This window comes from Flavobacterium aurantiibacter, assembly GCF_002251775.1.
Classification (GTDB): Bacteria; Bacteroidota; Bacteroidia; order Flavobacteriales; family Flavobacteriaceae; genus Flavobacterium; species Flavobacterium aurantiibacter.
The window spans coordinates 1-50433 of sequence record NZ_NOXX01000195.1; the positions used below are offsets into that span (position 1 = coordinate 1).

The 50433-nt window shown below is 37.8% G+C and carries 39 protein-coding genes; 5 read left to right on the top strand and 34 right to left on the bottom strand.

Translation table 11 applies throughout. From position 1 onward, the window contains the following. Window positions 1–1087 (bottom strand): Ig-like domain-containing protein (locus CHX27_RS08140; protein ID WP_165764473.1); only part of this gene is annotated, 1087 nt, incomplete at its 3' end. Then, on the bottom strand, window positions 1087–6867 hold the full coding sequence (locus CHX27_RS08145) for an Ig-like domain-containing protein (RefSeq protein ID WP_165764470.1): 5781 nt from the start codon (window positions 6865–6867) through the stop codon (window positions 1087–1089). The genes CHX27_RS08140 and CHX27_RS08145, both read right to left, overlap by 1 nt. Before the next feature lie 373 nt (window positions 6868–7240). Here CHX27_RS08145 and CHX27_RS08150 point away from each other — a divergent pair, with 373 nt between their 5' ends. After that, window positions 7241–7531, top strand: coding sequence for a two-component regulator propeller domain-containing protein (locus CHX27_RS08150; protein WP_094486272.1), 291 nt, complete (start codon window positions 7241–7243; stop codon window positions 7529–7531). 286 nt (window positions 7532–7817) lie between these two features. Further along, window positions 7818–10259, top strand: a complete 2442-nt coding sequence (locus CHX27_RS08155) for a sensor histidine kinase (protein WP_094486273.1) — start codon at window positions 7818–7820, stop codon at window positions 10257–10259. Window positions 10260–10270: 11 nt separating this feature from the next. Here the strand turns inward: CHX27_RS08155 and CHX27_RS08160 are convergent, their stop codons facing one another. Then, window positions 10271–10891 carry a response regulator transcription factor gene (locus CHX27_RS08160; protein ID WP_317048278.1) on the bottom strand — a complete coding sequence of 207 codons (621 nt, stop codon included), beginning with the start codon at window positions 10889–10891 and terminating at the stop codon, window positions 10271–10273. Between the two features lie 146 nt (window positions 10892–11037). Here CHX27_RS08160 and CHX27_RS08165 point away from each other — a divergent pair, with 146 nt between their 5' ends. From CHX27_RS08165 to CHX27_RS08175, 3 genes are all read left to right on the top strand, one after another. Further along, on the top strand, window positions 11038–12624 hold the full coding sequence (locus CHX27_RS08165) for a peptide chain release factor 3 (protein WP_094486275.1): 1587 nt from the start codon (window positions 11038–11040) through the stop codon (window positions 12622–12624). A 205-nt stretch (window positions 12625–12829) separates the two neighbouring features. Next, on the top strand, window positions 12830–13042 hold the full coding sequence (locus tag CHX27_RS08170; RefSeq protein WP_094486276.1) for a hypothetical protein: 213 nt from the start codon (window positions 12830–12832) through the stop codon (window positions 13040–13042). 56 nt (window positions 13043–13098) lie between these two features. Continuing rightward, window positions 13099–13839, top strand: a complete 741-nt coding sequence (locus tag CHX27_RS08175; RefSeq protein WP_094486277.1) for a tyrosine-protein phosphatase — start codon at window positions 13099–13101, stop codon at window positions 13837–13839. Between the two features lie 356 nt (window positions 13840–14195). Here the strand turns inward: CHX27_RS08175 and CHX27_RS08180 are convergent, their stop codons facing one another. From CHX27_RS08180 to CHX27_RS08330, 31 genes are all read right to left on the bottom strand, one after another. Further along, a complete protein-coding gene (locus CHX27_RS08180) occupies window positions 14196–16613 on the bottom strand; it encodes a GumC family protein (protein WP_094486278.1) in 2418 nt (805 codons plus the stop codon). Next, on the bottom strand, window positions 16613–17383 hold the full coding sequence (locus tag CHX27_RS08185) for a polysaccharide biosynthesis/export family protein (RefSeq protein ID WP_094486279.1): 771 nt from the start codon (window positions 17381–17383) through the stop codon (window positions 16613–16615). Before CHX27_RS08185 ends, CHX27_RS08180 begins: the two co-directional genes overlap by 1 nt. A gap of 47 nt (window positions 17384–17430) precedes the next feature. After that, a complete protein-coding gene (locus CHX27_RS08190) occupies window positions 17431–19356 on the bottom strand; it encodes a polysaccharide biosynthesis protein (RefSeq protein WP_094486280.1) in 1926 nt (641 codons plus the stop codon). Window positions 19357–19377: 21 nt separating this feature from the next. Further along, window positions 19378–20520, bottom strand: coding sequence for a DegT/DnrJ/EryC1/StrS family aminotransferase (locus tag CHX27_RS08195; RefSeq protein ID WP_094486281.1), 1143 nt, complete (start codon window positions 20518–20520; stop codon window positions 19378–19380). A 112-nt stretch (window positions 20521–20632) separates the two neighbouring features. Next, a complete protein-coding gene (locus tag CHX27_RS08200) occupies window positions 20633–21208 on the bottom strand; it encodes a sugar transferase (RefSeq protein ID WP_094486282.1) in 576 nt (191 codons plus the stop codon). Then, complete coding sequence (locus CHX27_RS08205) at window positions 21201–21845, bottom strand: MBL fold metallo-hydrolase (protein ID WP_094486283.1); 645 nt, start codon at window positions 21843–21845, stop codon at window positions 21201–21203. The genes CHX27_RS08200 and CHX27_RS08205 overlap by 8 nt, the downstream gene beginning before the upstream one ends. 22 nt (window positions 21846–21867) lie before the next feature. Beyond that, window positions 21868–22521, bottom strand: a complete 654-nt coding sequence (locus CHX27_RS08210) for an acetyltransferase (RefSeq protein ID WP_094486284.1) — start codon at window positions 22519–22521, stop codon at window positions 21868–21870. Window positions 22522–22530: 9 nt separating this feature from the next. Beyond that, on the bottom strand, window positions 22531–23289 hold the full coding sequence (locus CHX27_RS08215; protein WP_094486285.1) for an SDR family NAD(P)-dependent oxidoreductase: 759 nt from the start codon (window positions 23287–23289) through the stop codon (window positions 22531–22533). Between the two features lies 1 nt (window position 23290). Next, window positions 23291–24352 (bottom strand): 3-oxoacyl-ACP synthase III family protein, encoded by a 1062-nt coding sequence (locus tag CHX27_RS08220; protein ID WP_094486286.1) that lies wholly within the window; start codon window positions 24350–24352, stop codon window positions 23291–23293. A 9-nt stretch (window positions 24353–24361) separates the two neighbouring features. Then, complete coding sequence (locus tag CHX27_RS08225) at window positions 24362–24583, bottom strand: acyl carrier protein (RefSeq protein ID WP_243388975.1); 222 nt, start codon at window positions 24581–24583, stop codon at window positions 24362–24364. Window positions 24584–24693: 110 nt separating this feature from the next. After that, on the bottom strand, window positions 24694–25308 hold the full coding sequence (locus CHX27_RS08230) for a sugar transferase (protein WP_094486288.1): 615 nt from the start codon (window positions 25306–25308) through the stop codon (window positions 24694–24696). Continuing rightward, complete coding sequence (locus CHX27_RS08235; protein ID WP_133063439.1) at window positions 25298–26425, bottom strand: glycosyltransferase family 4 protein; 1128 nt, start codon at window positions 26423–26425, stop codon at window positions 25298–25300. The genes CHX27_RS08230 and CHX27_RS08235 overlap by 11 nt, the downstream gene beginning before the upstream one ends. A gap of 2 nt (window positions 26426–26427) precedes the next feature. Then, complete coding sequence (locus CHX27_RS08240; protein WP_094486290.1) at window positions 26428–27594, bottom strand: glycosyltransferase family 4 protein; 1167 nt, start codon at window positions 27592–27594, stop codon at window positions 26428–26430. After that, on the bottom strand, window positions 27591–28700 hold the full coding sequence (locus CHX27_RS08245; protein WP_094486291.1) for a glycosyltransferase: 1110 nt from the start codon (window positions 28698–28700) through the stop codon (window positions 27591–27593). Before CHX27_RS08245 ends, CHX27_RS08240 begins: the two co-directional genes overlap by 4 nt. Before the next feature lie 8 nt (window positions 28701–28708). Continuing rightward, window positions 28709–30604: an asparagine synthase (glutamine-hydrolyzing) gene (gene asnB, locus CHX27_RS08250; protein ID WP_094486292.1), complete on the bottom strand. Its 1896-nt coding sequence runs from the start codon at window positions 30602–30604 to the stop codon at window positions 28709–28711. Further along, window positions 30592–31737: a hypothetical protein gene (locus tag CHX27_RS08255; RefSeq protein WP_094486293.1), complete on the bottom strand. Its 1146-nt coding sequence runs from the start codon at window positions 31735–31737 to the stop codon at window positions 30592–30594. The genes asnB and CHX27_RS08255 overlap by 13 nt, the downstream gene beginning before the upstream one ends. Further along, window positions 31734–32852: a polysaccharide deacetylase family protein gene (locus tag CHX27_RS08260; protein ID WP_094486294.1), complete on the bottom strand. Its 1119-nt coding sequence runs from the start codon at window positions 32850–32852 to the stop codon at window positions 31734–31736. The genes CHX27_RS08255 and CHX27_RS08260 overlap by 4 nt, the downstream gene beginning before the upstream one ends. A gap of 4 nt (window positions 32853–32856) precedes the next feature. Beyond that, window positions 32857–34149, bottom strand: coding sequence for a hypothetical protein (locus CHX27_RS08265; RefSeq protein WP_094486295.1), 1293 nt, complete (start codon window positions 34147–34149; stop codon window positions 32857–32859). Next, window positions 34149–35315 (bottom strand): glycosyltransferase family protein, encoded by a 1167-nt coding sequence (locus tag CHX27_RS08270; RefSeq protein ID WP_133063440.1) that lies wholly within the window; start codon window positions 35313–35315, stop codon window positions 34149–34151. Before CHX27_RS08270 ends, CHX27_RS08265 begins: the two co-directional genes overlap by 1 nt. Window positions 35316–35319: 4 nt before the next feature. Beyond that, window positions 35320–36177 carry a UDP-N-acetylmuramate dehydrogenase gene (murB, locus tag CHX27_RS08275; RefSeq protein ID WP_094486297.1) on the bottom strand — a complete coding sequence of 286 codons (858 nt, stop codon included), beginning with the start codon at window positions 36175–36177 and terminating at the stop codon, window positions 35320–35322. Window positions 36178–36239: 62 nt separating this feature from the next. Next, complete coding sequence (locus CHX27_RS08280; protein WP_133063441.1) at window positions 36240–36602, bottom strand: hypothetical protein; 363 nt, start codon at window positions 36600–36602, stop codon at window positions 36240–36242. 6 nt (window positions 36603–36608) lie between these two features. Beyond that, entirely contained in the window at window positions 36609–37838 is a 1230-nt protein-coding gene (locus CHX27_RS08285) for a UDP-N-acetylglucosamine 1-carboxyvinyltransferase (protein ID WP_094486299.1), read from the bottom strand. Between the two features lie 92 nt (window positions 37839–37930). Then, on the bottom strand, window positions 37931–39382 hold the full coding sequence (locus CHX27_RS08290; RefSeq protein WP_094486300.1) for a lipopolysaccharide biosynthesis protein: 1452 nt from the start codon (window positions 39380–39382) through the stop codon (window positions 37931–37933). After that, entirely contained in the window at window positions 39383–41338 is a 1956-nt protein-coding gene (locus tag CHX27_RS08295) for an acyltransferase family protein (protein WP_094486301.1), read from the bottom strand. It lies immediately after the preceding gene. Between the two features lie 11 nt (window positions 41339–41349). Next, window positions 41350–42360, bottom strand: coding sequence for an NAD-dependent epimerase/dehydratase family protein (locus CHX27_RS08300; protein WP_094486302.1), 1011 nt, complete (start codon window positions 42358–42360; stop codon window positions 41350–41352). After that, window positions 42360–43385, bottom strand: coding sequence for a dTDP-glucose 4,6-dehydratase (gene rfbB, locus CHX27_RS08305; RefSeq protein WP_094486308.1), 1026 nt, complete (start codon window positions 43383–43385; stop codon window positions 42360–42362). The genes CHX27_RS08300 and rfbB overlap by 1 nt, the downstream gene beginning before the upstream one ends. Continuing rightward, window positions 43375–44766, bottom strand: a complete 1392-nt coding sequence (locus tag CHX27_RS08310; protein ID WP_094486303.1) for a UDP-glucose 6-dehydrogenase — start codon at window positions 44764–44766, stop codon at window positions 43375–43377. Before CHX27_RS08310 ends, rfbB begins: the two co-directional genes overlap by 11 nt. 2 nt (window positions 44767–44768) lie before the next feature. Then, on the bottom strand, window positions 44769–46040 hold the full coding sequence (locus CHX27_RS08315) for a nucleotide sugar dehydrogenase (RefSeq protein WP_094486304.1): 1272 nt from the start codon (window positions 46038–46040) through the stop codon (window positions 44769–44771). 1 nt (window position 46041) lies between these two features. Continuing rightward, entirely contained in the window at window positions 46042–47022 is a 981-nt protein-coding gene (locus tag CHX27_RS08320; protein ID WP_094486305.1) for an SDR family oxidoreductase, read from the bottom strand. 64 nt (window positions 47023–47086) lie between these two features. Continuing rightward, window positions 47087–49564 (bottom strand): exopolysaccharide transport family protein, encoded by a 2478-nt coding sequence (locus tag CHX27_RS08325; protein WP_094486306.1) that lies wholly within the window; start codon window positions 49562–49564, stop codon window positions 47087–47089. A 1-nt stretch (window position 49565) separates the two neighbouring features. Then, window positions 49566–50348, bottom strand: a complete 783-nt coding sequence (locus CHX27_RS08330; RefSeq protein ID WP_094486307.1) for a polysaccharide biosynthesis/export family protein — start codon at window positions 50346–50348, stop codon at window positions 49566–49568. Window positions 50349–50433 lie beyond the last annotated feature (85 nt).

The following is a 50433-nucleotide window of genomic DNA, read 5'->3' on the forward strand; positions in this document are numbered from 1 at the left end:
TATAGGTAACCGTATCGTCGGTCGGATCGTTTGGTGTACCGCCGTCGTTGATTGTTACTGTACCGTTAGCTCCCTGAGTAACTTGGATCGTACCGGTGTTTGGTCCGTCACCGCCAAAGTTGTCGTTCGCCAGTACGGTGATCGTCGTTGGCGTGTCCTCTGCGGTAGTAGCCGTATCGTTAACCGCCGTCGGAGTATCTACCGATGCCCCGTCTGGAGTAACGGTAACACTTACCGTAGCGGTAGAGCTGTCCCCGTTGCTGTCGGTGATCGTGTAAGTGAAGCTGTCCGAGCCGTTGAAGTTCGCGTTCGGAATATAGGTAACCGTATCGTCGGTCGGATCGTTTGGTGTACCGCCGTCGTTGATTGTTACTGTACCGTTAGCTCCCTGAGTAACTTGGATCGTACCGGTGTTTGGTCCGTCACCGCCAAAGTTGTCGTTCGCCAGTACGGTGATCGTCGTTGGCGTGTCCTCTGCGGTAGTAGCCGTATCGTTAACCGCCGTCGGAGTATCTACCGATGCCCCGTCTGGAGTAACGGTAACACTTACCGTAGCGGTAGAGCTGTCCCCGTTGCTGTCGGTGATCGTGTAAGTGAAGCTGTCCGAGCCGTTGAAGTTCGCGTTCGGAATATAGGTAACCGTATCGTCGGTCGGATCGTTTGGTGTACCGCCGTCGTTGATTGTTACTGTACCGTTAGCTCCCTGAGTAACTTGGATCGTACCGGTGTTTGGTCCGTCACCGCCAAAGTTGTCGTTCGCCAGTACGGTGATCGTCGTTGGCGTGTCCTCTGCGGTAGTAGCCGTATCGTTAACCGCCGTCGGAGTATCTACCGAACTCGCATCTGGAGTAACTGTAATCGATAATACGGCTATGTCAGAGGCAATACCGTCTGACAAGGTATAAGTGATGGCAGGTAGTGCGCCATTAAAATTAGGAGTTGGGATGAAAGAATAGCTACCATCTGCATTAATCGTAACTGAACCTTCTACAATATTAGCAGTTGTTCCCGCAATGTAAGTCACTCCGTTAATAACAAACTGAGTTATAAAGAGAGGATCTAAATCAATATCCGAATCATTAACAATTAAATCGTTAGGGGAACACCATTAGATACGATAAGATTTCCATCTTCCAGTATAGAATTTGAATCATTATTTGCAACTGGAGGCGTATTAATAATCGTTGGTGTATTAGAAGTAGAATTGTTACCAGGAATAAAATCAGGTTCAGTGCCTGAAACTGATGCATTATTTTGATAATTCCCATTTGCGACAACTAAAACTTCAAGCTGTAAGTTTGCCGAGGTACCTGCATTTAAGGCACCTATCGACCATACGCCTGTTATCGGATTATAGCTACCTGCAGAAGAAACACTATTTACGAATTGATAACCCGACGGTAAAAGATCTAAAACCTCAACTCCAGTAGCATTACTGTAACCAGTAGCATTTGATGCAACTAAAGTGAAAATTATAGTATCTCCAACTCTTGGGGTATTATTGTTGGAGGTTTTCGCCACCGTAAGTTCAGATGCTGGGGTTGGAATTGGACTCGAAACGCCTGAGTTGTTGGTTGAGTTACCGTCGGTTGGAGAAACAGAGCTTAAAGACGCAGTATTTTCATACAATCCACTACCTAAAACAATTGCATTAATAGTTAGTGTCTGTGAAGCACCTGGAGCTAGGCTTCCTAAAGTCCACAAGCCCGTACCTTGAGAATACGAACCCTGCGTAGCATTTGCGCTCACAAAATTATACCCATTCGGTAAAATGTCCGAAAGAACTACTCCACTAGCAGGACTAAAATTCGAATTATTGGACGCTTGGATAGTAAATTGTACTGTACTTCCAACGGATGGAGCATTACTATTTGCAATTTTGGTTACAGCAATATCCGTCTGAGGTATCGGCGTTGTTGTAACATTAAAACTATTATTCCCTGATACTGCATCTGTCGGGCTTACATTATTAAGTGCTGCAATATTCTGATACACTCCTGTACCCCTAACAGTAGCGGTAATTTGAAGTGTTGCTGAAGATCCTGCATTCAAATTACCAATATTCCACAATCCAGAAATGCTATTATAAGTTCCTGCCGAAGGGTTGGCATTAACAAATACATAACCAGAAGGTAAAAGATCGGAGATAATCAAACCCGTAGCATCTGAATACAATGCATCATTAGAAGCAGTAATTGTAAAAACAACGTCTGTTCCAACAAGGGGATTAGTGATATCCACAGTCTTTGACACGGCAATCTCGCTTCTAAGCACTGGTGTAGGCGTGTTTATAGCAGTATTATTACCTGTGGAAGGATCTATTTGCGCGCCAGAAATGGTTGCTGTATTCTGATATGAGCCAGTACCTCTTACTGTCGCTGTAATAGTTAAAGTCGCGGATGCAGCGTTATTAAGGTTACCGATATTCCAAACCCCCGTAGTTGAATTATATGAACCTAATGAGGGAGTTGCTGATACAAATGTGTAACCTGATGGCAATAAATCGTTAACTGTAACACCTGTAGCATTACCTGGACCATTATTAGATGCAGTTAATGTGAAGATAACGTTTGAAGGAATGGTAGGCGTACTATTATTAACCGTTTTAGTTATCGATAGATCTGTTTGGACTACAGCTCCGAAATTACGAGAACAAGATGCTGCGCCGGAGCCTGTAAATGAAACGGCATAAAAATTTGGCGATATAGGCGCTGTTTGCACAAAGCCCGAAGGCAGTGAACTTAATCTCACAATGTATGAAGCACCTGTGTAAGTAGTGTATGTAATTTGAACATTGTCTATTTGTACAAGATCGGTTGCACCGTTTGCAGCAGTTGTTAAAAAGCGAATTGACGTGTCTGTTGAAATGAAACTTGTAATGTCAATCGGTCCTGAACTTTGAGCAGCGGCATTAGGAAATGTTAAAGTACTTAATGTAGTGTAGGTTCCACCGCTAGCATTTGAAGCTGATACAATAACTCCGTCGTTGGTATCATCTAATGCTGTTTTTGTAAAAGTGTAAGATAGAGATGCTGTTACAGCTCCTGCCCCTGCTAAGTTAAAAGACCTTCTTGCGCCTCGTGAATTGTTGTTTTGAAGTTGTAAAACTCCACCAACAACTTGAACACTTCCAGCTCCAAAACCATCTACTTCGACTACCTGTACCCATGGATTAGTCCAGTTAACGGTTCCGTTCGTTCCAGCACCACTACCTGCTGTGTTAAATTGGTCAAGTAAGGTATTAGAGACAGTCGGAGGAACTACTTGGATTTGGTAGTCGGTTGCACTACTTTGAACTGTCGTTTCTAATGTATCGGTTCCTGAATCAAAAAGACCGTTTGTATTAACATCTCGATAAAGTTGAATAGAAGCATTTGCAATACCTAATTCTCCTAAGTTCTGAGTTGCATTGTTATTCGCGTCATTGAAAACTGTACCCGTAATCGTATTTCTGTTTGCTACGCTCGTACACGCAACATTTAATGTGACAGTAGCAACTGAACATACCGTCGGATCGTCGATGCTACAAGCTCTGTATTGGAAAGAATCTGGTCCGTTATAACCTAAATTAGGCGTGTAAGTTACTGTTCCATCTGAATTAACGACAATTTGGCCGTTAGTTGGACCTGAAATAATCGTCACCGATGCAGGATCTGGAACCCCAGGAGTATCATTAGCAAGAATGTTCAATACTCGAGGAACATCGGTTACAATATTAAAGTTATCAGCAACTGCTGTATAATTAGCAAGTACTCCTAAAAATCGTCCCGAAACGCAATTTCCTAGAGCAACCAATGGCGGCGATTGGCCAACATTTGCTTGATTGAGCGTCGAAACTGTAAATCGACCTGATAATCCTGAGACGTCTGGTCGTGCAATGTAACAAGCATTATTAACACCATATGTAAAACGAACATTATCGATAAATAAGCTATTCGTATTGCTAATTCCTCCACTCGTTGTAAATGAAATAGTATTGGAACCGTTGTTGTTTAATGCACCTGTTGGAACGTTTAAAGTAACAGTGGCAAAACCAGCATCGGCCGCTGTTTGGCTAAAATTTATCACTTGCAATGTAGTAACCGTACTTGTAGCGCCATTTGTAATCGTTACGGTAACAAAATCGGCTGCATTATCCCAAGCTGCTCTTCTATATCTGAAGCTTAAAGACGCTGAAACGGCATTTACCACATTAAATGATCTAGCCGCTGTGCGGTTTGGACCGTTTAAAATCAAACTATTATTTGCTCCTGATTCAATTCCGATGGTTGTTGGTGCTGCAGCAAAATCATTTGTACCGCCTGATTCAATCCAAGACGAACTGAAATTTAGCGAGCCATCGTTACCAGCAATGCCCGACGGCTCGAAATCATCTGCAAAAAAGAAACCGGGAACTACAGAGAAGCTGTAATTTCCGGATATATCGCTCGTCGTTGACTGTATTGCAGAATCTGCTCCATCTACAGTATTGTTACAGTTTAAGTCGGTGAAAAGTAGAACTGGAACTCCGCCTTGCAATTTTTCTCCTACATTATAAGTACCATCATCTGGTAATTGCTCAACAAAAACGCGCCCACTTACTACTGCTTCACTAGCTGTTGCCGGACAGCTGGTGACTCGTATGTTAACTCGCGCTTCGTCGCAACCTGTAGCAAATTCATTAGAACAAACTAAGTATGTGAATGTTTCTAAACCGTTAAAACCTGGATTAGGCGTATAAGTAACTGTACCATCAGAGTTTATCTGAACCGTACCGTTTGTTGGTTGGGTTAATATTTGAACACTGGACCTATTTAATGTACACAAGAAGCCGGCATCGTTCATTAATATATCAACAATGATAGGCGTGTTGGGTTCCGTTACTTCAACATCGTCGTTAGCTATAACTAGAAAATTCAAACATTTCGGCTGCATAACTGTACCAACATCTAGTCCTAGTAGAGCAGCAGAATTACTATTTACCGCAAAAGCTGTGGAAGCATCTTGTCCATAAACAGTTGCTAAAGGTTGGCCACATGAGAAAACAGCGATCCCCCCTTGATTACCATCGGCAGTATCAAAAATTTTAACCTGCTCAAGTGGGTCAAGATTTACAACAAAGTCAAACGGAAGTCCGCACGAGTTGATTCCAAGAGTCCCTGGCACACTTAAATTACCGTCGAACTTAACGAAAACGTCTGTAGCGACATTACCGGCATTAGTAACCCATATTGGGTTTCCGTTATTGGCTGGTGCATTCGTAGTAGAGCCAGGCGCCCATGCGATACTCGAGAAATTGGTTAGACGCTCTGCCGCAATTAATGTAAATGCCCAGTCGAAACCAGATCCCGCCGAATCATCATCTATTACCTGAATGGCAGTATAAGATTCGCCGCCTGCACTTTGGAATCTATAACCACTTGTTCCTGTCAATGCAAGGAAAGAAGATGAACTCGCGGGAACTACTACATTGCCACTAGTTGTACTATTAGTCCAATTGACAGTAATTGGTGCTGCAAGAGGGTTATAGAAGTAAACTCTTGTTGGCGCAGTAGCAAAATTCTGATCCGAAACAGGAGTATAGTATGTATCGCCAAAAAATAATGATTGGAAAATGTTAATGTTTCTAGTTCCAAAGTTATCCAACCCTCCAAACAGTACGTCGACACCTACAGGTTGTGTTGCTGTAATTACAGCTCCAGTCTTCAAATCGTTTGCAAGATTGACATTACCCTCTTTAGCAAGATTAGTATCTCCAACTGAATTTCCACCAGAACCATCGTAAAACCATACTTCTCCTTCATTAAGCACCCGGGTAACATCAACTGTACCATCTCCATCATAATCAAGCGAGACCGTTGTATTGTTAAATTGCGCACGAATAAATGCAGCCGTGTATCTAAAAGCATAACTTGTAGGATTGGTCAATGGAACAGCGAGATCCTCACCGAAGCCAATCACGAATAAATTTCCAAATCGCGTTGTATCGTAAACATCAGTCTTAGCTGATTGAAATCCAAAATTAGTATTATCACCCGTTACCTTTGAAACAGCAATATCGTTTGAAGAATATAATTTGTCTCGACCATCAAAATGAATATCTGCTAAAGGAGCTGCGGTTCCTCTCGAAGCGTCATAAGCGAAAGCATTATCAAGTACGATGCTAGCACCAGCAGGAAGTATATCGGTAGGATACCCGGGAGCAACCCCGTTATTCAGGTTTCCATCTCCCCAAACGAGGGTCGAAGCTTGCGTGGGTAACGATATATTTGATTCGTAACCGTCTTCCCAGTGATCATAAGTAATAATAACATTAGGATACGGGCTTTTGATACTTGTTACATTCCTTACGGTATTTGTTAAAGCATTATTACCTATAACATTCGAAGCTCTTCTAAACGCATCCCACAAATCGCGTTCTGGAAAAGGCATGTAAAAAGTTTTTGCTCTATTAGCCTCAAAACAAGGATCGATGAAGGATTCGTTTACAACTACAGAAACATCAGCTTCGTCACAAATTGGCACAGGCGTTGTAAAATCGCACACTTGGTAACTGAAGGAGTCGTTACCCGTGTAGTTACCGTTTGGCAAGTAGGTAATTATTCCAGAAGGAGATATTTGCAAGATACCGCCCACAGGAAACGACGTAACAACAATCGATGCCGGATTAATATTTCCAGTATCATTTGCTAGCACGTTTATCGCTAAAGGTTTCCCTTGCGGTGTTATTCCACTATCATCGTTAGCAACAACTTGTGAATAGGATTTTTCAGCTTGCAAGCCAAATGCAATCACCGAAATAAAAATCAACGCCTTTGTAGATTGTAAAAATTTGTACATATGTATCAAATAATATTGTCCTTCAGTTCCTAAAAAACTTTCTGTCATAAAGACAAAAAGTGGAGACATCAAGTCTTAAAAACCTGATATCCAATTATTAAAATTAAATAACCCTTCTCGTTAGAATAGGTCATTTATCACAAAATAACTAAGTTCCAAATCTTTTTTCAAGACCATTCAAAACTCACATCAAACGGTTCTTAACAATTTTAACACTTCTCAAACCCTAGCTCAGAATTAGCTTCCGAAGACCTTACGACAACCTCTCGGAAAACCGCGTCAATTCAACATAAATTAAACGCGACAAGCTAGTGTTTTACAAAAAAGTTGATTACCTTAGTTTCAATTAACAAAATTACTTTTCTTAATTTTTTTAACAATTTTGAATTTGTAGTATTTTATCTACACAGTACATTTGAATGTGAAACATAACATTAGGATAATACAACTCGCTATCTTGCTTTTGTCGGCAAATGTATCTGCGCAACTCGATTCGTTTACTTGGCTTGATGATGAAGCTGGACTTCCTCAAAACAGTATTAAGAGTATTGTCCCGGATAAATACGGATTTTTATGGTTAACGACAGAAAATGGACTCGTTCGTTACGACGGGCAAGAGTTTAAGACTTTCAACTCTGAAAATCAAAATTTCTTAAACAATCGGTTTTTGTATATCGCTGGAAAAAAAAGAGATCGACTCACTTTTCACTAATACAGACGGACAAAGCGACATTATCCTGATTCATAAAGGAAAACCGAAACGATTTAATAAAAAACATGCCTATAAAACTCCGATTTATGTCGACGGATTGTTTGGCGAGTTTTATGCACAATGTATACCCAATGTTTATCTCGACTACGGCGCACGTCCGGTCCGCTATTTTAGGAGTGATGGAAAATACTTTCTGCTGTTTAACAAACGGATTTCATTTCATACTAAATACGGAAAAAAACTCTGGGAAAAGCCTTTTGAATATACTGATACCAATAGCGTATTTATGCTAGGAAACACTTTAGGCTACATTGATCCAAAGGGTGTTTACTGGGAATGTACCGAAAGAGGAATTACACAATCAAATGAACTTCTTGGAAAATTACCAAAAGAGCGTAGTTACTTCTGGAACGCTTCAAACGACCAAGTTTTTATTATCAGCACTGTCGAAATTTACCAATTGGAAAAAAGTAGATCTGGATCCTTAAAAATTCAAAAACTCTACCACGGAAGTAAACTAGATCCTTCAAATTTGTCTTCTTTTTACTACGATGAAGCGAACTCCATCTTATTTGCTGGGAGTGCTACAGACGGATTAGGAAAATTTGAAGTAAAACGATTTAAGACTTACAAACCCGATGTACTACTATCAACCCGCAGTCAAGTTTTTTACTCAGTCAATGAGCTCGAGCCTAACACGGTTTTAACTGCAGCTGGTTATTTAATAAAGAACGGCAAGATGGAAAAGAAGTACAATTTTACACGGGACCGTTCCAAGCTGATTATAGACAAAGAAAAAAACGTGTGGGTCACCGGCTATACCTCCATTTTTTGTTTTACTTCTAAAAGTAATTACAGTGAAAAAATCAAGGTGCTTCACACTGACGATGATTGCTCTGCTCTGTTTTACGACAGCAACAACGATGCGTTTTTTGCTGCTGTAGACGACAGATATAACAGTACGTCCTCATTATTTATAAAGACTAAAGAATATGGATTTAAATTCGAAGAAATTGCGAAGATTCCAGCAAAAGTTAATCAAATACGTAGTCTGAATTCCGAGTCACTTTTACTTTGTACAGCTTCTGGTCTATTCAAGTATTTTAAGGCGACAAAGAAAATTGTAAAATTTGAGTCCACTAAAAATTTGGCTGTAAGAAATGCTGTAATAATCAATGAAAACGAAATTTGGTTTTTTAGTTACGGTAAAGGTTTTCGATTGTTAAAAGATAATAAGATTTTTAAATTTCCGCTAGACGACAATCAAAGTTTACTAACGGCTCATACAGTAGTACCCGACAAGCTCGGCAACTTTTGGATTCCTACCAACAAAGGGCTTTTTCGCGTTAAACGAATTGACCTTCTTAATTACGCCAACGGACATACCAAAAAAGTAAACTACTTCCTTTTCAAAAAAGACTCTGGATTTTACAGTAATGAATTTAACGGCGGCGGATTTCCCAATAGCTTAATCACACAGGACGGAAATATCTGGTTACCATCTCTTAATGGAATTGTTTGCTTCAACCCCGAACAGCTACAACCAAAATCATATGCTGAGAACATTTATGTCGAAGAAGCAATAGTTGACGATCAAACAATAGACATCCGAAATAATCCGATGCTGCCGAGAAATTTCGAGCGGGTTGTAATAAAAATCGTTGCCCCCTATTACGGCATTCGGGAGAATCTAGTTTTGGAAGCAAAATTGTTTGATGGTGAAAACAGCAATTGGACACGCATTGACGAATCAGGCAAAATTGCCTACACGAAATTAGCGCCCGGCAAGCACAAATTAGTAGTTAGAAAGCGTATTGCTTCTGAAAACGACTACAAATATCTAACCCTCGATTTCTGCGTAAAGCAAGCCTATTACGACACCGCTCTATTCAAGGTTTTGATGGTTTTAGTAGTACTAAGCTTACTTTTTGGAATCTATGTTGTTCGGATTTTCTATGTAAATAAAAGGAATGAACTTTTAGAGCTTAAGATTGCCGAAAAAACTTCTAAACTTCAAGACATCATTACCACATTGCGCGAAACCACGAACAGGCTGAACGCACAAACTACTGGAAACCGAAAAATTATTCAGTACATCACGCACGATTTAAAATCTCCTTTACGATTTATGGCGATGCTCTCGCGCGACTTAATTGAGGACCCGAACAAAAACCAGGAACAACTGAGCGAAAGTTTTCTGGCGATTTATCAATCTTCGAATCAGATGTATGGTTTTGTCGAAAATTTACTTGACTATAGTAAACTAAACTTATCGCAGTTAGAAAAAAGAGAACGAACGTGGGTGTACGACATTGTTATATCCAAGATAAATCTGTTTAGACCTATTGCGATGAATCAGAAAACAAAAATCTTCAATCAGATTCCGAGCGACTTTACCATAAATGGTAATCCAGTACTATTGCGAATTATAGTTCACAATTTGCTAGATAATGCATTGAAATATTCGGCAGGAAAAACAATCATTTTTTCTGCTAGCGAACATGAAACACATAAGGTAATTGCCGTTATTGACACTGGAGTGGGAATGAACACCGAAACGTTGGAATATTATAAGTCGCTTAGCAGGGATTTTAATAACCGAACCGATACGGTAGGAACGGGACTCGGACTGAAGATTGTAATTGAACTGATGGTGGTACTCGGAGCAAGAATTGAATTCAACAGTTCATCCAACGGAACGGTCGTTTCGATTGTATTCGACAAATAAGTTGCAAAACTTTAAATAGCGCCGTAAGTTTCGAACATATTAGCTAATGCTACCGTACTCTTTATAGATAGCTTTTCAAAGATTCTGTTTTTATAGGTGCTCACTGTACTGTTTTGCAAATCTAATTTATTTGCAATTTCAAGGTTCCCTTCACCTTTGACCAATAGTTTCGCGATTTCGAGTTCGCGCGCTGAAAGCGAAAAGAACGGATTAGTGGAAGTCGGATTTAAATCAGCTTTGTCTAATAGAAATTGTGTAGTTTGAGAAATGAATCGCCCAGATTGAATCATTTCGCGAAAGGCAAATTGCAATTCTTCTTCGGAAGTCATTTTGTTGAGATAACCATCGGCACCAGCGCGCAAATACTTAACTGCATAGAGTTCTTCCGGATGCGCCGAAAATATCAAAATCTTAACCTCTGGGATATATTGCCTTATCAATTCAATCATCTGAACTCCCCTACCCTCGGGTATAGAAATATCTAAAACGATAAGTTCATAAGAATTTGATTTAATTTGGTTAATCATCGAAGGAAAAGAATTAACGTGATCAACCTGAGAATCGAAACCAATTTGTTTGAGGATTAATGATATTCCTTGCCTTATAACACTGTGGTCGTCTGCAATTAATATTTAATAATCATTAGTCATAAATATTCGAGTAAGTAGCCTTGTAAAGATAGAAAAAATGATAATTGCCCAACAAATGAATTTAATCAGAAAAATCGCATAGTAAGTATCCCCTTTCTTTGGTTATTTTTGCAGCCATTAAATACGATATGGATACGCAATTAGAAATAGCCAGACGACGCACATTTGGAATTATCAGCCACCCCGATGCTGGAAAAACAACCTTAACTGAAAAGCTTCTTCTTTTCGGAGGCGCCATTCAAGAGGCCGGCGCCGTAAAAAGCAATAAAATTAAGAAAGGTGCCACATCCGATTTCATGGAAATTGAACGGCAGCGCGGAATCTCGGTTTCAACATCGGTATTAGCGTTCAATTACAAATCAAAAAAAATAAATATTCTAGACACACCAGGTCACAAGGATTTTGCCGAAGATACATTTCGAACGTTAACTGCAGTGGATAGTGTTATAGTGGTCATCGACGTTGCGAAAGGAGTTGAAGAACAAACAGAGAAATTAGTTGCTGTTTGTCGATTGCGCAAAATCCCAATGATTGTTTTCATCAATAAGCTCGATCGCGAAGGAAAAGACGCCTTTGACTTGATGGACGAAGTTGAGCAAAAACTGGGTCTTAAAGTAACTCCTTTAAGCTTTCCTATTGGAATGGGATACGACTTTAAAGGAATTTACAATATCTGGGAGAAAAATGTTAATTTATTCACTTCGGACAGTAAGAAAAATATCGAAGATACTATTGCTATCGATGATTTGAATAGCACTGAATTGGATCAGTTGGTCGGAAAAAGCGCGTCGGACAAATTACGGGAAGAGCTCGAATTAATTCAAGAGGTTTACCCAGCTTTTGATCGTGAATCCTATTTATTGGGTGAGCAACAACCTGTCTTATTTGGATCAGCCCTCAACAATTTTGGCGTTCGCGAACTGCTAGATTGCTTTTTGGACATTGCGCCACCACCTACTCCAAAAGAAACAGAACAACGCATTATCCTACCTGAGGAACCAAAAATGACCGGCTTCGTTTTTAAAATCCATGCCAATATGGATCCCAAACATCGAGACAGATTAGCTTTCATAAAGATAGTTTCCGGGACTTTCGAACGCAACAAATCATACTTACATACGCGACTTCAAAAGAGCTTTAAGTTTTCTAGTCCGAATGCTTTCTTTGCTGAAAAGAAGGAAATTGTGGACGTTTCTTTTGCAGGAGACATCGTTGGCCTTCACGACACCGGAAATTTTAAAATTGGCGACACCCTAACCGAAGGCGAAAATTTGAAATTTAAAGGAATTCCGAGCTTTTCGCCAGAACATTTCAGATACGTCAATAACGCAGATCCATTAAAAAGCAAACAGTTGGAGAAAGGAATTGACCAACTTATGGATGAAGGAGTAGCGCAACTTTTTACTTTAGATTTAAACGGAAGAAAAGTAATTGGAACAGTAGGTGCTTTGCAATACGAAGTTATACAATACCGCCTGGAACATGAATACGGCGCAAAATGCAGCTATGAAAACTTCCCTGCCTACAAAGCTTGTTGGATTGAAACTAGTGATCCTCGCGAGGAACAATACTTAGATTTTAAACGAGTTAAACAGAAATTTTTGGCTAAAGATAAAAGCTGCAAAGAAGTCTTTCTCGCTGACTCTGAATTTAGTATACAAATGGCAGCTCAAAAGTATCCGAATGTCAAGCTACATTTCACATCTGAATTTTGATAGCACAAATAAATATGTTAAAAAATTAAACGAACATCAGTAAATTACTCAATTTAGACCTAATTCAATAAATAATCTTTAGCAGTTTGCAATCTTAGTAGTTTAATTTACTTAAAATAAGTTAAAAAAATATTTTAGCTGCTGTTTGATATTTAAAAAATAGTTATACATTTACAAAAAATTTAAAATCTAAAAGTAGCGTGTTATGAGAATTAACTACAATAAATTTATACTTACTCTGATGCTGTTTGCGGTAAGTTTTGCTTCATTTGCTCAGTTACCAAACCCAGATGGCCCGAGTACAGGGGGGGAAGATGATCTGCCAGCACCAATCAATTCGAAAATCATTTACCTTTCAATTGCAGCGCTTGCATTTGCCTTCTATTATTTAAGGAAAAATAAAGCGGTAAAGGCTTAATTTAAGTTGTATATCTTACAACACCAACATTACATGTTGGTGTTTTTTTTTATACCATGTGGATATTCAATAAAAGTAAAAAACTCTTTTTAGCAGATATCATACCTGATGGATTTATTGACATTCATAGCCATATTCTACCAGGTATCGACGACGGAGCTACAACTGTAGAACAATCTGTGCAACTTCTCTGTGAACTAAGTGAACTAAATATTTCCGCATTTATTGCAACTCCTCACAATATTCAAGGAGTTTGGGAAAATAGCCCAGAAAAAGTTAATCAAAGTCTTCAAGCACTGCAGAAGCAGGATAATTTACCTATCGATGCAACAAAGATTAGAGCATCATCTGAATACATGCTCGATAACAGATTTAGAGAGCTTCTTAAAACAAACAAAGTTGTAGCACTCAAGGACCGTTACCTACTCGTAGAAATGTCGTATATCGCTGCTCCTATAAATTTATACGAACTACTTTTTGAGCTCCAGGATCAAGGATATAAACCTATCCTGGCACATCCTGAACGCTATAGCTTTCTTCATGGAAATATGGCAGAGTACAAAAGACTAAAACAAGTTGGTTGTAAATTTCAACTTAATTTAGCGTCTATTACTGGATACTATGGCCAAGGACCAAACCGCGCTGCTGACGAACTTCTTCAAGCCAAATTATATGATTTTGTAGGCACAGATGTACATCATTCACGACACATCAAAGCACTTAAATCAAATATTCTTTTAAAGAAAACCGATGAACTTCAGCAGATAATTAACGCTAATCTCTTTTTTCAAATCTAGAAAGAAGGGATTTTTTATTTGGGCGCGCCGGCACCAAAAACATACATAAAGAAAAACCATAACGCCGTCACGTGTTTCGCTAAATCTTTTAAATTTTTTGAGAAAAATTTAAAAGGATACCGCTTCACCCGTTCGCGCAGAAAAAGTGCGCATCTTTAGAAAAACACATAGATCAAAATGAGTAAATTCGAGACTGATTTTTAAAAAAACAGATTCCTAAATTTACTATTTTAACATTACCAACTGCCTACGAAGAGGGAAATAAAGATTGAGCTTAAGACCAAAAAACACAGCTACTCAAAACAATATTCGTAAAACACCTAAGATGTCAATACAAGTTTATAAGTAAATTTGATCTACTTTTTAAAAATAGCCAGTAAGCGCTGCCAAAAAGTTAATTTCACTTCCTCAACCCCATAGCCGTAGCCATAGCCGTAGCCGTAGCCATACCCATAACCGTAACCATAGCCATACCCATAACCGTAACCATAGCCCTTAGCCGAAGAGGTATCATTTAATAAGATAGACATATTAGGCAATTTCTGCCCTTCATACATGAGCTGAGCAACACGTAGCATACGCTTATCGAGATAATTAGCACGAACAACGTAAATGAACGTATCAGCATGCTTGGCAATCAATAGTGTATCGGTGACTAAACTAACTGGAGCTGTATCGACAAGTATGTAATCATAGTTTGCTTTTAGATATGCAAACATTTCATCAACTTTTCCACCCATTAAAAGCTCTGCTGGATTTGGGGGTATCACACCAGCTGGCAATACATATAAACTTTCGTACCCGTCTATCTTTATTATTAAATCGTCGATATTTGCTACCTTGTTAGAAAGATAACTTGTAATTCCGCGTTCACCGCTAATCTGAGGTAGAAAATCATCTAATTTAGGGTTGCGGATATCCATACCCATTAACAATGTTTTCTTGCCAGAAATCGCAAAAGTAGAGGCCAAGTTCACAGATATAAATGTTTTCCCTTCTTTTGGCAAGGTGGATGTCATAAATATACACTTCGCAACCCCTTCTTTTGTATTAGCAAGAAGAAAGTCAAGGTTAGTGCGAACAATTCTTACTGCTTCAGCCGTACTTGATCGGCTATTAATTTGAACCAATTCACTTTCATTTGCGGAGTTTGGCACGTCACCAACTATAGGAATTGAAATTGTGCTTTCAATATCACCTCTGTGTTTAACTTTGTTATCTAAAATGAACATGATGTATAAAAAGCTAAAAGGAATAAGTAGACTAACCACTAAACCCACGCTTAGAATAAGTTCTTTTTTAGGAGAAACAGCACTTGGAAGAACGTAGGCCTTATCTATTATTTTTGAATTTGGCGAAGTAACGGCTAGAGAAATTGCGTTTTCTTCGCGTTTTTGCAAAAGATAAAGGTATAGTGTCTCCTTGATTTGTTGGTTTCGAGAAATACTTCTAGACTTCCTTTCCTGACCGGGTATTTTTTTGATTCTCGAATCCACCAAATTTTCTTGACCTCGAACTTGTTCTAATTTTACTTTTAAAGCTGTATTATAGGTATCGATGCTTTTCTCTAAGGATTGACGTAAATCCGCGATTTGCTGCTCTAAATTTATTTGAAACAGGTTTTCGTCGGTCCCTGCAGCTGCAATTCTATTTCTTTTATTAACCAAAGTATTGTATGTGGTTGTTAGCGTTGCGATCTCACCTCCACCTTCTTCTGGAATTAGGTTTGCTGGTATAACCTCATACTTTCCAGCCTTAGCTAAATAATCTTTAACATACTTCAATACGATAAGCTCCGTTTCTAAAGTAATATTTTCTTTTCTGGAATCGCTGGCATTACTTAAGAAAATACCTGCTTCACTAGTAATATCTGTTAGCTTATTAGATGACTTAAAATTCTCTAAGTTATATTCAACACTATCCAATTCTTTCGTTATAGTTGCTAAGCGATCGTTGATGAATTCTCTTGTTTTACGTGCAACTTCATTTCGATCAGAAACTGCATCATCATTGTATTGACGCATCAACGTGTTGATGAAGTCAATTGCCAGTTGTTTTATCGAATGATTAAGAGATATATTAACAACACTACTCGCTGCATCTTTGTTCAGAGAAACTGACAGACCTCCCTGAAAAAAGTTAATCATTCTTTCTAATGGCATAACATGCACGACAAGAATTGGCTCTGTTTTAAACTTAATACGAACTTCTTCATTATTAGTAACTACTAGAGTCCCTAATCTAGATTTGATGATTTGCCCGTAACGATAAACTTGAGAACTTTCACCGACTGCACTAATTAACTTGAATGAAGTTGGGTTTAAATGTTTAATTCTGAATACAGTATCTAAAGCATCAAAGTCTGCTGATTTTTCTACAAAGTCAATTTTTACAGGATTATTTTCATAAATCTGCGTTTTTTTTACTCTACCTTCGCTTTCGTACCTAATACAAAGTTGCAATTCTTTGATTGTTCGCGCGATAATATTACGCGATTTTATAACTTCAATCTCATTTTCAACGTTACTTTTTACCCCGAAAGAACCAAGGTCGGCAAATGAGGTCAATTCTGTTGCAATTCCTCCCTTTTTATCATCTTTAATTAAGATACTTGAGGTAACCTTATAGACGGGAACAGCATATCGGAGGTAAATTGTTGCAACTAAAATTCCTAAGATCCCGAAAAGCGCGAACCATTTCCAATAAAATAAATATCTAAACGCCTGCTGAAGTAGGTTATTTTCTTGGTTCTCCGTATTAAAATTAGTCTTCATTAACGTATCAATAATGCTAGGGATGTTAGTAGCAATGAAATAGCGGAAATAATCACGGTTGTATTAGGCCCGACAGCTGATGCATTTATTTTTGTTCTGTTTGGCTGCACATAAACAACATCATTTTGCGACAGATAGTAATTATCAGAAGTAAGTAGATTTGCATCTGTTAAATCAACCTTTCTAATTTCCTTAACTCCATCTATGTCTTTAATCAGCAGAACTTCTGATCGATTTCCGTAGATTGTCATTCCGCCAGCCTGAGAAATTGCGTCTAAAATAGTTATTCGTTCACCCACAGAGTTTATCGTTCCCGGTTTTTGAACCTCACCTTCGACACTCACTTTAAAATTCATGATACGAATGGTAACGATTGGATCTTTAATAAATTTCCGCAAGCCTTTTGTTAAAGAATCAACTATTTCGAGTTTTGATTTTCCACTGACTTGAACTTCCCCTAATCCCGGAAAATTAATATTCCCCTTAGAATCAACAAGATATAATTGAAATTGTTGTTGTGCGAGCTGATTGCCGTTAATATTCACACTAGCGATAGGTAAATTGTATGGAAGAGCAGCTTCGGTTTCTTTTGAATTGACAAAAATCATCAAAAGGTCATCAGTTTTCAATCTAGGCAGATAGTTCTTCTCATCTACAACTGTATTATACTTCACATTTTTATTGAAGTAGATAATCCGCTCTTTGGAGGCGCAGCTGCCTAATAATAAGATCAGCATCAAAAAACCTGTAACCTTTACCAACAATTTCATAGGCATTAATTTTCACTGTGCAAATATAGCTTTAAACCCGCAGCATTTTAGTCTAATCTAGAAAAATGAGAATTCAAACTTTTAAACTCCGGAACAATTTCTTTCATTTTACTTACTATTGAGTTGTTTGAACCCGTTTCGATTGCCCAGACTAAGTCGTTAATTTGATTTTCAACGAGATAAAAATTTTCAGACTCTTCAGTAGCAATCATAATTTTTGAATGGTGTGTTGGCAAGGTTTTGGCTTGATCATTTAATAGCTCTTCATAGAGCTTTTCTCCAGGTCTAAGTCCGATTATCTTGATTTCGATATCTTCGTCGGGTTTTAGCCCTGCCAGACGAATCATTTTTCGAGCCAGATCAATAATCTTAACGGGCTTACCCATGTCAAAAATAAAAATCTCTCCTCCTTTTCCCATCGAACCCGCTTCCAAAACAAGCTGACAGGCTTCGGGAATGGTCATAAAATAACGAATGATATCGGGATGCGTTATAGTTACTGGGCCGCCACTTTTAATTTGATTAGTAAATAACGGCACCACTGAACCATTAGAACCTAACACATTACCAAATCGAGTGGTAATAAATTTGGTTGCGAAAACGTTTTTATTAAAATTAAAACTCTTAAAAAACGACTGGACATAAATTTCAGCAATACGCTTACTGGCTCCCATTACGTTGCTTGGATTCACTGCTTTATCAGTTGAAACCATCACCACACGTTCAACTTTAAAATCGACCGCTAAGTCTGCAATGTTTTTTGTACCCAAAACATTAACCTTAACTGCTTGAACTGGATTTGCTTCCATTAAAGGAACATGTTTATATGCAGCTGCATGGTAAACGACCTGTGGTTGATGCTGTTCAAATACTAAACGAAGTGATTCTCGATCTCGAACATCTGCAAGAATTGGAATGTAATCGATATCGGTATTTAGTGCCGGCAGCTCCAAAGTTAAGTTATGTAAAGGACTTTCAGCTTGATCCAATAAAACTAGTTTTTTTGGATTAAACTTAGAGATCTGGCGAGCAATTTCACTACCGATAGAGCCTGCAGCTCCGGTTATAAGTACAATTTTTCCATCTAATTGCTGAGAGATCGACTGCATGTCCAGAACAATCGGCTTGCGCTCCAACAAATCTTGAATACTGTAATTTTGGATTTTCTTCGAAATTTCCTTCTTATTTTCCCAATCGGTAATTATGGGAACAGAATAAACTTTCAAATTATATTCTAAGCAATCTTCTACTATAGACAAACTTTCCTCTTTAGTAAGACTCTTATCGGCAATAATTAAACCTTCAGCATCTAGATTACGCATTAGCGCTGATATCTTTTTGGAATAGCTCAAAATAGGCAGATTGAGAATTCGTTTTGTGCCGGACTGATAATCTTTGTCAACAAAACCAATGACTTTGAAGCGAACAGGCTTTTCTAATTTAAGTGCATTTGCAACGCTTATGGCATTGGCGTCAGCGCCAAAAATTAAAACTCGAATTAGCTCCTCCTCTTTAATTTCGGACAGATATACTTCGAAGGTCTGACGGACAATGATTCGATATAACAATAAGCCACAAAAAGTGAAAATAAAGTTTATGAATAGTCCTGCATTCATAAAAATCTTCTGCCCGATTATCAAATCACAGAGTCCGTTGGTAATTACTAAAACAACGAGCGTTAGAAATAGAGACAAGAATAACTTCACAGCATCTATAAAAGATGAGTGACGAATAATTCCACTATACGTTCTTAAGACATAAAAAAAGAACAAATTTACGAGAAGAAAATAGGGCACAATAACTTCAAGATACTTCCCATGAACGTAATTTCGTTCCATTTCGGTTAGCATCAAAAAAGTAAATAATGCACAACAGAAAACAATAAACATGTCTATAAGCAAGACAATCCACCTAGGTAGATAGCTCAGATCTTTTAGTGTTTTCCCAATAGTGAAATCGTCGAAAAATCGCATGTTTAATACTATTTCAGGTTATTAAGAATTGAAAAAGCTGCTAATTGCTGTTGAAATTCTATCTCGATCACTGTCGTGTAAATTGGAACCCGATGGTAAGCAGAGTCCGTTTTCAAATAAATCGGCAGCCACCGTACCGCCGTAAAACGGATCGTTTTCAAAGAAGGGCTGTAAATGCATTGGTTTCCATATTGGTCGCGATTCTATGTTCAAACTTTCGAAAAACAGCCTGAGATCTTCACGTGTTTTTCCATCTGTTCGTTTTGGATCAATTTGAATAGCCGACAGCCAATAATTAGGAACAGAAACAGTTTCGTCTGCTTGAAAAACCTCTACACCTGGAATGTCTTTAAAACAATCTTTGTAAAATGCGTTCATAGCCCTTCTTTTGGCTATATGACTATCTAATACTTCCATCTGGCCTCGACCAATTCCCGCACAGATATTACTCATCCGGTAATTAAATCCTATTTTAGAATGCTGGTAGTGTGGCGCCTGATCCCTACTTTGAGTAGCATAGAACACTATATCCGACTTTTCTTTAGGGGAATTCGCAACTAACGCACCTCCACCAGAGGTAGTAATTATTTTATTGCCGTTGAACGAAAGAGCTCCGTAATCGCCGAAAGTTCCGCAATGACGCCCTTTATAGGTGCTGCCAAGTGCCTCAGCGCTATCTTCAATAACTGGAATCTGGTATTTTCGAGAAATTTCCGCGACTCGCTCCACCAGATAAGGAACACCATACAGGTGAACAGCAATAATTGCTTTCGGCTTTTTACCTAGCTTAATTCGATCCAAAATAGCTTCTTCTAAAGCGATCGGACAAATATTCCAAGTTTCATTCTCACTGTCTATAAAAATAGGCTTAGCACCTTGGTAAATTATTGGGTTTGCCGAGGCAGAAAAAGTAAGACTTTGGCACAAAACCTCGTCACCGTGAGTTACGCCCAACAAAACAAGTGCTAAATGCAGTGCAGCTGTGCCTGAAGACAAAGCTGCCACAAACTTCTCAGAACCTATAAAAGATTCGAGTTGTTGTTCAAATGCTTCGACGTTTGGCCCAAGAGGCGCTACCCAATTTGTATCAAAAGCTTGATGGATGTATGATAATTCCGAACCTCCCATATGTGGAGAAGAAAGCCAAATCTTTTGTAAACTCATAGATTTTAATTTTTATGCAAAATAACCAAACGATTGATGCTAATCAAATAATATTGTTTGAAATGCAAGAATTCGTATACGGACGACATGTAATTCACTTGAATTAATCATTTCACACCTGATTTTTAAGATATTTTCTAAAAAAGGGAACAACAGTAGCTATAATTATTACGACATCGTAACAAACATTACTTGTTCTCAAATATTCCAGATTCATTCGAACCTTATCTGGGAAAATTACCTCATCATTATATTTCAGCGGATCGGCTTGCTTTGCGAGCATTACGCTTTCATTGCGATACTTTATTGATGCTTCCGAGGTTAAGCCGGGCTTTAATAGCAAGACTGCTCGATCGTTTCCACGAAGCAAGTCGTAATAACCTGGCAAATCGGGTCTAGGTCCAACAAACGACATTTCACCGATCAAAATATTGATAAATTGCGGCAGCTCATCAATTTTACTGGATCGCATGAAGCTACCAAAAGTTGAAATATTCATCGTTCTTGGATTAATTGAACGAAACTTGATTATTCGGAATGTTTTTCCATGTAAACCTATTCGCTCTTGAAAGAATAAACCGCTAGCACGGGTATCGGCGCAACACATTAAATAAGCGACAAGCAAAATGGGCATTAATAGAATTAAAGCAAGGAAAGCGAATGAAATATCAAAGATTCGTTTAGACATGTGCTGTACTTCTATACTTCCATTGCGAAAAAGTGAAGCTTTCACCGTGACCGGGAAATATCAGACAATCCTTTTTGAGCTTTTGTTCAATTTGACTAACTGATACTGCGTAATCAGATTTGTTTGAGTTTGGAAAAAGCAAGGGTGATTTGCTTTCATTGAGAAGAGTATCGCCTGAAAAACAAACTTCATCATTAAAAAAAATCGTACTCGCCGGACTGTGGCCTGGGGTTGCTAAAGCCTGAAGTTCAAATTCCCCAAAACGAATTATATCTTCGTTATTTATCTGTTCATGGCTACTGAGATGAACTTCGAAAGTTTCGATAGAATCGGTGTACAAGGAATAATTAAGCTTACTATTTGCAATATTTTCACGGCAAATTTGAGTACAATATACCTTTGGATTGTAAATGGCCAAAACCTCCTCGAGACCGACTACATGGTCTGAATGTTCGTGTGTGAGTAATACCGCGTAAAGAGATAGATTTTTTGACTGCAAGGCAGCTGCAAGGAGTTTTTTATCGAAGTTTCCACAATCAATTAATACCGCTTGCTCCTCGGAAAATTGAACCAAATATGAGTTAGATTTTCGGTGTGAATTCAGAAAAACTTCGATATGGTAGCGGTTTGTAAACATAAGCTTTTGGAAACGAAAGCAACTACTCTTGTGTCTTAACGATAGTTATTCGCTCTTTAAAGCGATGAAAAATTGTTTGGTTGTCTTCAACTGATTTTTCAACTATCATGCCTGCAGAAACTACATTGTTACTGCCTAAAATAACTCTTGGCAAAACCGCAGCATTCGTTCCTAAAAAATTTTCATCGCCCATTTTGGAAAAACCTCCTGTAACAACTTGCGGGGATAAAAAATTATAATTTCCAATGTTTGTATCGTGGCCAATGGTACAACGCGAATTTATCAAGTTAAAGTCACCTAAAACAGCATTCGGACCGATAGAACTGTTGTGGGAAATTACACATCCTAGTCCAATTTTTGCAGAAGGAGAAACTATAGCCGTTGGATGAATTAGGCTGATAAATTGAGCGCCACGACTAAGTAAATTACTGATAATAGTGCGCCGAAAAGCAATGTTTGCTACGCCAATTACGTAGAAAGCATCTAAAACATTGTGGGTTTTTATGGCTCCTAAAAATGGTGCAGAAAAGCTGTATGCGTTATATGAGTCGGGATTGTCATCGATAAAACCAACAATTTCGATTGGTTCTTTTGCAGTATTGTACTGATTACCATACAAAATATAATCTTGCAATTCTGCTGCATGACCGCCAGCACCAACAATAACTACCTTCATTTTTTATGATTATTTCGCGGTGTAACCACCGTCGACGATTAAATTTATTCCTGTAATCCACTTTGAAGCATCTGAGAGCAGAAAAACGCATGCATTTGCAATGTCGGTTGGTTCTCCTAAGCCGAGCGGATGCAAGGATTTTGTTTTCTCAAAAGCTTCCTGATTCTGAGTGTAAACCGCGTTTTGGCTCATAGGAGTTACAACTACTCCGGGCGAAATTGCATTAACTCGTACATTTTTAGACGCTAATTCGAGCGCCAACGACTTGCTTCCCGCAATAACAGCTCCTTTGGTCAAGCTGTAGATTGTTTTTCCCAACTCGCCTACCACGCCCATAACCGAACTAATAAAGATAATGCTCGAGCTAGATTTGTTATAGTTACCAACGCTACAAACTATTTTACTTAAATGTATTGCAGCAAAAACATTTGTTTCAAAAAAAGGTTGCATTTTTTCAGCAGTTATATTCTTCAGCGGAAGTGTGGTCGAAATACCTGCTGCGTGGACTACACCGTCGATCTTACCGAATTCGGCTATGCAGCTAGGAACTGCCACAGACACCTCCTCGTAATTAGTGATGTCTAAACTTAAAACTCGTGTTTCTGTAATGCATTGTTCTGCGGTTTGCTGAAGTGCAGTTTCAGACCTTCCGATTAAGATTATTCGAGCGCCCATTTGAGAGGCGGCAATTGCTGTTTGCCTACCGATACCAGATGAGGCCCCAGTTATTATCAGATTTTTATCTTTTAGTGAAAAGGGATTATGCATCTTACTCTACTTCTAAAAGTTCTGAAACCAAACAGTTATCAATGTTTATTTGTGCTGTTGCCCACGACATTCCGACACCAAACCCGCACAGCAAAAGCTTTTTCTTACCATCTAATTTTCCATGAAGTTGACTTACCCATGTGAGGGGTATAGAAACCGAAGAGGTATTACCGAAATGCGCAATAGAACTTGGAACTTTCGATAAATCTAGTTTAAGTTTCTTTGCGAGATATGAATTCATGTAATCGTTTGCTTGGTGAAACAGAAAGTAATCGATTGTTTCGATGGTATTGCCCGAACTCTCAAGTACCTGTTTGAAATCTGAGGGTATTTCTTTAAGGACAAAATTAAAAACATCTGGACCGTTCATATAGCCGTGCTCATCAGTTCGAATATTTCCTTGCTCATCGACAACCTTTTCAGTTAAGGTTTCCGGGGAACTAGGCATTCGATAACCGCCAGCATCCATTTTTATTAAATCGGAAAGCGAGCCATCTGAGTGTAACGAAAAATGGCTTTCTCCAAACTTTGGATCATTTTCAACTACTGCTGCAACGCCACCATCACCAAACAAAAAAGCTGTTTTACGATCTTTAGGAGAATATACTCTAGAACGCGTCTCACCGTCGAGTAGCAATGCTTTACGAAATCCGCCAGATTGCATAAATGAAAAAACGGTCGACAAGCCGTACACAAATGCCGAACAACCTAGATTGATATCAAATGCTGCACAGTGCGTTCCTAAGCCTAATCGGTGTTGCAGCACGACCGAAGTTGCTGGCATTCTATAGTCTGGTGTTTGAGAAACAAAAATGAGTAAGTCGATTTCGGAACGATCAATCGCCATATCCGAAATTAATTGATTTGCAGCGGCAAAACACAAATCAGATGAACACATTCCTGCAGGCGCAAAGCGTCTTTCATAAATACCAACTTTTTCAATAACATCTTTTACTTCTTCAGCAGGAAAGTTTTCTGTGTATTCGAGATTAATGATTTTATTTTTGGGAACCGCAGCTGCAATACCTGTTACTCCTATATTTGTGAAAGATAGTTTTGCCATGATAAAGAATTATATACGACCTTGAATTTCGTCGTATAGCTGTTGTAAAGTCTCTAGTTTTGTAAAAGTTTGGTCGTCGATGATAACATTGTATTGATCATCTATAGAGGCAATAAGCGACAGTCTTGCGAGCGAGTCCCACTCGTCGAATTGTTTAAAATGATCCTCTGCAGTTATCGTTCTGTCTTCAATTTCCAAGACTTCGGTAATGAGTTGTAAAAAATCTTCCATAATTGATTTGTAATTAAGTAAGTTCGGACTGTTGTTTTAACAAAGATAGCTTAATTAGCGATTTTAGTAGTAAAAAATGTACAAGGCAATTATCTAAATTACTTATCCTGTTATTTTTTTTCATTACCTAGGAAAGGCTCAGTAGTAACTTGCCCGTCACTATTAATTCCCTCTCTTACCAAGACCTTTCTTAGAGTCAGAAAGAAAATTTTAAAGTCGAGCCAAAAACTAAGGTTATCAACATACCATACGTCGTATTCGAATTTCTGTGACCAGGAAATCGCATTACGCCCATTTACTTGAGCCCAACCTGTAATCCCTGGGCGCACCTGATGTCGGCGAAATTGTTCAGGAGTGTATAGCGGTAAATATTTTACAAGTAGTGGTCGAGGACCAATCAAGGCCATATCGCCTTTCAAAACATTAAACAATTGGGGGATTTCATCTATAGAGGTAGCTCGAACTATTTTCCCTACAGTAGTTAGCCGAATGTGATCCGGCAGTAATTTTCCATCCTTACCCCTTTTGTCGTTCATCGTTTTAAACTTAATCACTTTAAAAATTTTTCCATTTTTACCTGGTCGATCTTGCAAGAAAAAAATACTTCCGCGATTTGCAAACAGTAGAAAAACTGCTGTACCAATTAAAATAGGCGACGAAATCAAAATGAATAAAACCGTCAGTAGAAACTCAAATGGATATTTAATATAGTTTTTATAAAACATTATTTAAAAATTGGTTGTAAATGATTTTTGTTTCCCTTAAACAGTTGGAAAGTTCAAAATTGGCAGCAGTTTTTATCGCTTGTGCGCCCATCCGCTCCCGCAGCGCCTTATCATTGTATAATTTGTTTAAGTGTACGTTAAGATCATCTAAATCACCTTGTTTGTAGAGAAATCCATTCTCTCCTTGAATAACTATTTCTTTATGTCCGCGATCTACCGTGGCAAGAATTGGAAGTCCGCACATTTGTTCTTCAACAAGGTTTAAACCAAGTCCTTCTTGTTTACTACTTGAAATTCCGAGGTCGGACATTTTGAAAATGGCGTCAATATCATTTCTAAAACCTAGAAAAACTATTTGCTTCTGAAGGTTCAAATGCTCCACTTCTGCCTTTATGGCATCAAGTAAAACCCCTCTTCCACAAAATAAAAATTTCAAATTTGGATACAAACTGCCATACTTCTTCACGAAGTTAACTAAGAATTTGTGATTTTTACGGTCAATAAATTCTGCAGCATAAGTTATTAGAAAATCATCTGGTGCAAAACCTAATTTTGCTCTTAAAGTTGCTTTTTCTGATTCAGAAACCGGAAAAAATTTGCTGCTATCGACCCCTACACCGGGCGTTGCAAAATATTTTGTTTTTTGGTTACCGAATTTTTTTATTCTAACAAAATCTTCGCGATTAATCGTAATAATACCGTCTGCAAATCGAGATGCGTATAATTCTATAGGATAGTAAGTCAACCAATTAATGATTGGAGCTCCAGTAAAAAAATGAAAACCATGCGCGGTATAAATCACTTTAGTACCATTGTTTCTAGCATTTTTCGCGGCAAAACGAGTTAACAAACTTGCCATTGGAGTGTGGCAATGAATTATGGTAAAGTTTTCGTTATCGATAATTTCTTTAAGGACAGTAAAAGCTTTATAATGACCTTTAGAGAAAGGACTTCGCACAAAAGGCACCAGCCAATTTTTGTCGATTCCGGGTATCTCATCGTTATCATTACAGGCAACATGAACTTCAAAGCCAGCATCTTTAAACATGTTGAGATACGGTAGGTGAAAACGCAAAATGTGCTTCGCTATTGATGCTGTAAAAAGGACTTTTTTCACTTTTATAGATTCATTTCTTTTTTGAACTCGGCATAAAACTCTTGGCGTCGCTGATCCAGATTTGATTTGATGTAATCTTTGGACGCTTCAAAATTATAGCGTGCTTGACTTTCAAGTTGTTCTTTGGTAGTTGACTTAATTAGCTGAGCAATCCGATTACTATCTCGGGTAGAAAAGATGTACTGTGGTTCAATAAGTTCTGGAATTCCGCCTGTTGTGGAACCAAGAATTGGGCATGCTCGGCTCATTGCTTCAATAACTGCGCGTGGTAATCCCTCCTGATAACTTGGATGCACGTATAAATCAATACTGTCTAGAAAATCAAAAACCTCATTGTGTTTTAGTGGTCCTACAATTTGCACTTGGTGGTTCAAACCGTATTTATTGATTAGGGCAGCGAGCCTATTGCCTGTTCCTTGTCCGACAATTTTATAGTAGCAAATAAATCCTTGATCTTTCAGAATTTTTATTGCTTTCAAAACATCTGCTTGACCTTTGTAAACAACATCTAAGCTACCTACTGTGGCAATTGTTAGTTTACTGAGATCTGTTTCTTTAATTTTCGAAATCCTCTTTTGAAGATTCTCTTCAAGAACTTCTTCTATAACTACGTTAGAACAGTTAATCGATTTAGCAGTAGAAGGATATCGATTTTGCAGAAACTTTTTTGTTACATAAACTGTGTGCGTAGTGCGCTTTAAATGTACTTTATATTGTAAGTATTTATAAACGGCTAAAATTTTTCCTCTCCAATCGTAATTCCAAAGCGCATCGAAAACACAGGCTACCATTTCAGCCAAAATTGGCTTACCGAGTTTTCGGGCTTCATAAAATGCTAAAACACCGATGGCACTGGGAAAACGGATTATTATCACATCGTGTTCTGCCACTGCTTTCTTCACAATTTCTTTTGCGGCAGCTTTGTTATGTCGACTGCGAAGCGACTTAAAATTTGGAACTGCAGTGAAGTTAAAATCTTCTCTTGTAATTTCGGTGTATTTAGAAGCTGTTGTTTCATCAATTGTTTCACTGCGCATCAGAAATGTCACTGAATCCCCGAAGTACAGATATCGCTCAACTAATTTATTATTGTAGTGAATGCCATAAAATCGAGTTTCCTCAGGATTGACGTACAAAGGGCCATCGTGAACAAACAATACCTTTTTCATATCTCTAATGTTTCTTTAAATTCTTTAAATTGAATCTGTGCATCAAAAGATTGCTTGGCAAACGCAGCGAATTTACTGTTAATTTTTTTGTCGAAGATTCCTTGAATGACGTTTACAGCTTCATCAGGATTATAGGGATCGAACAAACAACTTGTTGTATCTTCTGGTAAGCATTCCTTGATAGGAGGAATATTGGATGCTGCAATTGGTAAACCTGCCGCCATTGCTTCTATTAGAGAATTTGGTTGGCCCTCGGTGACTGATGGAAAGAAAAAGATATCGAACGACTTTAAAAAATCAGGCACATCTGAACGATAACCGAATAAAATTATATTCTTAGCAATACCAAGATTGGCAATTTCGGGTAATAGTTTGTCGGTTTCATTTCCTATCAGAACAAAAAACACGTTTGAGTTTTCGGCAATAATTTTCGCTGCAACCTGTAGTAAAAAACTATGGTTCTTTGCAGGCGCAACACGCCCTGTATGGCCAACTAATATGCCGTCTGTGGGCAAACCTAATTTAGCTCTTAGTAGTTTTTTCTCCTCAAGGGAGATCGATCTGTAATCATCTAAATTGATTCCGTTTCGAATTACTTTAAAACGTTTATCCGTTTCATAATAATTTGAAAAAAAGAAATCTAGTGCAGCCTTAGAGTTGGCAAAAATAGCTGTGCTAAAATTTCGCACTAAAAAATTCAAAAAGTTGGTGTATGCCAATCGGAACCAAGAGAGAGCAAAGTGATGGCTGCCTTGCCTGTAAAAGGCAATTCGATTTTTAGTGCGTGCTAGTTTAGCCAAAAGCATCGGTATTCCGGCAAAGTTGGCATTAAAATCGCAAATGGTATCGAATTTATTTGACTTAAAGAATTGAAAATATGAATACATATTTTTGAAAGAAAAATAACCCAACGGTTTGTAGATTAACTTGGCTCTTGTTGTCAGATAGTCGCTATGTAATTCTCCCGGGGTAGAGCTTCTAACAACAATCGTAACCTCTAAATTGCCCTCTAAAAAACTTAAAAATCGCAATAAGTACGTCTCAATACCTCCAGCTTTTGTTGAAGGAATTAAAAAACAAACTTTTTTTTTGGTCATTTTCTCCATAAGCTAAATCACGACATCCATTTGGCATACCACATCTGAAACATAAGTAATTTCCATATAAATGTGGTGTGATGAAATTTATTTTTCCTGTAATCTTTTATGCATTCAGACACGAATGGGACGTTGAACAATCCTGATTGTGCTAGTGCTTTGTCTGATAAAAATTCATCAAGTAGAAACGTCAGATCTTTTCGCAGCCATCTAGCTATTGGGATCGAGAAACCTGTTTTTGGGCGGTCCATTAACGTTTCAGGAACATATTGATGAGCAATATCTTTCAATATCTTTTTCGACCGTTCGTTGTCAAATTTATAATGCAGTGGAAGCTGAGCGGCAAACTCTATCAATCTGTGATCCAATAACGGCTCACGGCCTTCTAACGAAACCGACATGGTTGCTCTATCAACTTTTACTAAAATATCATTTTGCAGATAAGTGTTAAAATCGATCATCATTTGCATCTCAGCAACTGCCATTTCATCATTAAATTGATCATCGAAAGCAGTTTTTAGCGAACTAGCCTGCTTTTTTAAAAAACTATTCCGGATGTGTACAGGTAGTGATAGCTGATTTTTGTACAATTGATTAGCAAATTGCAGATTGTTTTGATGCACGGCAGATCCGAACCCTTTCAACTGATGCTTTAACTTCGACTTTGAAGCGGGAACAAGTGTAGAAGCCATAGAAAAAGAAGTTCTTAACAACGGTTTGATGAAATTAGGGATTAAGGCCACACTTTTCATTGTTTTGTCGTGCTTGCGATATATTGTATATCCCGCAAAAATTTCATCACCTCCGTCAGCACTCAAAGCAACAGTTACCTGTTTTTTAGCGAAAGCACTCACTAGCATTGTAGGTATAGCGGAACTATCAGCAAAAGGCTCATCGTAAAAAAAGGGCAATTCCGGTATAATTTCCTGCGCTTCCCTTGTCGTACAATAAAGTTCATGATGATCGGTTCCTATATGTTTGGCAATTTCCTTTGCAAAAGGAGCCTCATTATTACCCTCCTGAAAACCTATCGTAAATGTTTTAAGCTTTTGATCTCTGTTACTTTGCAATATCGCTGCTACAGAGGTACTGTCATATCCCCCGCTGAGAAAAACTCCCACGGGAACATCTGCAACCATGCGGTAATTACAAGCTGAAACTAGCAATTCATGTGTATGATTTTTAGCTTCTTGATAACTTAAATCTAATTTAGGTTTGTCATAAAATGTGTTTATTTTCCAGTACTGTTCAACTGTGAACGTTAATGTTTCCGTGTTTAAAATCTCTAAACTGCCGGCTTCAATTTTTCTGACATATTTAAAAATGCAATAAGGCGTAGGGACGTAACCAAAATCAAAAAAAGCGGTAACGGCTGATTCAGACAAAGTTTTATCAAAATCGGGGAACTTATGAAACGCTTTAATCTCTGAGGCAAATAATAAAACATTATCTTTTTGATAAATAAATAACGGTTTAACTCCAGCTCTGTCTCTCATAAAATAGACATTCCCTGTAGAATAATCGTGAATTACTATCGCAAACATGCCAATAAATCTGTGAACACATTTAGTGCCCCACTCCAAAAAACTGTGTAAGATTACTTCTGTATCACTCTTTGTTTTAAAGACATGTCCTAGATTTTCAAGTTCTGCTTTTATTTCTTCATGATTGTAAATCTCACCATTAAACACGCAATTCAGCTGCTCAAATGCCATCGGCTGATGTCCGTTTGAAGTTAAGTCAATAATTGAAAGACGTGCTTGTGCAAAACCTATAACTAAGTGATCTTTAATTTTATATAATTCAACCCCTTTATCATCAGGACCGCGATGATTCAATTGACCAACCATTTGATCTAGAACTTCTACTGTAAAGTGTCTGTTATTGCCAATAAATCCTGTTATTCCGCACATAGTTGTTCTTTATTTATCATTTGACCCAACTCGACAGTGCTTAAGAAAACAACGTCTGGCCATTTTTTTAAGATTTTCTCGAGTAAATTATTGAGTAAGACAAGGTTCTTTTCTCGGTTTTTTGGCTGTAAAGAACCAATGTAGTTTAAACGATGTGAACTTATTATAGCTGGAGTTCTAAATCTAAATGCTCTTTCAATTTGTTTTAACGCATTTTCAACGACGTTTTCAGAGTACTTTTCAGTAGGTTCAAAAGAAACATTTCGCACTAAATACCTCTGTTTTAATGCGTTTTGTTGTCCAGTATAATGATATTTTTTTTTGTAAGCTTTTCGCGATTCAATTGGAATTCGTTGTACAGTGCTGCCTTGAATGAAGTCAATTCCATTCGTTTTACAAATCAACTCAAGATTGGGATGCCAAGTGTAGCAAGGAGCTATAAAAGATCGCGAATGATAGCCCCAAGTATTTTTAAAAATTTGTTGTGCTTGAGAGATAATTTGCTCAAAGTTGTGCGTATCACTGATCAATAACTCCTGCCCGAAAGCGTCTAGATTGTCGGATTTTCCACTAACAACACCTGTTTTCGTAACCGAGAACATATTGTTTTCGAATGCAGCCATGGCAGCTGGCTCTCGATTTCGCAACTTCTTAAACCAAGAAGTCAAATTAATGTGTTCGCGACCGTGAAGCTGCATGCAAAAAATTTTCTCATCAACACCTTGCTTCATTAGCATGAGCGTATTTTTTGAATCATTATATTGACCTAAGGTTTGATCAAATGTCTCGTAGTAGTACTTTGAATAATCTGACTGTTTTATCTTATTAAAATCTGGATTACAAACTATTTGATTCATCGTAAAAATCGGATGATTCCCACGACTATCTTTTCGGCTAAGCAACACATTTGCAAGTTCGGTAATATCCGAATCATTTTCAATACGGTCATTTCTGTTGTAGGGACATAAATCAACTTTATAACCGCGTTTTAACAAATTATTGTAAGCATCCTTTGAATACATACGAGTGCTTCCCCAATCATCACTTTCAAAAACGATAACTTTAGCCCGTATTTTTTCTCCTAAAAAATTGATTGCTGAAGAAATTGTCGTGTCTTTTAGCTTGTTTATCATGACTTTTTGCTTTGTATGTAATCCCCTAATTCTGTTGAGGTCATAAACTCTACATCCGGCCATTTTTTGACTATTCGTCTCAAGAGCTGTTTCAGGCTGTCGAGTGAGTTGTTTCTGTTTTCTTCATTAAGACCGCCGATAAAGTTAACTCGATGCGTACTTATTATTGCGGGTTTAAAACAAGTGAATGCCAAATTAATATCGTCCAGACACTTACCTATTTCGTCGCCTTTAGCCGCTGTCGGTTCAAAAAATGCATTCCTAGTAAGATACGTTTGTTTACTACTATTACGCATACCGATATATCGATAATGTTTTTTTATTCTTCCTTCGCCCAACACTTCGGCGTGCACCTTCGATGTTGATACATACTCAATTCCACACTTCGCAGCGACAGTTAACAATGAGTCGTTAATAGGTCCATTAGGTGGTACGAAGAATCGAGCTTTTCTACCATGAATTTCTTCAAATAGTTTTAATCCATCTTCGATAACTTCCATTTGAGTAGCTAAGTCTGAATTGAATTCTAAATCGAATGCCGCTTGAAAAGTTTTAATTCTTTTATTCGAAGTAATGTTGTAACCCCACAGACCTTCATCGAAGGCGGTCCGTGCTTCATGATCATGATCCTGCAATGCTCTCATCCATGAAGATATATTCAAATGCTCACGGCCATGGAATTCAGGAACAAAAACTCCCGCATCAAAACCTTGTTTCCATAACGGGAAAGCGTCTTCTTTTCCATATCGTTTCAAGGTGGTAGTGAAAGGCTCATAATAATAATTAGAGAATCCAGATTCTCTAATCTTAACAAAATCTGGATTTGCTACGAGGCTTACAGCAGTTAATTTTGCAGATTCTCCACGTGAATTTTTAACAGATGATAAGCATTCGAACAGAGCCTCTAAATCTTGTTTAGAAGCTAAAGTGTCGTATTTATTGTATCTACCCCCGGCACCACTCCCAAGATCAAAACCTGCGGCAATTAAGTTGTCGTAAGATTTGGAAGAAGGCATCCTGATGCTTCCCCAGTCGTCTGATTCTAAAACTACAATCTTTTTAGTGGTGAGAAAACCTGGTAGATTAGCTATTATCTTTGAAAATTTTTTGATCATATTTTTATAAAATTAAATCAATTACATCTCTGATGGAATAAGTTTCATCGGCAAAAAGCACTGTAACTGGCGCTACAATTGTATAAAAACTTGTCATAATCAAAAAGTTAGATACAAAATAAACCATCTTAGGAAAGAATATTAATATTCCAACACCAACAAAAAATCTTTTTCTTGCTGTGGAAGCAGTTAAACTAAATTGACCTCTGATAGCAAGCAAGACGATTACTGCTAGAATGAAGGTTGCTGCATTTGCCATTGTCCTACTGTAAAATGTGTATATAAAGCTACCAAAGTTAGCAGTTGTAGCTATTAAAATTGCTGTTATTGCCAAGCCATATTCGACTTCTGTCAAAACAGACTTATCGAGCATTTTAAAAGCTATCAGAAAAAAAATGAAATAAATAGTACCATAAAACACCGATTCAGTTTTTCCATATTTAAGATACCAGACAGACTCAGACTTTTGTATTCTATCAAGTACCGGATCAAAGGCGACTCCTTTGTTTACCCTGTAGTAAGAATTTAGTTTTGTTCTTGTTAAATCAGACTGCGATGCTTGTTCAGAAATTGCGATTGTATTGACATTAGTGGCGAAGGAAACTAAATATATAAGGATGAAAAAGTACTTATTTACCGATTTTAGTAAAAATGCCAAGATTACAGGAATTACAACGATAAAGTACATAAAATGGAAAAATGTAGATAATAATGCAAGAGCTAAAAACTTCTTTTGTTTTGTTTGGTAAAAACTGAACACACCATTAAACAAAACCCACATTCCAGTCCAAGAACGGATACTTTGCATCGTATCGTAACTTCTGTGAATTGCGAATGTGATGATTAACAAGATAATTATTCCGCTCACTTTCTCCACTCCTTCAAGATTGACAACCTTTAATACAGCGCTGCCATAAAAATATCCGAAAACTAGCCCAACTATTAAAAAAAGCACTATCGGGCTTTGAAATAATCCTCCCGCGATGGAATAAATTGTTAGAATGTAGAAGTCTGTAGCACTATCATCTAAAGGTTTTAATAGGATAATCGAAATTAATTTTTGAAAAAAATCAGAGATAGTAATATCGTAGAATTCTTTTAAATTTTGAGCATGAGTTGCTCCATCCGATCCTTCTTTAAGATTTATCGTAAATCCATAGAGACCGCCGAAAAGAGTAAAAATTGCCAGTTTCCCTTTTCTGTTCAGGTTTTTTATGCCTACATAAAAACCTAGTAAGGGACTGATAAAAGTCAATAAATATAAAACACCACGATTTTGCCTCTCAATTGTATTCATCAAGACCTTTTTAAAATTAAGTATTTTAGGAGGTACTTGTAATTCTTCTTAACTAAACTCCAGCGAGTGTTTTTACTGGAAGTAACGTGATGATAGACTTCTTGATATTTGGAAGCTATTAAATCTGTCCCAAAGTAATTTTGAAATAATTCTAAAGTCTGTTGTTGAACTTGCATGTATAAAGTTCTATCAGCTAAAACTTCTTTCAAAAATGTCTCACTCTCGAAAACTAATTCTTGAGGTAAGATTGTACGCTCGGAAAAATTGAATTTAAGAAAATGCTGAAAGTTGTTTTTAGTGACTAAAATGGGTACACTAGCATTTGCAACAGGTGCTAGAGTCGGAATTCCTAAAGACGCAGCCTCCATAAAACTACGACCTGTTCCAATAGCGAAATCGGCTAGGTAGATGAAATCAGACGCTTTGTACGCCCGTTCATCAGTGATATAACTAATTTCTACACCTATTTGACTACCTTTTCTTTCTAAGGCTTCAAAACGCGCTTTATCCTGAACTTTACCCACTACAAAAAGATTAACTTTAAACGAGCTTTTTAAATCCGTCAGTAAATTAAAGGTATCCCCTAGAGTTTTTTCGTAAGCACCTCCAAGTCTAGAGATCCTTAAAAAATTAATTGAATTAGTTACTTTTTGTTCCTGTCTCTGATCTTCCTTTAGGACAGTAAGTTTTTGAACACGGTTCGGTATTAAAAAAATATTCTTTTGATTGTAACGACTATTGCTTGCAAACCAATCTAGATTTTCTACACTAAAAACAACGATTCCATCGGCATGCTGATAATCAGCACCAATTGGATTTCTACCACCGCATTTATTTAAGACGATAGGTAAATGAAATAACGCAGGTAATAAGAGCACTTTATTCAATGATTCGGTATCGAAACAGTGAACAACATCAGGCTTAAATGTAAGCGCAACTTTTTTTAATTCGCTATTAACTTTTGATATTCCTTTGAATCCTTTTGATGTTTGTATATGACTATGAAAATGCGAATTACTTGTAATAACTGGGCTTGCTTTACTTCCAATTGATATAACTTTAACCTCATTATCATTTGCCACTTGCTGGCTTATTTGATTTAATGAATGAAAGTGTCCGCCAACACCATTTCCACCATAATTGGAAATTAAAAATAGTATATTCATATTTTTATATAATTCGTTGTTCAATCTCCAAATCTACACCAAATCGCTCCAAAACCTTTGATTTAACGTGTTCTATTACTCCTAGTATATCCGCTCCAGTAGCATTTCCAACATTAACAATAAACCCCCCGTGTTTTTTAGAAACTTCTGCTCCTCCAATTCTAAAACCTTTCAGTTGCAATTCGTCGATCATCGGTCCGACGTAAAAACCGGGTGGACGTTTAAATACGCTACCCGCATTCGGAAACTCTTTTGGTTGTTTTGCCCAACGAGCCTCTTTTACAGAATCCATTTTATTTCGAATGCTATCATAATCAGATGGTTGTAATTTCAACCATGCTTTCAAGACAATTTTCCCTCCTTCTTTTTGGAAAATGCTATTTCGATATTGAAAATTAATTTCATCTTTGTGGATTACTTTCAACTCTAAAGTTTTCAAGTCTAGGTATAAAACTTTTACTAGAACATCTTTTATTTCTTCTCCGCTTGCTCCTGCATTCATCACTACAGCGCCACCAATCGAACTCGGGATATCGTAGAAAATTTCAACTCCAGATAGGCTATTTGCCAAGGCGAACTCACTCATTTGAATGGTGCTAACTCCAGCTTCACACATAATAGTGTTGTCCGCTTCCAATTCAATTTTTGAAAAATGCTCGTCTACAATAATAAATTCCTCTTCGTAATATGATTTTGACAAAATAATGTTGTAGCCTCCTCCTATGATGTGTCGTGTTTCGGATTGATTAGAAAATAAAGCTACAAAATCTTCGACATTCTCCGGGAAATACGCTGTTTTACAGAACGCTTTTATTCTATAACTATTAAACTCAGTGAGATCGTGATGAGGAACTACTATCATTACTTTTTACAATTTTAGTTTGTGTTGTTAGTGGAATTAATGATTCGAGCGGGGTTACCAATCTATGGGTACACTTTTGATTCAGCGCCTTTGCTTCCAAAAGTTACGTGTTGCCAAATCATTACATAGTCGCCTATTTCGGTATTTGTTCCAATTACAATTCCAATAGGATGTGGAAAACTTATATTCTTTCCAATTTTCGCGCTGTAAGCAATATCGCAGGAATACCTTCTGATTTGTCGTCTCTTTAAAAATAAAATTAGTAAGTTATAGATAAAATTTCGGCGTTGCGCCAAATAATTTCCCAACCGATAATTTAACAACAATCGAAAGGATTGATTAAAGATAACAACCAATAAAAATTTCGTAAAACCAGTTGCCCGGTAATGCTTCAAGTCGGATTGAATTATTGAAAATAAGTTCAAAGATGATTATTTTAAATTAGCAAGTTTTAACTCTAAATTTTCGTAACCTCTATAAATTTGCCAATCGTCTTCGATTGTTATTTGTTCGTCAGATGTCATTCCTGCAAGTAGTAATGCAATTCCAGCACGCAAATCTAAGGCTCTTACTACCCCTGCTTTTATCGGATTTCCACCATTAATCACTAACATATCTCCTTCTACTCGTGAAGAAACTCCAATTTTCGCTAATTCTTCTGCATAGGCATAGCGTCCGGGAAAGCGCAAATCAACAATTTTTGTCTCCCCTTGCGACATAGCTCCATAAACAGCAAACAAAGGTTGCATATCTGAATTGATTCCAGGGTAAGGACCTGTACTAATTTCAACAGGATACGGTGTTCCGCCCTTCACTATTAAGCTGGATTCACCTCGGTAAAATTTCATTCCGCTTTCGCGAAGATAAACAAGCGGCACTTCTAGGTGTTCATACGGAAAGTTCTCAATTTCAACTTCTCCGTTTGTTATAACGGAACCAATTGCCCATGTTAGTGCTTCCATATTATCTGGGATTACGGCATGACTTGTTCCTGAAAGTGTTTCAACGCCCTCGATTTCAATGCATTTCTGTCCAAAAACTTTAATTTTCGCTCCCATTTTTGATAGCATATCTATCAAGTCCATAATTTCTGGACGTATATGCGGATTAAACAATGTTGTTTTTCCCGATGCTAACGAGGCGGCAATTATAGTATTTTCAGTTGCTCCCGTACTCCTTAAGGGTAAGTGAATTTCATTTGCTTGTAAACGGCCCTTATTTGCCTTTGCACACAAATAATCGCCTTCTTCCCAGACCGTAGCTCCTAATTTTTCGAGTAGCATTACATGAAGGTCGTACTTACGTTCACCTAATTTACAACCGCCAGGCAGCGGCACCCGTCCTTCTCCATATCGTGCAGTTAATGCTCCTAAAATAAGTAGCGTATTTCTGATAGACCGCTCGTCCCAGATAAGTTGTGTTTTAATTTTCTCTTCACCAACACTAATCGTCGCCGTGTCGCTTTCTGTTTTTACAACCTTTCCTAGAGCAGTGAGCATTTTTAGGTGAATCTCAATATCTAGTAATCCATTTGGAAAATTTGTAAGATGAAGGGTGTCTTCAGTAAGTAGCGATGCCGCTAGCAAACGTAGTGAACTATTTTTCGCTCCACTTAATTTAACGTTGCCTCTTAGCCTTGTTTTTGATACAATTAATGTCATATTGTTAGATTATTTGACCTGCAATTAGTTGCAATTTAAACACATATTTTTTTAATCTGTTATAAATTAATACCGTAATATTAAAAATCTGATTAGGTTGCACTTCTTTTTCTAAAAAGAACTGCCTTTCCCTTATTTAATAATCCCAGAAGAAAATAGTATCCTTCGTTTCTTATCATTTTCAAATAAATAAAATTAATAATGGTGAATGCTATCGCAAAATACCAACCACTATAAGGCGGCTTCAGAAACTCAAAAGCTACAATACTTACTAGTAATAGTATACTTGGAGTAAAGAAACTCTTTAGTTGATCTAAAATGGAAATGTTTAGCTTGTTATAGATAAGCCACATATAAGCAAAAAAGACGATATACGTTGAAATAGTAAAGCTTACGGAGAAGTAAAAAATACCGTAAAAATACCCTATGAGAAGCGGGACGATTTTTAAAAATCTCTGAAAAACTCCCATTTTGAATTTCACTTTAGCAAAACCTTTCGCCAAGATTAACTTATCCATCAAAGCGACTTGCGGGCTTATAAGCGCTATAAAGATTAGTATTTTAAAAAACACAACACTTTGATACCACTTAACTCCCATTAAGCCTACAATAACTTCTTTTGATATAAAGTAAATACCTCCTACCAAAAAAAAATTCAGGCTGGATGCTAATTTAAAAACCCGTAAATATGTTGTATTAATTTTGTTTTCATCGTGCTGTAATGCGCTGAAAAGTGGAAACATTACTTTGCGTAAACTCTCTGTAGAATATGATTTAATTTGTGTAGAAAACGACTCCGCTCGCGTGTAAAAACCAAGTATCGTTGGAGAGAACATTTTACCGATAAATACAATTTCTATTCGATTGAATATTTGACGCATGAGGTCGTCAAAAAATACAAAACTTGAAAAACCGAGTAATCCCTTAACCTCATCGTTCGAATACTCAAGTTTAGGTTTCCACTTAGAAGAGAACCATAGTAGCAATGTAGACATACACACGGTCGTAATTTGCTGAAAAGCAAGACTATACACGCCAAAATCTAGATAAGCAGCGGTAACACCTACTGCACCACCGAGCATTGTAGCTAGAACATCTCTAATATTTAAACTTCTAAGATCTAATCTTTTCATTAAGATCGCGGAATGCACTTTCCCCAATGCGGCAATCGGTGGAATTACCGCTAATAAAAACAATAAGTTCGTAACTTTCTCTTGATCGTAAAAATCACCAATAAAGGGAGCGGCTAAAACAATTAGGCCGCTAAAAAACAGACTTATAAGAAGGTTTATATAAAATATAGAAGAATACGTAATGTCTTTAGTATCTTGCTTTTGAATTAATCCTTGCGTAAATCCAACATCTATAAATACTTGCGTTATAGATACAAAAACCATGGCCATCGCAATAGTACCGAATTCGGCTGGGGATAAAAGTCGTGCTAAGACAATTGAAATAAAGAACGTAACAAACTGACGTGTAAACGAGCCTCCCAAATCCCAGATGAGACCAACTTTCGACTTCTTATGCAAGTTCGTTTCCATCTACTGTAATTTTTGCATTTTTAAGACTTTAAGAATTTCGTCTTTCAATAATTGAGTACCATCATAACTTAGATGGTCATCATCGTAATACAAAATTTTTCTGCCGTTACTAACGAGTGCGCTATCGGATTTTCTATACGTTCGATAAATATCCACGACCACTACATTTTTATATTTTTCATTTATTCTAAAAATAGTAGCATTTGCTTTTAGAACCGCTTCAGAATCCAACAGAGGTAGATACCCCGGACCTAAACTTTTAGGTTTAAATTTTAAGTATGAAAGGTATTGCGCTGAATTTCTATCGCCAATAATGTCGATTACCGGCGGCTGGTTTAAAATAACAACTTTGATTCCAATCGTTTTGGTGTAATTTAATAGAGCATAAAAATCGCTCCACTTCTCGTCGTCCATGGAATCCCATCGACAGGAAATCACTAAAAAATCAGGTTTCCACAGTTTTAGTGATTGTAAAAAATTATTTGCATAAGCGGATCTTTGTTCGGCTGAAAAACCTTTATTGCCTTTTTGTTGACTTTCTCCTATCTTAAAAAAAGGCGGATTTCCAACAGCTGTGTAAAAACTTATGGAAACACCAAGTTCGTTTGCTATGTCGTGAAGTGTTTTTCCCCACATCGCGCCATGAGAATCGCCTAACACAATTATTTTCGGAGTCGAACTAGAATCTCCAAAGATGATTCCTCCCTTTTTATAGGCTTCTTTAAATTTATTATCTCGTTCGGGTGCGAACACCCCTAAACGTTTGGTCTTATTTTCGTCTGAAACAGGCGCAATTTTTGGCGTGATGTCGTACTGTAAACCATAAAAAACCACTTGATCAAAATCTGATTTATATTCCTTAACTACTCCGTAATTTAAAAAAGCGGCTATCGAAACGTTCGCAATCAAGAGTACTAGTACAAATTGTATTCCTTTTGCCGATGTTCTTGTTTTTGTTTCGATAAAATAGTAGGAAATTAAAGAGAAAAGGATGGTGAGAGCTAACGCAGAAATTATTGCAGTTTCCTCTGCAATTTGGAATTTCAAGTGCGATTTAAGTAAAACAATAATAGGCCAATGCCATAAGTAAAGAGAATAAGAGAGTTTTCCGATATAGACCATGGGAGTTGTGCTTAAAATACGCCCTAATCCGTGATCTGATTTAGCAAATAATATAATCAAAACTGTTCCTAAAACGGGAAAAAATGAAACTATACTTATTCCACCGGCTGTTGTTAAAAAGTAAGAGGACAAGATAAAGAGTAAGCCCGCTATTGCTAACAGGTTAGAAATAGCTGGTCGAATTTTTTCGGAATCAATTGAAACGGTTGCTAAAATACCCCCGAAAGCCAATTCCCAAGCTCTGCTCGGCAACATGTAAAAAGTTAAATCTGGATTAAAATAATATCCAAAAGTGTAGAGAACTAAACTAAAAAGTATGACAGCAGCAATACCTTTTCGAGTTGAAAAATTATACTTGTGAAGCAAAAACAAGAAAAGCGGGAAAACAATATAAAATTGTTCTTCCAAAGAAAGTGACCATGCATGTAAAAAGGAGGACGACTCTGCTTTATTTCCCCAATAATCACCTAAACTAAAGTACGCATGAAAGTTTGCGTAAGAGAAGATGGCTGATAAAGCGTCTTTCACTAGGTAAACTAGATCGCCTTTAAAAATGAGCAATGGAAAAACAAGGAGTACAACAAGAACTAAAAACAACAACGCCGGCATGATCCGTTTAACGCGACGTATCCAAAATTCCTTAAATGAAAAACTTCCTTTTTGAATATCCTTTAATAATAAAGAAGTGATTAGATATCCCGAAATAACAAAAAACACATCTACGCCATAAAAACCGCCCGCAATAGCTGAAAAGCCCAAGTGAAAAAAAATCACTGGAAGTACCGCGATTGTTCGTAATCCGTCAATTTCCGGTCTATAGCGAAGTGAACTCATTTAGATGTAATCTAATTTTGAATTTGGTAATACTGCTTGTACCAGTCAACAAAGTGCTTCACTCCTACTTTCACTGGAGTCGAAGGCTTATATTGATAATCTGTTTCTAAATCAGAAGAATCAGCCCATGTTTTCTCGACATCGCCAGGTTGCATCGGCAAGAAATTTTTCTCTGCTTCTATTCCCGTTATTTCTTCCAAAGCACTTATAAAGTCCATTAACTGAACTGGACTGCCGTTTCCAATATTATAAATTTTGTAGAGCTGATTATCCGACCGTTCTTTTATAAGTGTGGCAACTACTCCAGCGACAATATCGTCGATGTAAGTAAAATCTCTAGATAGCGCACCGTTGTTAAATACATTAATAGGGTTCCCTTTCAAAATTGCATCTGTAAATAGAAACATCGCCATATCTGGTCTTCCCCAAGGTCCATAAACCGTGAAGAATCGTAAGCCAATTGTTTCTATTTTAAATAAATGCGAGTAGGTATGTGCAATAAGCTCGTTAGCTTTTTTAGAAGCGGCATACAAACTTATGGGATGATCGACATTGTTCGTTGTCTTGAAAGGAACTTCGTCACTGTTACCGTAAACACTTGAACTACTGGCGTAAACCAACTTCCGAACGTTATGCTTCCTCATAGATTCGAGTAAATTAACGAACCCAACGATGTTGCTTTCTACGTAAACCTGCGGAGCTTCCAGGCTGTATCGCACCCCTGCCTGAGCTGCGAGATTACAAACAATATCGAATTCCAATTCGAAAACTTTATCCAAGGCGACGGCATCTTCCAAACCAATTTTTATAAATAGAAGTCTGTCCGAATAAATAGTACTATTTATCAACTGATTATCTAAAACATTTTCAATACCGAGTTGTTTCAATCGATCGTACTTCAAAGAAGTTTGGTAATAATCATTGATATTATCTAATCCAACTACCTGATGACCTAAGTCGAGTAATTGCTTACATAAATGAAAACCAATAAATCCAGCGGCACCAGTTACTAATATTCTCATTATTTACTTTTTACTTGTTCTAACCACAATCGATTCGACAAATACCAATCAATTGTTTTGCTAAGTCCTTCTTCAAAAGTTACCGAAGGTTTCCAACCCAACTCGGCATTTATTTTTGATGCATCTATTGCATATCGAAAATCGTGACCAGGTCGATCTGTAACGAACGTAATTAATTTCTCAGAAGTTCCTTCTGGATTTCCTAATTTTTGGTCGACTTGCTTACACAACAAACGAACAAGATCGATATTTTTCCATTCGTTAAACCCACCAATATTATAGGTTTCGGAAATTTTTCCCTTATGAAAGATGGTATCGATTGCAATAGCATGGTCGATTACGTACAACCAATCACGGGTGTAATTTCCGTCGCCATAAACGGGTAAACTTTTTTTGTCTAAGCAATTTTGAATGAAAAGCGGAATTAACTTTTCCGGAAATTGATTAGGCCCGTAATTATTAGAGCAATTTGATATTACATAAGGCATCTTATACGTTTCGCCGTAAGCTCGAACGAAGTGATCGGAACTAGCTTTTGAAGCCGAGTATGGTGAATTCGGATCATAGGCTGTTTCTTCTGTAAAAAATCCAGACTCGCCAAGAGTTCCATATACCTCGTCTGTACTGATGTGATAAAACAGCTTATTGGTAAAATCAGTACCCCAATGTTTTTTTGCTGTATGTAAGAGGTTTACGGTTCCAACAACATTCGTTGTAACAAATGCTAATGGATCGGTAATGGATCGGTCAACGTGAGATTCAGCTGCAAGATGAATTACGGAATCGAAGTTGTATTCCGAAAACAATTGTTCTAAAACCTCAGCATTTCGAATATCTGCAACCAGAAGTTTATAATTGGACATCTGTTCGATGTCTTCTAAATTCGCAGGATTCCCCGCGTAAGTTAGCGCGTCTAAATTATAAATATTGTAATGAGGATATTTTGTGACAAATAATCTTACTACATGCGAACCGATAAAGCCGCAACCTCCAGTAATGAGTATGTTTCTTTTATTAGCTTCCAATGGCAAAATATTTAAAGCCAAATTCAATCAATTCATGTTTCGACAAGATGTTTCGTCCATCAAATACAAAAGCGGGTTTAGTAACTTGCTTGTATATTGTTGCCCAATCGTATGTTTTAAACTCATCCCATTCTGTTAGAACGGCAATCGCGTGCGCAGCTTCAAAAAGATTGTCGGTGTTTTTGTACACATGTACGCGATTTGCTATCACATCGGCATCTAAATCAGTATATAACGTTAAATCTGATTTTATCTGCTTTTCAGATACTTGCGGGTCATAAATAGCTAATTCTGCCTGTTCTTGAAGCAATAAATTTGCAACATAAATTGCCGCTGACTCGCGCGTATCGTTTGTGTCTTTTTTGAATGCCCAACCTAGGAAAATAATTTTCTTTCCTGAGATGGTATTATAAAGTTCGCGAACAATTTTTTTAGCGAATCGGTTCTTTTGGTGATCATTCATCAAAATCACCTGCTCCCAATAATCGGCTACTTCTGCTAAACCGTATGAACGAGCGATGTAAACGAGATTGAGTATATCTTTTTGGAAACATGATCCACCAAAACCTACGGAAGCACTTAAAAACTTAGGACCAATTCTCGAATCCATCCCAATAGCACGTGCTACTTCCGAAACATTTGCACCTGTTTTTTCACATAGTTCAGAAATGGAGTTAATCGAAGAAACGCGCTGTGCTAAAAAAGCATTTGCTGTAAGTTTAGATAGCTCGGAGGACCATAAATTAGTAGTTAGAATTTTTTCTGCAGGAACCCACGACGCATATACATCAACGAGCGCTTGAATCGCAATCTTACCTTCCGGAGTTTGCTCACCACCTATTAAAACGCGATCAGGCTGTAATAAATCGGCTACAGCAGTTCCTTCGGCTAGAAACTCGGGATTTGATAGTACTTGAAATTGCACCCCGTTTCCAGTATTGTCTAGAATACTTTTTATAGCTTCTGCTGTTCTAACAGGAAGTGTCGATTTTTCGACAACAATTTTATTAGTAGTACTAACCGCAGCAATTTGACGTGCACAAAGTTCTATATATTTTAAATCAGCCGCTTGACCTTTACCAGATCCATAGGTTTTTGTTGGTGTATTTACTGAAATAAAAATCATTTCAGCTTTTGAAATCGCTTCTTCAACTTGCGTGGAAAAGAATAAATTTCGCCCGCGAGCTTCTTCTACAATTTTATCTAATCCAGGCTCATAAACGGGAAGTTTAGACAAGTCGGCATCATTCCAAGCATCGATTCGAGCCGCATTTAAATCTACGACCGTAACGTTTACCTCCGGGCACTTTGCCGCTATCACAGCCATCGTAGGACCTCCAACGTATCCTGCACCTATACAACAAATGTTCTTAATTTTCATATTTATAATCTTGCGTCTGCTTTAGTTCCGAGAATTCCCTTTACGTCGTAAATTACACCGTGTTCAGCTACTATATTTTTTAAGTCTAAATTTGTAAATTCTGCATGAGCAACTCCAAGTACAGCCGCATCGTAACGCGTTTCAGGAATTGATTTTTGGATCGTATACCCATATTCGTGTTTTACCTCATCACTATCTGCCCAAGGATCGTATATATCAAGCTGGATTCCGTAGTCTTCGAGTGCAGCTAAGACATCAACAATTCTGGTATTTCTTACATCTGGGCAATTTTCTTTGAAGGTTATACCAAGAATCAGAACTTTTGCTGTTTTAATCGTGATCCCTTTTTTAATCATAAGCTTCACTACCTGCGAGGCAACATATTCGCCCATGCTATCGTTTAAACGTCGGCCAGCTAGTATAATCTCCGGATGATAACCCACTTCCTGAGCTTTTTGTGCTAAATAATACGGATCTACTCCAATGCAATGTCCGCCAACTAAGCCGGGCTTAAAAGGAAGAAAGTTCCATTTTGTCCCTGCTGCTTCTAAGACATCGTGCGTGTTGATGCCCAACAAATTGAATATTTTAGCTAACTCATTAACGAATGCGATGTTAATATCTCGCTGCGAATTTTCTATTACTTTGGCCGCTTCGGCAACTTTAATGGTTGGGGCTAAATGCGTACCAGCTGTGATAACGCTTTTGTAAAGGTCATCAACAATCTTACCGATTTCGGGAGTCGAACCCGCGGTTACTTTTAGAATTTTTTCAACCGTATGTTCCTTGTCACCAGGATTTATACGCTCCGGACTGTATCCTGCAAAAAAATCGACATTAAACTTTAGTCCGCTGATTCGTTCTAAAACCGGAACGCATTCGTCTTCAGTAACCCCAGGATATACCGTGGATTCGTAAATTACGATATCGCCTCTTTTAAGAACTTTACCAACGGTTTCCGAAGACTTATATAGCGGAGTTAAATCTGGGCGGTTACTTTTATCAACAGGCGTTGGAACCGTGACTATGAAAACTGTACAGTCTTGAATATCAGCAAGATCTGCCGAACAATATAAACCGCTACCTGCATGACTCTTGGCAACCAGAACTTTTTTAAGTAATTCTTGCTCGACCTCTAATGTTTTATCTATACCCGAATTCAACTCCTCAACTCGAGATGTATTGATATCAAATCCAATTACGTTATATTTCGTGGCGAATAGTCTCGCTAAGGGTAAACCTACGTAGCCAAGACCAATTACTGCTAATTTCATACTATTTTAAGTTTTCCCAATACCAGTCTACAGCAATAGCCAAACCTTGTTGCAACGAATATTTGGGATTGTAATTTAATAATTGTTTTGCTTTATCGATGCTTGCGAGCGAATGAGGAATATCGCCAGCTCGATTTGGTCCATGAATAACTTCTACTTCGCCAATCTTTGAATCTTTCTTCGCAAGCTCATGCTTTAAATAATGCACCAGATCATTTAGCGTTGTTCTGTCGCCGAATGCTGTGTTATATACCGTATTTACAGCAGCAGGATTATTGGTTGTAATTGCAAGCTCATTCATTTGAACCACGTTATCCACGTAGGTGAAATCGCGGCTGAAATTTCCATCACCGTTTATAACAGGACTCTCGTGCTTCATAAACTGCATAACAAATTTTGGAATCACCGCTGCATAAGCTCCATTCGGGTCTTGCCGGCGACCAAAAACGTTGAAATAGCGCAAGCCCACGGTTTCAATTCCATATGTTCTGCTAAAAATATCGGCGTAAAGCTCATTAACGTACTTTGTTATCGCGTAAGGAGAAAGCGGTTTGCCGATCTTATCTTCGACTTTGGGAAGCGCCTCCGAATCACCGTAGGTCGATGAACTTGCGGCGTAAACAAATCGTTTAACTCCCGCATCGCGCGCAGCCACTAACATATTTACAAATCCGCCAACATTTACATCGTTGCTGGTAATCGGATCATTAATCGAACGTGGAACAGACCCTAATGCAGCCTGATGCAAGACGTAGTCGCAACCAGCAACTGCTTTCTTACAATCATCCAAACTGCGAATATCGCCTTCGATAAATTTAAAAAGGGGATTCTCTATAAATCCGTCAAGATTTTTTTTGTGCCCAGTTGCTAAGTTATCCAGGCAAACGACCGGATACCCTTTCGATAGAAAATACTCACATAAATTGGAGCCTATAAAACCAGCGCCACCCGTCACCAAAATTCTTGGTAGGTTAGTAGACATAGATTTCGGATTTTAATTTTTTTTCAGCGCAAATATAATCTATTAAAATTAAGAAGGTTTTAACTTATTTCTTGATTTTTGATTTTATTAGCTTTATGAGGTTCTGAATCCAAGCAAATACTCCTTCTGGTTTATCATCTTCATGGTAACCGCTCGAATAATTTCCATAACCATAACCATAGCCGTAATTGTAGCCGTAGCCATAGCCGTACTTGGCTTTGCTTTCAAATCCGTTTAAAACGATACTAACATTCGACAATTCTCCGCGTTTCTGACGGTTGTTAAGCAGTGTAATCATGTCTTTTTTCGTAAAATTCTGACGCACCACATACAGAGTAACATCGGCTAAAGGTGAAAGTTCTAATGCATCGGAAACCAAACCAACAGGCGGCGTATCCAACACAATATAGTCGTAGCGCGATTTCAACTCCATAAGCATCGTCGTCATCGCATCGCTCATGATTAATTCTGCCGGATTTGGCGGATTAGGACCCGAAGGAATGATATCTAAATGGGAAATTGCCGTTCTCTGAATAACTTCATCCAATGATTTCAAACCTACTAAATAGTCTACAGCACCAACGTCGTTCGAAACTTTAAAATCATTGAAAAGCTTCGGCTTACGTAAATCGAGACCTACGATAACCGTCTTTTTCTCGCTCAACGCGAAAACAGTGGCAATATTTATTGAACAAAACGTTTTTCCTTCCCCACTGATAGAAGAAGTAATCATTAATGTTTTTGCTCCGGCGAGATTCTGACGTTTGTACAAAAACTGTAACGATGATCGAATGGCGCGGAACGATTCTGAAAGGGCCGACTTTGGACGTTCGAAAACGCTCAAATTACTGTCTGTTTTCTTTTTACCGATTACGCCAATCAACGGAATCGTCGTTAATTTCGCTACATCGTCGGTGTTCTGAATAGAGTTGTTAACAAAGAATAATCCGAACACACCTAAAAGTGGAATTATAAATCCTAAAAACAAAGCAAGTATATAATTTACACTGGTTTTCGGACCAATTAAACCGCCTCCAACATCTTTGGCGTTGTCTATGAACCGAATGTCGGAAACGTTTGCCGCTTTAACAATATTGGCTTCGGTTCGTTTTTGTAAAAAGGTGGTGTATATTTCGTTTCCTAAATCAAATTTGCGCTGAATTTTTAGGTAATCTTGCTTGTCTTCTGGTATTTGCTTTAGTTCCGATTCGGCTGCATTTAACTTGGCGTTTACTAAATTTAGGTCGTAATTTAAGCCTGAACGCGCAGACAAAATATTTTCTAACAACACATTCTTTATGGCCGAAATTTCCACATCAAAATCGCTGTACATCTTCTCGCTTTTTACCGAAAACTGCATTTGTGCTCGTCGCGTGGACAAGGTTATCAGCTTTGAGACATTGACAACGATATTTGGATCTTCAATGCCCACTACCGACGGCGAAGGCAACTTCGAATAATCCACACTTTTTTTCAGGTACGACGATAAGTTGCTCAAGTAAGCAATCTTGCGCTGAATTTTATCTTTTTCGGAATCGAGTTCGGTAAGTTTTGTACTGATAGACTCTCCGCCTTGTTCCAACGCTGTTACGTTTTTATCGCGACTAAAACTCTTTAATTCATCGGTTGTTTTACGCAAAGATTCTTCCATCGCGCGCATCGTGCTATCAATGAAATTAATCGTATTCGTAGCGAATTGGTTTTTTGCAGCTAACTGTGTTTCTTTTAAAATTTGAACGGTAGTATTTAAGTAATCCACCATTCGTGCTTTATTGTGACCTTGTAAGCTCAATTTTAGGATCGAACCTCCCTTAGCGTCGGGCTCGGCCGAAATACCTTGATAACTAGCAACGACACCATCAAAATTCGAAAAACTCACAAAGTATTCTTTTCCAACTTGGTTCCCCGACATATCAGTGATATCAAGCGTCCAAGATAAAAATGGTAAAACAACTTTGCTTCCCACTTTATATCGGCGAACAAAGGTTCCTTGCGGAACTGAAACGTCGGTTCGCGATTTATTGCTATACAAATACGCCGCTGCTGTGGTATTTTCAAAGGGAATGGTAACTACATATGAATTCGCGTCAACAAACTTAATTTTGATTTCTTTGTCGGCTAATTGCGGCTTATCTTTATCAATATTAACTTTAAAAGGTGCGCTTCCATACACATCAATTTTGTTGTATTTACCCTGCTCGAGGTATTGCGTGTAAAACTCTAATTTATCGACAACAAGCTCATTATGCGAACGCGACTTTAGCAACGAAACGATGGTTTGCACCTGATCGCTAGTTCCTCCCCAATTAAAAACTAAACTGGTGTTGGCCGTAAAAAAGGGATTACTCTCTTCTTTCACAGAAATCGTAGTGTCAACCGCATAGATTTTCTCCTTTCGGATATTGACTTGGTAAGCCCACGTAAAAGCAATCGCCCAGCTTAGCAAAAACCACTTCCAATAGCTGAGCGTTTTAATAAGGAATCCCTTAAAATCGAAACTGATTTGCGATTCAGAGGAGTTAAAATCGGACTGATCTATCATATTAATTTCGCGCTAAAATAAATACCGTTGTTAACAATGTTAAGACAGTAAAAATCGATGTCAAGGATTCTATACCTGTTTTTCCCGTTCCCCAGGACTTCTGAGGTAGGGGCTTTACATAAATATAATCGTTTGGTTGTAGGTAAAAATACGGTGATTGCAGCGCGTTGATGTCGGTTAAATCAATGGTATGCAATTCCATACCTGTAGGATACTGACGCATGACAACCACACTCTTTCGATCGCCCGTGGTTAAAATGTCGCCAGCATTGGCAAGCGCTTCTAAAATATTTGCCTTTTCTTGAAAAAGAACCACCGTTCCGGGTGCTCCTACTTCGCCATTTACCGTAATGCGCAAACCAGCTAATTTCACAGTCACAAAAATGTTTGCTTGTTCTGTGAAGTATTTATCTAATAATTCTTGTTCAATTTTTAAGCGCGTTTCATCTAAAGTCAAACCAATAACGTTTACGTTTCCAACAATCGGAATTCGAATATTTCCCTGCTGATCAACCGGAAAACCATTAAAGTAAACGCCTTGTTCACTTTGCGTGGCAATGCCCGAACTACCATCGTTTTGTTGAAAAATAGCAACCAATTCTGGATTTACCGCCTTGATGTTAATCATCAATATGTCGTTGCTCTGCAGCCTATAAGCCTTGTCGTTAATTTGATTAACAGGATTTACAATCGAATTGTCGGTTTTCTGCAGATAAACCATATCCTTTACAGAAATACACGATTGCAAACACAACACCAAAACAAAAACAATGAAAATGCGCATGAATGAGTCTTTAGCGAACAAATATAAAAGGAATAAGACAGAACCCGTTGGGTGAAATTAAATTAATTGATTTTTGATGTTATTT

Bases quoted from the DNA above. Each gene is read 5' to 3' on its own strand.
- CHX27_RS08145 (WP_165764470.1), bottom strand. From the start codon at position 6,867: ATGACAGAAAGTTTTTTAGGAACTGAAGGACAATATTATTTGATACAT.
- CHX27_RS08155 (WP_094486273.1), top strand. From the start codon at position 7,818: ATGCTAGGAAACACTTTAGGCTACATTGATCCAAAGGGTGTTTACTGG.
- CHX27_RS08165 (WP_094486275.1), top strand. From the start codon at position 11,038: ATGGATACGCAATTAGAAATAGCCAGACGACGCACATTTGGAATTATC.
- CHX27_RS08170 (WP_094486276.1), top strand. From the start codon at position 12,830: ATGAGAATTAACTACAATAAATTTATACTTACTCTGATGCTGTTTGCG.
- CHX27_RS08175 (WP_094486277.1), top strand. From the start codon at position 13,099: ATGTGGATATTCAATAAAAGTAAAAAACTCTTTTTAGCAGATATCATA.
- CHX27_RS08180 (WP_094486278.1), bottom strand. From the start codon at position 16,613: ATGAAGACTAATTTTAATACGGAGAACCAAGAAAATAACCTACTTCAG.
- CHX27_RS08185 (WP_094486279.1), bottom strand. From the start codon at position 17,383: ATGAAATTGTTGGTAAAGGTTACAGGTTTTTTGATGCTGATCTTATTA.
- CHX27_RS08190 (WP_094486280.1), bottom strand. From the start codon at position 19,356: ATGCGATTTTTCGACGATTTCACTATTGGGAAAACACTAAAAGATCTG.
- CHX27_RS08195 (WP_094486281.1), bottom strand. From the start codon at position 20,520: ATGAGTTTACAAAAGATTTGGCTTTCTTCTCCACATATGGGAGGTTCG.
- CHX27_RS08200 (WP_094486282.1), bottom strand. From the start codon at position 21,208: ATGTCTAAACGAATCTTTGATATTTCATTCGCTTTCCTTGCTTTAATT.
- CHX27_RS08205 (WP_094486283.1), bottom strand. From the start codon at position 21,845: ATGTTTACAAACCGCTACCATATCGAAGTTTTTCTGAATTCACACCGA.
- CHX27_RS08210 (WP_094486284.1), bottom strand. From the start codon at position 22,521: ATGAAGGTAGTTATTGTTGGTGCTGGCGGTCATGCAGCAGAATTGCAA.
- CHX27_RS08215 (WP_094486285.1), bottom strand. From the start codon at position 23,289: ATGCATAATCCCTTTTCACTAAAAGATAAAAATCTGATAATAACTGGG.
- CHX27_RS08220 (WP_094486286.1), bottom strand. From the start codon at position 24,352: ATGGCAAAACTATCTTTCACAAATATAGGAGTAACAGGTATTGCAGCT.
- CHX27_RS08225 (WP_243388975.1), bottom strand. From the start codon at position 24,583: ATGGAAGATTTTTTACAACTCATTACCGAAGTCTTGGAAATTGAAGAC.
- CHX27_RS08230 (WP_094486288.1), bottom strand. From the start codon at position 25,308: ATGTTTTATAAAAACTATATTAAATATCCATTTGAGTTTCTACTGACG.
- CHX27_RS08240 (WP_094486290.1), bottom strand. From the start codon at position 27,594: ATGAAAAAGGTATTGTTTGTTCACGATGGCCCTTTGTACGTCAATCCT.
- CHX27_RS08245 (WP_094486291.1), bottom strand. From the start codon at position 28,700: ATGGAGAAAATGACCAAAAAAAAAGTTTGTTTTTTAATTCCTTCAACA.
- asnB (WP_094486292.1), bottom strand. From the start codon at position 30,604: ATGTGCGGAATAACAGGATTTATTGGCAATAACAGACACTTTACAGTA.
- CHX27_RS08255 (WP_094486293.1), bottom strand. From the start codon at position 31,737: ATGATAAACAAGCTAAAAGACACGACAATTTCTTCAGCAATCAATTTT.
- CHX27_RS08260 (WP_094486294.1), bottom strand. From the start codon at position 32,852: ATGATCAAAAAATTTTCAAAGATAATAGCTAATCTACCAGGTTTTCTC.
- CHX27_RS08265 (WP_094486295.1), bottom strand. From the start codon at position 34,149: ATGAATACAATTGAGAGGCAAAATCGTGGTGTTTTATATTTATTGACT.
- CHX27_RS08270 (WP_133063440.1), bottom strand. From the start codon at position 35,315: ATGAATATACTATTTTTAATTTCCAATTATGGTGGAAATGGTGTTGGC.
- murB (WP_094486297.1), bottom strand. From the start codon at position 36,177: ATGATAGTAGTTCCTCATCACGATCTCACTGAGTTTAATAGTTATAGA.
- CHX27_RS08285 (WP_094486299.1), bottom strand. From the start codon at position 37,838: ATGACATTAATTGTATCAAAAACAAGGCTAAGAGGCAACGTTAAATTA.
- CHX27_RS08290 (WP_094486300.1), bottom strand. From the start codon at position 39,382: ATGGAAACGAACTTGCATAAGAAGTCGAAAGTTGGTCTCATCTGGGAT.
- CHX27_RS08295 (WP_094486301.1), bottom strand. From the start codon at position 41,338: ATGAGTTCACTTCGCTATAGACCGGAAATTGACGGATTACGAACAATC.
- CHX27_RS08300 (WP_094486302.1), bottom strand. From the start codon at position 42,360: ATGAGAATATTAGTAACTGGTGCCGCTGGATTTATTGGTTTTCATTTA.
- CHX27_RS08310 (WP_094486303.1), bottom strand. From the start codon at position 44,766: ATGAAAATTAAGAACATTTGTTGTATAGGTGCAGGATACGTTGGAGGT.
- CHX27_RS08315 (WP_094486304.1), bottom strand. From the start codon at position 46,040: ATGAAATTAGCAGTAATTGGTCTTGGCTACGTAGGTTTACCCTTAGCG.
- CHX27_RS08320 (WP_094486305.1), bottom strand. From the start codon at position 47,022: ATGTCTACTAACCTACCAAGAATTTTGGTGACGGGTGGCGCTGGTTTT.
- CHX27_RS08325 (WP_094486306.1), bottom strand. From the start codon at position 49,564: ATGATAGATCAGTCCGATTTTAACTCCTCTGAATCGCAAATCAGTTTC.
- CHX27_RS08330 (WP_094486307.1), bottom strand. From the start codon at position 50,348: ATGCGCATTTTCATTGTTTTTGTTTTGGTGTTGTGTTTGCAATCGTGT.